Below are 57,671 nucleotides of genomic sequence, written 5' to 3'. Positions count from 1 at the left end.
GCCATCCCGCGGCCGGTATAGCGCTTGGCCAGCGAGACAACAAGCCGGAGGTTCGCTTCGAGGAGGTGATTCTTCGCCCTCTCGCCATCGCGAACAATCCAGTTCAGATCGCGACGTTGCTGTAGCGGCAACTTTTCCGTGCTTGCTTCGAGCTGACGGAGCCGTTCTGCGCCATAGAGGCCGGCTTCGATCCGCTTGGCAAGATCCACCTCCTCTTCTGCGTTGAGGAGTGCGACCTTGCCGATCTGTTTGAGGTAGGCGCGAACCGAGTCGGCTGAGGCCGTCATCTCCGCGTCCTTGCGAGCCTGGCGGAGCGCCTCGGACTCTTCCTCGTCCCACGTGAACTCACTGGATTCGCCCTCAGCGGGCGCAGGCGGGTCATCACCGTCGACTTCGGCGTCAGCCTCAGTGTCGACGATCACCTCTTCGAGTTCGGCGTCGGCGGGAATGTCCGCTGGTTCGACTTCGCCTACAACGTCGTCGACGACATCGGCCCCGACGGCAGGGGCGTCGACCACCTTCGTCGCGTTCGCCTTGACGGTCGATTTCTTCGGCTGAGCCTTCGGAGTGCTGATCGTTGCCGCGGCCGAGGCGTCGACGGCTGTCGCAACCGGCTTCGTGATCGTTTTCCGCGCCGTCGCTGCCGCACTTACTAGCGGCTGCTCGGCTGATTCGCTGGGAACCACGTACGCCCTTTCTTGCAATCGCGCACAATGTGGATCTGCGGGAAAGTCATGAGGACATGACAATTCCGCAGTGCGCGGGAGGATGTGAGTGGGGTCAGCTAGCCGCTGGGGTTCACCGGATCGCCAGGATGGGATCGCGGTGCCTTCGTTGGTGCCAGGCCCTGCATGAGACATTGTAATCACGCCAGCGCGCTCAACGCGGAATCAATCGCGCGATTTGAAGGCCTGGCGGAGGATTTTCAGCGTTCGGCTGCCGCCATTGCGGCACCGACAATCCCCGCGTTGTTGAGCAGCATCGCCGGACGAACCGGTGTTTGCAGCTCGAGAAAGGGTAGCCACCGATCCGAATCCTTGCTGACCCCGCCGCCTACCAGAAACAGGTCAGGAGAGAACAGCGATTCGACGTGGGACATATAACGCTGCACGCGCTTGGCCCAGTGCCTGTAGGACATCTTTTGCTTGTCCTTGACGGAGGCGGCTGCGCGGTCCTCAGCATCGTGCCCGTCCAGCTCGAGATGGCCCAACTCGGTGTTCGGCACTAGCTGACCGTTGAGAAACAGACCGCTACCGATCCCGGTGCCGAAGGTCAAAAGGATGACCACGCCCCGCACATCGCGAGCCGCACCGAAGCGCACCTCGGCCAAGCCCGCAGCATCGGCGTCATTGAGGACGGTGACCTCGCGTCCGGTCGCTTTCGTGAATACAGCATCGACGTCGGTGCCGATCCAAGAGGGATCGACGTTGGCTGCCGACCGAGCGACTCCGTTCTTGATAACCGCCGGGAACGTGGCGCCAACCGGACCGTCCCATTTGGCGCGCGTCACCAGATCCAGGACGATCTGGGCGACGTTGTCCGGCGTTGACTCCGTAGGCGTAGCAATCCGTACTCGTTGGGTTCTGAGCTCGCCAGTTTTCGTATCGACGATCGCGCCTTTGATTCCGCTGCCTCCGATATCTATGCCGTACGCGGCTTCAGGGGTGGCGCGGCTTTGCTGTGAGGCTGGCGCGGTCATCATTCCTCCGCTGACTAGGTTGATTGGTGCAAACCTTATCGGCCCGTGTCGGCCTCAAGAAGCAACAGGGGAACAGATGTCATCACATCGGCCCACAAACAACTCTCTGGCGGCCGATCTTGAACTTATCGCCGTCGATCTTGCGGTGCGGGCGGGTGAACTCATGCTTCGCCGTCGCGCGGAGGGTTTCGAGATTCGAACCAAGTCTTCGCCCACAGACGTTGTGACCGATGTTGATCGTGCGGTGGAGGCGTTCCTCGTCACTGAGCTGGCTCGGCTTCGGCCGGCCGACGGCGTCTTCGGCGAGGAGCAGGGGGTCTCAGCGCAATCGAACTCGGGTGTCCGATGGATCGTCGACCCCATAGACGGGACGGTCAACTTCATGCTCGGACTGCCCCAGTTTGCCGTGTCAGTTGCCGCTGAGCTGGATGATGCGGTTGTAGCAGGGTGTGTCCACAACCCGGTGTCCGGCGACTGTTTCCACGCGGCGGCCGGTGGCGGCGCGTACCTCGGACGAGCACGTTTGTTCGGTCCGCGATCCGTTCCGCTGGCGGAAGCCGTTGTTGCCACCGGCTTCGGGTATGACCGAGGGCAGCGAGCAGCCCAGGGGAGGGTCATCGGCGAACTCCTCGGCCGGGTCGGAAACATTCGCCGCCTTGGATCGGCCGCGCTTGATCTATGTGCTTTGAGCGCCGGTTGGGTCGATCTGTACTACGAGGGCGCGCTGAGCGAGTGGGATTTCGCAGCAGGCGCCTTGATCGCCGCCGAGTCCGGCGTCCGCCTGTCTGGGTCGCAGGGCCGACGTCCGGGAGTGGAAATGGTCGCCGGCGCGCATCCGGAGCACGCAGAAGAATTCTTTGCGCTATTGGACCAGCTAGGTGCCGCTGAAGCGGCTCGCGTTGCGTGACGTCGGGCAGACGGGCTCAGCAGGGCTTTGCGGCCCTCGCCTCGGCGGCCAGGACGGTCTGATTCGTTGCCAGGCTTTTGTAGGCCTGGCCGAGGACCAGGTCGACGGAGGCATCGGCGCGAGAAATGCTGACAAGTTTGGCGCCGGGCACGTAGAAACTGAGCAGCGTCGCGCCGTTCTTGCCCTTCGGCCCGAAATGGATCTCTCCGATACCGATCATGGTGTTCGCGTCGCCAGTCCCGGCTGTTACGAAGCCGCGAGTATGCAGCTGAGCGGACACACTCGCCGCAAGCCCAGTCAGGCCGTTGCCGTTGAGTACCTTGATCGTGACGGCGGCTGGTTTGGGCAGGACTACCTTGGCTCCGGTAGCGGCGCACGTAGGTGCGTGCGTGACGGTTGTCTTTGTTGCGCTCGAGGCGTCGTCACGATGCAATACCCGCCACCAAACGATGGCGGTCAGTACCGAAAGTGCCACCAGGAAGGCCAGTGCAGGCAGCGGCCGGCGGGTCGTCGAAGCGGACATACCCGGGATCTTCACCTCCTGGACGTGATGCGTGTAACCAAAGCGACAGCCTAGCTGGGACCACTTCGGGAATCGCGAGGCATGCCCGGTCGTTGGACGGCACGCGAGACGCGATACGGTTCCGCGGCCAGCGGTCAGGAATATCCTGTCCGCGCCCGCGGTCGAAGGTGACCGGATCGCAGGAACTCGTGCATTTGATCGAGGAGATGAACTTAAGAGTGGCCACCGATTATGACGCGCCCCGTAGGGGCGAAGCTGATGAACTGAACGAAGACTCGCTTGAGGAGCTGAAGGCGCGGCGCGCCGAGGCGCAATCGGGCTCTATCGACGTCGATGAGACCGAACTTGCCGAGTCGCTGGAACTGCCCGGCGCAGACCTGTCGAGCGTTTCTGGTGAAGAACTTACGGTCCGGGTGCTCCCGAAGCAGGATGACGAGTTCACCTGTTCGAGCTGTTTCCTGGTCCATCACCGGAGCAGGCTCGCTCGAGAGAAAAATGGACAGCTGATCTGCCGCGACTGCGCCTGAGGCAGAACAGTCTGGCCGTTGAGCCGATGGCGGCCGTACCGCGATGGCCGTCAAGCGGCCTCGTGGTGCGGCAAGATAGTGGCATGCCCGAAGACGAGTTGGCCGAACTCATCGAGCGCGCTGTCGCGCCGGTAAGCGTAGAGGGGCCTCAACAAGACAAGCATGGTCGCGAAAAGGCCTTGGCGGCGCTCGTCCCCGTGTTGACTCGGCGGGCCCGACAATCTGGTTTCCGGGCAGTCGCGGCTGGCCGGTGGCTGGTTGACGAGATAGTCGAACTCGCGCCACGCGTTCCGGTGCGAAATGCACGAACGCTTCGGCGGCAGTATTTCGGTCAGTCAGATATGCAGATCGCTGAGAGCCTGATCAAGAAAGCCACTATTGCGAGCGCAGCCGTCGGCGCGTCTGCCGGCGGACTGGCCGCCGTCGAGTTTGTCGCGCCGCCGGTGCTACTTGCTGCGCCCATCCAACTCGCGGCCGAAATGCTGGTAATCACGGCCATCGAACTGAAGTTGGTCGCCGAACTCCACGAGATACTCGGCAATCCGGCCCAAGGCGGCGTTAATGAGCGCGCGACCGCCTACCTGATGTCGTGGGTGCGCAAGCGCGCAATCAAGCCTCAGATGGTCGGTGCGGGTCTGACGGCCATCTTTGGGGTATCTGCCAAGCGTGAACTCCGTAGCCAAGTCCTGCGCAAATTGGGCCGTAGCACGAGCACTCTCGCGCCGTTTCTCGCCGGCGCGGTTGCAGGCGCGGAGGTGAATCGACGGGCAACAAGATCCTTAGGTGAATCCTTGGTCGCCGAACTCAGGGGCATGTCGGACGAACGTTGGTTTCATCAGCTGCGATCAGCCGCTAGACCGATCAGCCGCTAGCCCGACTTTTGGGCGAGCGGGTACTGGGGCGGGCTCGGCCGGACTTGAACGACCAACCGTCAGCGGATCGGCACCGACGCCGCGTGCAGCGCCGCCAACAGCCGGTCCGGGTGGCGTGACGACACAAGCCAGTACGGCACCGAGTAGGGATCAGCCGATTCTCCGTCCTCGGACTGCCCTTCTCGAAGCACAAACTGGACACCTGGACCGACCCAGGAGCGAATGAAATTGAACGCCAAAGGGTCGCCGTGGCGGCCGACTAATCTGCGAAGCTCGCCCGACGAGACTCCGATCGCCGCGGTGATAGCGCCGAGCTCGACGCTCTGATCGCCCGCGCTGACGTGCGTACCGGTTACGGTCACCCGTCCAGCAGATAGCCGCCAGACGACAAGTACGCATATTGCGACGAGGGCAACCGTCGGGAGCCACGCCCACCAGGCTGTGAAAGCGAGCGCAAATTCCGCTCCGAGGAGCACAGCTACGGCCACTGCTGCGGGATACCACCACCAGGGGCTGTAGAGCCGCTCGGTGTACGCAATGGTGCCGGGAATGCTGGATGGCTGAGCGGTCACGTCAACGAGGGTAACCTTCTGCGCTGTGACGATCGGATCGCTGACGGTGGCAGTGCGCAGGCTCGATCCACAGGTTCCGCTACCCAGCTACGCCCTGAGCGGCGACGCCGGTGCTGATCTGGTTACCACCGTTGACGCCACGTTGGCACCCGGAGAGCGGGCGCTGCTGCCTACCGGTTTGGCCATAGCGATACCGCAGGGTTACGCGGGCTTCGTCCATCCCCGATCTGGCCTGGCGATCCGAGCGGGCTTGGGCCTAGTGAACGCCCCCGGCACGATCGATTCCGGCTACCGTGGCGAGATCAAGGTGATCGTCATAAATCATGATCGGGACGAGGCCATCACGCTGGCGCGGGGCGACCGTATTGCCCAGTTGGTAATCCAGCGCGTGGAACACGCCAACTTCGTAGAAATCTCAGACCTGCCGCCCTCTGAACGAGGAGACGGCGGCCATGGGTCCACGGGCGGGTCATCAGCACTCACTCGAGTGCACGGCGTGCCAGCGGAACCAACGATCGCACCGACGGCGATAACAACACGGGAACAGGGAGACGATCAGTAATGGCGCCGCGGCGCAAAGAGAGGCGCACAGAGCGCTCAAAGCTGGATGCCACACCGCCGTGGGAGACCAAGCGTCCCCGCGAGGCCGAGGCAACGACCGGTCCTTTTGATATCCATGACGCGCCGGACGACGGTACGGAGCGACTTGATCTTGGTGCACTGCGGATCCCGGTGGACACCGGTCTGGAGCTCAGGGTCGAGGTCGACGATCAAGGCACAGTCGCCACCGTGAACCTGGTCAACGACGCAGGCCAGATGCAGCTTGGCGTATTTGCGGCGCCGCGCAGCGAGGGTATTTGGGATGAAGTGCGGGGCGAGATCAAGGCCTCGATCACCGAGCAGGGCGGCAAGACCAGGGAAGTGGAAGGCGAGTTCGGCATCGAGCTCAACGGGACCTTGCCAGCACCTGGAGGTGTCACGCCGGTCCGATTCATCGGAGTCGATGGCCCGCGATGGTTCCTACGCGCCATGCTCGCAGGCAGTCCGGCGGCCGAGGCCGAGAAGTCGGCCGTATTCATTGCGGCCTTTCGGGCGCTCGTCGTTGTTCGCGGGAACGAGCCGCTGCCGGTGCGCGACCCAGTACCGCTCCAATTGCCGCGAGAGGCCGCAGAGCAGATTGCGGCGGCGGTCGAGCAGGAACAACAGGGCTGAGTGCTGTGAGCCGGTCGGCGGACGACCCAGGCCACGCATGGCGTGGCGAAACTGATCCTGACCTTGCGATACCCCCTGTCGTCGGCACCGGTTCGTTAAGCCCTTCGGGTGCCGGTGCCGGTGCCGGTGCCGGTGCCGGTGCTGGTGCTGGTGCTGATGCTGGTGCTGGTGCTGGTGCTGATGACGGTGCTGATGACGGTGATGGTGATGCCAAGACTGGGTTGAAGGAGCAGGCGCGGCAACAGCTGCTTGATTCTCTCGGCGGTTGGTCTGGCACCGTGGCCACAGCGATTCCGCCAGTTGTCTTCGTGATAGCCAACAGCGTGGGCGGGCTGAGAAACGCCATCGTTGCGGCGGTGGCGTCAGGGATTTTGGTGGCCGCGTACCGTCTGGTCCGCCATCAGTCGATTCAGCAGGCCCTGATGGGTCTTTTCAGCGTTGCCGTCGCCGCCGCGATTGCGGCGAGGACGGGCCAAGCTAGGGGCTTTTTCCTGCTCGGCATCGCCGGTTCGTTCGTTTATACAGCTGTCTTCGCCTTGTCGTTGATTGTGCGGCGTCCACTCGTCGGTGTGTTGTGGGAGTTTCTGGAACCCACACCGATGGCGGAAGGTCGTAGTTGGTATCGACGGCCCTCACTGCTTCGCGCCTACATGCTCGCCACAGCAGCTGCGACGGCGATGTTCGCGGCTCGGGCAGCGGTCCAGTTCAGCCTTTTCCAAAAGAATGAAACCGGCCTGTTGGCTGTCGCCCGGTTGGCGATGGGATATCCCTTGTACGTCGCGGTGCTGGCGTTCGCATTTTGGATCGTTCGCCGCGCAAGGAAACGGCTCGAAGAGTCGCCGGACATTGTCTCCGGCGGCTCAAGCCGCGCAGACGGCCTTTCGGATGGCGGGCTCGGCCTCGGGGAGGGCAACGAAGAGTAGCTCGTCACCCGGTTCGAGCGGCTCGTCCGGCGTTGGCGTGATGACCCTCGACGCTCGAATGATTGCCACTATGGCTGCGTCGGAGGGCAGGTCGAGGTCACGAAGGGGAATGCCTGCGCACGGGGCGCCGACCGGCAGGGTGACTTCGATGAGGTTGGCCTGACCCTCGCGCAAGCTGAAGAGGCGGACGACGTCGCCGACGGAGACTGCCTCCTCGACCAAGGCAGCTAGTACGCGCGGCGTCGAGACCGCGACGTCGACTCCCCACGATTCTGTGAACAGCCACTCGTTGGCCGGATGGTTGATTCGGGCGACGACCCGGCGAACTGAGAACTCGGTCTTAGCCAACAGCGACACGACCAGATTGACCTTGTCGTCGCCGGTCGCCGAAATGACTACCTCGCATTCCTCAAGACGGGCGGTCTCCAGGCTGTCGACCTCGCAGGCGTCGGCTAGGAGCCACTGCGCCTCGGGAATGCGCTCCATCCGTACCTTGCGCTCGTCCTTGTCGATCAGCAACACGTCGTGTCCGTTGGTGATCAACTCCCTGGCTATCGACCGACCGACAGCGCCGGCTCCGGCAATCGCGATCTTCATCAGTGACGCCCTCCTACGGGTCCTTCAGCCGCAGCCTCACGGATTCCGTCGGCCAGGTCATCAGTCGCGGTGACGTGCAGTTCGTCACCGGCCTGAATTACAGTGTGCGCCGTCGGGAGTTCGCCGCGACCGAATCGGCTGATCAGGGCAACCCGGGCTCCTGTTGCTTCTTCGAACGCGTTCAGCTTCTGCCCGACCCAGCCTTCGGCAATCACCACATGAAGCATTACTACCTGGCCGGTCGGGTCGCGCCATTCTTCGTCGATCGTGCCGCCAAGAATGTTCTTGAGAAGTCGACTCGCGGTCCACGGAACTGTGGCGATCGTGGGTATGCCCAGCCGCTCGTAGACCTCCGCCCTGCGAGGGTCATAGATTCTGGCCACCACGTGGCCCACACCGAACGTCTCGCGTGCGACCCGCGCGGCGATGATGTTCGAGTTGTCACCGCTGGACACCGCGGCGAAGGCATCGGCGCCCTCGATGCCGGCGTCCACCAGCGTGTCGCGATCGAAGCCGATACCAGCGATGGTCTTGCCGTTGAAGCTTGGACCGAGCCGTCGGAAGGCGGTTGGGTCCTGATCTATGACCGCAACGCTGTGTTCGAGACGCTGCAGGTGATGGGCGAGAGTCGATCCGACTCGGCCGCACCCCATGACTACGATGTGCACGCCCGGCACGCTACACAGTTTGCCGATGCGCCGCGGCGACTAGGGTGCCCAGGGTGACGATGGATTCCGTCCCGACACCCGGCGAGCGGACCGGGTCGACTCACGCATCGCCTCCCGCGTCGCCTCCCGCGTCGCCGAACTGGGTAGGCCGACGACTGCTCGTAGAGGTGGGGCCGGTGGCTCACGGCGGCCATTTCATCGCGCGACACGAAGGTCGGGTCATCTTCGTTCGCCATACGCTCCCGGGCGAAAAGGTATTGATCGAAGTAACCGAAGACGGCGGTGGCAGTTTCTGCAGGGCCGATGCTGTTGAGGTCGTGACGAGTTCACCGGATCGGGTGGCGCCAGCATGTCAGTATTCGGGTGCCGCAGGCTGCGGCGGGTGCGATTTTCAGCACGTCGATCTGGCTGCACAGCGCAAACTCAAGGCATCGGTCGTCAATGAGCAACTCGCACGGTTGGCGGGACTGAATATGTCTGTCGAGGTGCAGCCACTGTCGGGGACCGGTCTGGGGTGGCGTCGCCGCATCCGGTATGCGGTCTCGGCCGCTGGTCGACTGGGTCTCAGGGCTCACCGATCGCACCGGATCATCGAGCTCGAAGCCTGCCCGCTTGGCGCGGCCGGTGTTGGCGATGCAGCGGCCTTGGCCACCGCATGGCCCGGTGTAACTGAGGTCGAGGTCGCGGTTGATGACGTCAACGAGATCGCGGTGCTTGCGATGGTTACCCCCAGTGCGCAGCAGTCGCCCCAGCCTGACGGACGACGCAGTTCTCGGCCGAAGAACCAGGCATCGTCGCCGAGGCGGGCTGCTAGAGCCGGGCGGCCGAGACTCGTGGTCGATCAGGTTTCGGGCCCGCGCCGGCTGACCTATCGGGCGGCCGGCCGGACATTCCTCACGCAAGCGGGTGGTTTCTGGCAGACCAATCCAGGCGCGGCCCAGACGTTCGCCGAGACGGTCACTACGGCTGCTCGGCCGCAGCCGGCCGAGCGGGTCCTGGATCTATACGCGGGCGCCGGTCTCTTCACGGCGGTGTTCGCCGAGGCAGTCGGTGAACGAGGCGTGGTCATCGGTATCGAGGCCGATCGGGGCGCTGTGGCCGACGCTGCCGACAATCTGAAGGACCTGCCGTGGGCAGGCATGCGGGCAGCGTCGGTGACCGCTCGATCCGTCAACGCCGCCATACAGGACATGGGCGGCATTGATCTGGTGATCCTCGACCCACCGCGTACCGGCGCGGGTCGCGAGGTGATGACGGCTCTGTTGAGCAGCGGCGCCCGCTTGATCACGTATGTCGCGTGCGATCCGGCCGCGCTGGCGCGTGACATCCGGACTGCGCTCGACGCCGGATGGCAGCTAGCGGAGGTGTCAGCCTTCGACGCCTTCCCGATGACTCATCACGTCGAGTGCATCGCGGTTCTCACGCCCCCGCGCTCCGTCGGCAGCTGACTCCACTCGGCACGACTGATGCCACCCAGCACGGCAGCCAGCGTCGCAGGGGCCGGGCGACTACGCTGTGTCTCTGACCTATCGAATCGCTGGTCGCCGAGGGCGTGCAACTTCCGTCGGCGTTCAGCAAAAAGGGGAGCCGGAGGATCGAGACTGATGGCTGGCACCGTAGGCTCCGTCCTTAGTCGTATCTCAGGTCCGTCGGATCTGCGGCGGCTGAGCGCCGAGGATCTGTCCTTGCTCGCGACCGAGATCCGAGATTTTCTGGTCCGTCAGGTTTCGAAAACCGGCGGCCATTTGGGCCCAAACCTCGGTGCGGTCGAGCTGACTATCGCGTTGCACCGCGTATTTGACTCGCCCGCTGAGCCCGTTCTGTTCGACACGGGCCACCAGAGTTATGTGCACAAGATCGTCACCGGTCGCCGCGAGTCCTTCGACACGTTGCGCCAGACGGGCGGCTTGTCTGGCTACCCGAGTCGGGCCGAGAGCGAACACGATTGGATCGAGAACTCGCACGCCTCGACTGCGCTGTCGTACGCAGATGGACTGGCGAAGGCTTTTGACATTCGAGGTGACCGCCGTCCGGTCGTGGCGGTTGTAGGCGACGGCGCGCTCACCGGTGGTATGTGTTGGGAGGCCCTGAACAACATCGCCGCCTCCGATCGTCCGGTGGTGATCGTTGTGAACGACAACGGTCGCTCGTACTCGCCTACCATCGGCGGGTTCGCCAATCACCTCGCTGGCTTGCGCCTACGCCCTGGCTACGAGCGGGTACTCCGCAATGTAAAGGGAACGCTGGGTCGAACTCCAGTCGTCGGGCCTCCGCTGTATGACGCCTTACACGGCCTGAAGCGGGGGATGAAAGACCTCATTGCCCCCCAAGGCATGTTTGAGGATCTAGGTCTGAAATATCTGGGGCCCGTGGACGGCCACGATCGCGTCGCCCTTGAGCACGCCTTCACCCTTGCCCGGCAGTTCGGTGGCCCAGTGCTTGTGCATTGTGTGACGCGTAAGGGTTACGGGTACGCGCCCGCCGAGAATCACATGGTCGATCAGATGCACGCGGTCGGCGTGATTGATCCTGAAACGGGCGAGCAACTCAACCGAACGCCGTCTCGCAGTTGGACGCGGGTGTTCGCTGACGAAATCGTGCAACTCGGCAGCGAGCGGGATGACATCGTTGCGGTTACGGCGGCGATGCTCGACCCGGTCGGGTTCAGTGCCTTCGCTGCGCGTTTCCCGGAGCGGACCTTCGATGTGGGCATTGCCGAACAGCACGCCCTGACTTCGGCTGCGGGAATGGCCGCGGGCGGCCTACATCCGGTCGTCGCGCTCTATGCCACCTTCTTGAACCGAGCCTTTGATCAACTGCTGATGGACGTCGCGCTGCACCGAGCCGGCGTGACGATCGTGCTCGACCGCTCAGGTATCACGGGCGAGGACGGTGCGTCGCACAACGGCATGTGGGACATGGCGATGCTCGGCATCGTTCCCGGCATCCACATGGCGGCGCCGCGCGACGAGCCGACTCTGCGCATGGCGCTCCGTCAGGCCGTTGCGATGAGCGACCATCCGACGGTGCTTCGGTATCCGAAGACGGCGCTCGAAGCCGACGTCCCAGCGAAACGCGCAGTTGGTGACGTCGACGTGCTCGAAGAACCCGACGAAGCTCCGGTGGACATTTTGATGGTGTCGATCGGGGCGCTGGCTCATGATGTTCTGGGCGCGGCGAAGCGGGTGAGCGAGGCCGGTTATCGGGTTCGCGTGGTGAACCCGGTCTGGATTACTCCGATTTCGCCGTCCCTGACCGCATTGGCTGCCGACGCGCAGGTCATGGTGACGATTGAAGACGGCGTAGTCGTCAACGGCGTGGGATCTCGACTGGCGCAGCATGTGGCCCTGGCAGGGCTCTCGGTGCCGACACGGGAATTCGGCATTCCGGTCGAGTTCCTGGATCATGGTCGTGTGGCTGACGTAAAAACACGTATCGGACTAACACCACAGGGTATTGCCCGGCGCACGGTCGAGTTTGCGGCCGGCGTCATCGGGCGCACCGAGGTAGAGAGCGAGGTCGTTACGGGGGATCGTGCGCTGACGGCGGACATCGAGCAGCAACACGATTGAGTTCAATTCCGATATCGCGGTAAAACATGACAGCACATCTTCGTGAGAAGGTGTGCTGGAACCTCCGACCCGACGGGGGCCGAAGTAAATGAGGAAGCGGAGACAGCGTGCGCGTACTTGTGGTCGAGGACGAGACCCAGCTTGCCGATGCGGTTGTTCGCGGGCTGCGTCGTGAAGGCATGGCGGTCGACGTCGCATACGACGGCGACGACGGATTCAGCAAGGCTACCCAGACTCGCTACGACGTCGTCGTGCTCGACCGGGATCTCCCCGGCAAGAGTGGTGACGAGATCTGCCGGTCGCTCACCGATGAAGGTGTCCTGACCCGAGTGATCATGTTGACGGCCAGTGGGTCGATCGAGGACAAGGTCGAAGGCTTGGCGTTGGGGGCGGACGACTACCTGGCGAAGCCGTTCGCGTTCGCCGAACTCGTGGCTCGCGTACGCGCGCTAGGTCGTCGGGCCACGCCGGCCGCGCCTCCGGTTCTGCAAGCGGGCGATCTGATTCTGGATCCGGCGAAGCGCACCGTGGTGCGTTCGAGCCGAAACGTCGATCTGACCCGCAAGGAGTTCGGCGTGCTCGAGACGTTGCTTTCTGCAGCGGGCGTCGTCGTATCGAGTGAGGAGCTGCTCGATCGTGTGTGGGACGAACACGCCGACCCATTTACCACGACGGTTCGAGTGACGATGATGACGTTGAGGCGCAAGCTGGGTGAACCGGCGATCATCGAGACGGTGGTCGGCTCCGGTTACCGAATCGATCCCACCCTGGTGATCGAAGAGCCCGCCGTCGAAAGCGATGGAGGTTCGGCCGAGTCGTGAGGTTGGTGCAGCCCACACTACGAATCAGGATGGCGCTGCTCTATGGCGCGCTTGTCCTCCTGATCGGTGCTGCGCTGCTGCTTACCTCATACATGCTGCTCGATCGGTCGCTGCGCAACAACACGATAAATGGGAATTTTCCGGCTGGCGACGTCACCTTTACGGACCGCAACGGAGTTCCGAGAACCTTCAACCCGACAGAGGTTGAAGAGCTGAACCGGCACAACGCCTTGGCCTACCTGTTGAACAACGGTTTGCTCTACTTCGGCATCATTGTCCTGATCGGCGCTGTCGGCGGCTACCTGCTGGCCCGTCAGGCATTGCTCCCGGTTGCCAGGATCACTGCCACCGCGCGCAGCCTGTCAACCAAGACGCTGAGCGAACGGATCGCGTTGGGCGGCCCCGACGACGAGCTCAGGGAGCTCGCTGACACGTTCGACGAGATGCTCGGCCGCCTTGACGCCGCCTTCAACAGTCAACGAAGGTTTGTGGCCAATGCCAGCCACGAGTTGCGGACTCCGCTCGCGGTGATTCAAACAGAGCTCGACGTGACGTTGTCCGATCCCCAGGCCAGCGTCGAGGATCTGCGCCGGATGGGCGAGGTGCTTCGGGACGCAACCAATCGTGCTCAGAGACTCGCAGACGCGCTCCTGGCGCTTGCCCGACTACAGGGCCGCGAAGGCCAGGGTCTCGAGGTGTCGGAGGAGGTCGACCTGCACGAGCTGATTCCCAACGCAGTTGCGGCGGCCGAGGCCGAAGCGGTTACGCGCGGGATCAGCATCACCGCAGAGGGTCCGCCAGTCCGCACAACAGGTGATCCGAGGCTGCTCGAGCGAGTGATCGGCAATCTCGTCGAAAACGCGGTGCGATACAACGTCAACGGGGGCTGGGTCCGAATCGAGACCTCCGCCGCAACGACCTCGGCTGGCCCCCGCGCGCGCGTCGTAGTGTCCAACAGCGGCGTTGCGGTTGCGCCTGATGAAGTACTGGGCCTATTCGATGCGTTCCGCAGGGGTGGTCGAGCGAGAACCTCGCAACGAGGTGCCGGGCTCGGTCTGTCCATTGTGCGAGCAATCGTCGACGCACACCACGGCTCGATTCGAGCCGAGGCGCTCGCGGAAGGGGGCCTGCGAGTCGACATCTCGCTCCCGCTCGCCACGGTGGACGAGGTCGCGCCAGTACGGGTCTGACGACGACCGCCGGCCAACGAGAGCAAGCCGCGCCGACTCGGGCTACGAAACAATGCAGCCGAGCAGGGCTAGGCCGCGATCCGAGTCGCAGGAAAGGCCCCGGCTAAGCTTTCACAAGAATGAAACAGTCCCGATCGCCTCGCTTTGCTCTGCCGCACTGGACCACGAATCCCGGGTTCGGCGTCGCAGTGCTCCTCGCGGTCGCTGTGTTACTGATCGTGCATGGCGAGCCCCAGCCGTCTTCGAGGCCCAGCGGGAAGTCCGTGGTCGTTTCTGGATCACCCACGGCACCCGTCGATGTCCCAGCCACTCTGGTCATTCATCAGGACGAGGTCGACTACAAACTCGGGACCACCGTCCACCGAGTGCTTCTGCCAGCCGCGGCCCGGCCACGCTCAGTGCTGACCAACCGAGGGTTGAGCGTGGTGCTGGCCGCAGTAGGTGACCGCCAGCACGCCTACGCGGTCACGCAGAAGCTGCAGGTCATCGACCTCGGCCTCGCCGACGCCGTGTTGCCCGCGGTGCAGGGGACTGCGGCGGTGATCGTTGAGGTTGCCTTGGCCGACCCCGGCAGGTTGGACTTCCTGGCGCCGAAGGTCTCACCCTCGTCATCAGAGGCACGTTCTTCATCGGATGGGCCGTCAGGTTCGCAGAGCTCGTCATCCTCCAAAACGGGCAATGTCGTCTTGCGGGACTTTGGCGTGCGTCGCTACGACGCGTCCGGTCGTATGACAAGCGCGCTGTTTGATCTGCCGAGAGGTACCCGAGCAGCCACCGACACAACCGTGGGTCTGGTCGCGTGGCAACCGTTGAACCAGGTCTTCGACGGTTCGGTTCCACTGGAACCACTGTCTGCCACCGCCGTCCTGATTCGACCGAATGGCACGCTCCGCCCGATCGGGACGGTCTATCCGCTCGCAGCGACGCAGACGGATCTGCTTGTGTGGGATGTCCAGCGGCGAGAGTTCGGAATCATGCCGTTGACATACGTCACGTCGACTGCGACGACCACGGTCAGCCCATCGGCAAGCAGCTCTGGCCTGCGGCCACCCGCCAAGGCATCGTCGAACTCATCCGCTAAGGAATCGTCGAGTTCAGAGCACAGCGGATCGGCCACGCCATCAGCGACACCCACGGCTGTTGCAGGGACTCGTTGGTACGAAGCCACTCGTGGATTGACAGTGACCGGCCCCGCGTCGTTTTCGCCGGACGGTTCTGCCTTCGCCGTGTACGCGCAGGTAGGTTCTCGTCGCCGCCTCGCGGTAGCGCAGCTTGACAAGTCCGTAGGCAATCAGATTGAAGTCCTGGCCCTGACCGCTCCGCTCGTCAAGCCGAGCTCGAACGGCACGAATGGCCCTTCAGACGCTGGTGATTCGCGCAGTTCGGCCATACCGTCAGACTCACTGAACCGGGCTGGCACCTCGCCGTTGCCCGGCGGGGCGACCCCCACCGGGTCATCGTCGCCTGGCCGGCCCGGCGATCCCAATTCGCCGTCTACGGCGACCTCGCCGGAGGCCCCGGCTTTCGAGCAAGACGGTTTCCCGATTCCAGCGCCACTGCTGCCAACTTGGTGGGGAGGCTTCGTGGTCGCCGTTGGGTCCGAAGGCGCGGTGGTGAGGTATCAGCCAGGCAACGCTCAGGCTGCGCTGCTCGACCTGGGGGTCAAAGATATTCAGTCGATCGCCGACGCGCCCTGAGGGGCTCGCTCATTGCTGGATACCGGCTACGCCGATATCCAGAAAACGGCGACCGGTCACAAGCTGAGAGATCCCCAGGCGGTCGAGCAGCGGCGTGATTCCTCCGTTGAAGAAAGAGAAGCCGGCTCCAGTGATCATGGCGAGGTCAATATCTTGGGGCTCGGCCACCACACCTTCGTCCAGCATCAGGCGTGACTCTTCGGCCAGCGCTGACAGCACACGCGTGCGAACCTCGTCAGCTGTCAACACGACTGGGTCTGCCGCGACTTCGAACAGCGCCGTGACCTTCGGGTCTATCCGGGGTTGCTCACCGTCCCGGCTATAAATTCCGCGAAGTCCGGCGGAGACCAGCTTGCGTAGGTTGTCAGAGACATAGAATCGCTCACCGAACGCGGCCTGCAACGTCTCTGAGTTGTGTAAGGCGATCGGCGGTCCCACCAAGGCCAGCAAGACAAACGGTGGCATCGGCGCCAAGCCGGCGAACGATCCATCTGCGACCTCGATCGGCGTCCCCTCGTCGACGATGCGGCTCACCTCCGCGATGAATCGGCCGAGCAGACGATTCACGATGAAGGAGGGCGAATCCTTCACAGCGATCGCAGTCTTTTCCAGAGTCTTGGCAATCCCGAACGCGGTCGCCAGCGTTTGGTCGTCGGTCAATGTGCCCCGAACGACCTCCACCAGTGGCATGACTGCTACGGGGTTGAAGAAGTGGAAGCCGACGACGCGCCCTGGGTGGGTAAGACCCTCGGCCATCTTGGAGACCGATAGCGACGAGGTGTTCGTTGCCAGGATCGCAGTGGAGGCAACGTACTCTTCCAATTCCGCGAATACAGCCTTCTTGGTCTCGATATCTTCGAATACGGCCTCGATGACAAAATCTGCGTCGGCGAACGTGTCTTTTGTGAGCGAGCCGGTTACGAGTGCTTTCAAGCGATTCGCTTTGTCGGCGGTGAGACGACCTTTCACCTGCATTGCGTCGAGCTCGCCGTGAACGTAGGCAACGCCAGCATCGAGTCGGCCTTCGTCGAGGTCGGTGAGGACGACCGGCACCTGAAGTCGACGCGCTAACAGCAATGCGAGTTGCCCCGCCATCAACCCGGCGCCAACCACGCCAACCTTGCTCACCGGGCGAACCAACGACCTGTCCGGCGCACCGGGCGGACGTTTGGCCCTTCGGTTGACGAGGTCGAAAGCGTACAGACCGCTGCGCAGTTCGTCGCTCATGATCAGGTCAGCAAGTGCCTCGTCCTCGGCTTGCGTTGCTTCTTCGAACGAAACGTCTCTGGCCAGGGCAATCAAGTCCAGAGCACGATAGGGCGCCGGCGCCGCGCGGTTGACCAACCTGTCGGCCAAGACTCGGCCGCGGGTGACAGCCGCCCCCCAGGTGTCAGACCGATCGACCGGCGCGCGAAGGACGGGTGTCGAGCCGTCAACCACCTTCACTGCCCACCGAAGGGACTCGGCAAGGAAGTCTGCGGCGTCAAGCGACTGGTCGAACATCCCGAGCGCCAACGCCTGCTTTGCGTTGAGCATCTTGTTCTGATTCAGGGCGTTCTCGACGATGACGGTGATCGCGTTGTCGGAGCCGACTAGATTTGGCAACAGCTGCGTGCCGCCCCAGCCTGGAACAAGACCCAGAAAACATTCGGGAAACCCAATCGAAGCGGTCAATGCCGATACCGTTCGGTAGTCGCAGTGCAGCGCCAACTCGAGGCCACCACCCATAGCCGCACCATTGACGAAGGCGAAGGTGGGGACGTCAAGGTCGCGAATCCGACCGAACACGCGATGGCCGTGTTGGGCAATCGCCAATGCCTGCGGACGTGTGCGGATCAAGCCGACTGCCGAGATGTCGGCTCCAACGCTGAACACGAACGGCTTACCGGTGATCCCGACCGCGCTGACCCTGGGCGATCGTGCGGCTATACCGTCAAGCGCAGTGTCGAGCGAATCCAGACCTGCGGGACCGAAGGTCGATGGCTTGGTGTGATCGTGACCGTTGTCAAGCGTTATAAGGGCAAACTCTCCCGAGAGCCCGGGAAGATCGAGATAGCGCACAAGGGACTTTGTGACGATCTCGCCGTCGTAGCGCGGTGCGTTCATGCCGTGACCTGCCCATTTCCAGCCCCAGCAGGTGTCTCGGTGAGCGCGTCATCGAGCTCAGATCCTCCGCCGTGGTGTGGGTTCTCCCAGATAACAGTGCCTCCCTGACCGAAGCCGACGCACATCGCCGTGAGGCCATATCGCACCTCGGGATGTTCTGCGAATTGTCGGGCGAGCTGGGTCATCAGGCGAATCCCCGACGACGCAAGCGGATGGCCCAAAGCGATCGCTCCACCGTATGCATTGACGCGGGGGTCGTCGTCGCCGATTCGGTAGTGCTGCAGAAAGGCAAGCACCTGAACAGCAAAGGCTTCGTTCAACTCGAAGAGCCCGATATCCTCAATGCGCAATCCGCTGCTGCTCAACGCCTTCTCTGTCGATGGAATCGGTCCGATGCCCATAATTTCCGGGTCGACGCCGGCAAAGCCGTAGCCAACGAGTCGCATCTTGATGGGTAGCCCCAACTCGATAGCTACGTCCTCGCTCGCCAGGATGCACGCAGTAGCGCCGTCGTTCAGTCCCGCGGCATTGCCGGCGGTAACCCGGCCGTGCGGCCGAAACGGTGTCTTCAGGCTAGCCAGGTCTTCGAGCGTGGTACCTGGACGCGGCGGTTCGTCCCGGGTTGCCAAACCCCATCCGGTATCGGCCGAACGGGTCGCGACCGGAACGAGGTCCGGTTGAATCTTGCCCTCGGCATATGCCTTCGCGACCTTCTCCTGGCTACGCAGCGCGTACCGATCGGCGCGGTCTCGGGTGATGTCGGGAAATCGGTCGTGAAGATTCTCGGCCGTGGCGCCCATCGAAAGCGCATCGGCTCCGACCAAGCGGTCTGCAAACAGCCGTGGATTGGGATCGGCGGCTTCGCCCATCGGGTGGCGGCCCATGTGCTCGACACCGCCAGCGATGGCCAGGTCGTAGGCACCGAAGGCGATGGAACCGGCTACGCTCGTGACCGCCGTCATCGCGCCCGCGCACATGCGATCGATCGCGTAACCCGGAACGGATTTGGGCAGGCCAGACAGAAGCGCTGCCATCCTTCCGATCGTAAGGCCCTGGTCGCCGATCTGCGTAGCCGCAGCGATTGCCACCTCGTCGACACGGTTCGGCGGAAGGGCGGGATGGCGTCGAAGTAGTTCGCGGATGACCGGGACGATGAGATCGTCTGACCTGGTCTCGGCATAGACCCCCTTACCTGCCCTGCCGAAAGGCGTCCGTGCGCCGTCGACGAAAACGACGTTCTTGAGCTGACGAGAAATCACAATGGTCTCCCTGCGATACCGACCTGGCGGTCAGAACGTGACTCGGACGGGCGTGTTACCGACCGGTAACTTAACTGTAGCGGCATCCAGAATCCTGTGCGATTCCGACCGGTCATTCGTCTCAAGCGGAAAGGGCGCGCCGGATCGGTGATCGACGGAAGGGGAGCAGTCTCAGAGGTCTGGAGGTGGCATCAAGGCCGTGGTGAGTTTGGCTGCCAAGAGGTCGACCTGCCAGGGTCGTGCGCCGAGTTCGGCTAGCCGGGCTCGTACCGTCGCCTCGTCCAACGGCGATACCGATCGCCACGCCAGGCGGCGAAGGACGTCACCAGCAAGCAAGTTTTGGCTCACGACTTGGTGTACAGCGGCAACGCTGGCAACGACCTCTTTGCACGCGGAGAGGCGAACCGCGGCTTGCGGATCCTTGTCGCGCCACCGCGCCGGCGCCGGCATCGCGTCGGGATCCGCGCTGAGCTGCGTGAGCGACGGCAGATCAGATTCGGTCAACCGGCGACCAGCCTCAAGTGCGCCGTACCACTGACGGACCTGACGGCGCTGGCGAGGACCGTTGAACAGCGGTACGGCCAGGAGTTCTCCCGGATTCTTCGGGTTCGCCTTGACCGCGGCGACTATGGCCGAGTCGGGCAACACGCGGCCCGGGGCAATATCGCGCTGTGCTGCCTGGTTGTCGCGTGCCTCCCACAGGGAGCGAGCCATCGCCAGTTGTCGGCGGTTGCGAATGGAATGAATGCCTGAGATGCGCCGCCAGGGTTCGGCTCGGGGCGCGGGCGGTGGAGCATCCAAGATCGCCTGGCATTCCTGCTCGGCCCAGGTCAGCTTGCCGGTCTGCTCGAGCTGGTCGAGCAATACCGCTCTCAATTCAATGAGCAGCTCGACGTCGAGGGCGGCGTAGTCGAGCCAGTCCTGGGGCAATGGCCTCGTCGACCAGTCAGCTGCCGAGTGCCCCTTTTCGAGCGAAATGCCGAGGTACTGCTCGACCATCGTGCCGAGCGCCACCCGCTCAGAGCCCAGCAGCCGGCCAACCAGCTCGCTGTCGAACAACCGTCGTGGTCGCATTCCGACCTCGGCCAGACACGGAAGGTCCTGGCTTGCGGCGTGCAGAATCCACTCGACGTCAGCAAGTACGGCACCGACCGATGAAAGGTCCGGCAGGGCGATGGGATCGATGAGAACGGTTGGATAACCCGCTCGCCGGATCTGGACCAGGTAGGCACGCTGGCTGTAGCGATACCCGGAGGCTCGCTCGGCATCGATGGCCACTGGTCCGTGAGCAGCTGCGAGTCCGGCCACCGCGACCGCAAGCTCGGCCTGCGTGATCAGTGGGGTCGGCGTCCCGTCGCGCGGGCTGCGCAGGAGCACCGGCACAGCCGTGACCGCCGCTGCCTCAGGACCGGATTCTGAATCGTCGTCTGGCGCCAACTCTGGATATTGCTCTGAATCCCCGTGGCGTTGCGTGAGGCCCCTGGGTTCTGTGGGACCTCGAGTCGCTACGGGATCTTCGGGCTCAGCGGTCACCTAGAACTGCCACACCCTCCGGCGGTAGCCCGGCAGCCGCGGACAGCAAATCGACAAAGGCCAGCACGTGCGGGCTCAGATCTGTCTCTGTCGCGGTCCATGACCCGCGCAGTTCGAGTTGGGTCGTACTGCGCGGCCCGTGAACGTCGCCGAATCGAGTCGACGTCGTTTGCGTGACCGTGCCACCGACAGCCGTATGCGGTGCAGATCTTTGATCGAGAGCTTCGGTGAGCCAGCTCCAGCCGACCGCCGGAAGCAACGGATCGCCGGCCATGTCCGCGGCAAGATCAGCCTGGGCATAGGCAACTAGCCGGATTTCGCCATCCCATGCCTCCGCGCCGTCCGGGTCGTAGAGAACCACGAGTCGGCCGGTGGCGCCCTCCTGACCTGTTGTCTCTATGTCGACCGCGACCGCAAAGGACCAGGGTGCGAGTCGCTGCGGGGGGCGAATTCTCTCCAGTAAGGCTTCCCGGCGCAGTGGGGTAGCCAGCAGGGCCTCTACGGCGAGCCTGAAGACCTCTGGAGCGTTGTTCGGTACCGCGTCGTCGTCGGCCGCAGGCGTAGAAAGGTCGCCGCCGAGCGTCACGCCGGAGTCGGCCAACATGGTTCGATCCTTTCGGGAGTACCCCGAGTTAACTCCGGGTAGTCGCTATCCGCCTAGCAACCTCGCATGGAGACCGCGCTCGACGCGTGAGGCGCGCCGCGCCTGGGAGGCCTCCGCTCGCAGGTCAGGCGTGGAGACCTGCCGTGCCGGCGCGATGGGAGGCCGTGCAAACATGGACTTCGAGATGACGACTTCAACGCCGAACCCGATGCAGAACCAGACCGCCGCTAGGGCCATTCCCGGGGCCATTCCCGGGGCCATTCCCGGGGCCATTCCCGGGGCCGAGGCAGAAGGCAGCCTGCTCCTGCGGGCCGCACGCGGTGAGCAGGTCGAACACCCGCCGGTGTGGTTCATGCGCCAGGCCGGGCGCTCACTGCCCGAATACCGCGAGCTACGGGCGGGGACGAAGATGCTTGCCGCTTGCCGCACGCCTGATCTCGTGACGGAGATCACGCTGCAGCCGGTTCGTCGACACGGGGTCGACGCGGCGATCTTCTTCTCCGACATTGTTGTGCCGTTGGTCGCGGCCGATCTGGAAATCGACATCGTCGCCGGAGTCGGACCCGTTGTGGCCCAGCCGATCAGGTCCGCCGCAGACGTCGATCGCATTCGACCGCTCGACCCATCGGATTTACTCGACATCGACGTCTCCGTTCGACAATTGGTGGCCGAGCTTGGTGAGACGCCGTTGATCGGTTTTGCAGGCGCGCCCTACACTCTCGCGAGCTACCTGGTCGAGGGTGGGCCATCGAAGGATTACGCGCGAACCAAAGCCCTCATGCACGCTGAGCCTGCAATTTGGCATGCGTTGCTCGCCAAGCTGTCCCAGATCTCGGCGACTTTTCTAGCGGTACAACTCGACGCGGGCGCCAGCGCCGTTCAGTTGTTCGATTCGTGGGCCGGAGGTCTGTCTGCCGCTGACTACAGAAACTTTGTCTTGCCGCACTCCAAGTCCGTGTTTGCGGCGCTGGCAGAGCATCGTGCGCCGAAGATTCACTTCGGCGTCGGAACAGGAGAATTGCTCGACCTGATGCGCCAGGCTGGTGCCGACGTGGTCGGCGTCGATTGGCGCATTCCGCTGGATCAGGCCGCCACCCGCATCGGCGGCGCGACCCCGGTGCAGGGAAATCTGGATCCAACGCTCCTGCTGGCCGGCTGGCCGGTGATTGAGTCCGAAGTCCGGCGGATAGTGGCCGAAGGTCGCCAAGCTCCTGGGCACATCTTCAATCTCGGCCACGGCGTCCTACCCGACACCGATCCCGCAATGTTGACTCGGGTCGTCGAGCTCGTCCACTCGCTTTAGTCAGATGCAGCCCATTTCGGAGCCTGAGAACGGCGGATCGACGGTTCGCGCTGGTCACGGTATGGACGCTGCAAAACCGGCGCCGAGGATCGTTGTCGTCGGCGCCGGGATCTCAGGACTCGCCGCTGCTCAGCGACTCGCGGCGCTACGCCCAGACGCTGAGGTAATCGTGCTCGAGGCGGCGCCAGCGATCGGCGGCAAGCTGCGCAGAGTCGAGGTCGGTGGGTCGTGGGTAGATGTCGGTGCCGAGGCGATGCTCGCACGGCGACCTGAGGGGATCGCAGCAGCGGAAGTCGCTGGCCTCGGCGGTGCCGTGATCCACCCGCTCACGACTGCGGCGATGCTCCGGAACCGCGGCACCAATCGTCGGTTACCGGCCGGGACGTTGTTGGGTATCCCCGCCGATCTGGAAAGCCTCCGGGCGGCGCGGGTACTGAATGCCGCCACGCTGCGACGGATCGAGGACGAGCCCAACCAGCCGCGGTTACCCATGCTCGAGGAAGATGTTTCTGTCGGCGATCTTGTGGCGTCGCGATTCGGATCAGAGGTTGTCGAGCGCATCGTCGACCCACTACTGGGTGGGGTCTATGCAGGCCACGCCGAAGCAATCTCACTCCGCGCGGCGATTCCGGGCCTGGCTGCACAGCTCATGGCCGAAGGCGGATCGCTGCTCGATGCGGCACGAGCTAAGCTCGCCAACGCACCAGCTACCAACCAACCGGTGTTCGCGTCGCTAGATGGAGGGCTGGCAAGGCTCGCCGACGGCATCGCATCAACCGGCAGTTTTACCGTTCGTACCAGTTCAGCGGTGCGGGAGCTGCGGCGGACCCGACGCGGGTTCGGGCTCGTGGTCGGGCCAGTTCCAGATGCCCGCCTGCTCGAAGCAGATGCTGTCGTGCTGGCCACGCCGGCAAGCAAGTCGGCCCTGCTGTTGGCAGGTCTCGCTCCAGCCGCGTCGGTGGAGCTGAGCGCCGTTGAAAGTGCGAGCATGGCGATCGTGACGCTCGCATTCGATGTTGCCGTCAACGAACCAGACAACGCCGGAACGTCGTTGCCCGCGGGAAGTGGAATTCTCATTCCGAGCGTCGAAGGTCACCGGATCAAAGCGATGACCTTCTCGTCGCAGAAGTGGCCCGGCGTCGGCCGTGATTCACGGGTTACCTTGATGAGAGCCTCCCTCGGACGGGCGGGCGAGGAATGGACCTTGCAACGCGAGGACGCCGAGCTCGTGACGACCGTGAGACAGGAATTGGCGACGATCACCGGATTTCGAGCGCAGCCGGTCGATAGCCACGTTCAAAGGTGGGGGGGAGCCCTACCGCAGTACGCGGTCGGCCACCTGCAGCGCGTGGCCAAGATCAGGGCCGCGGTCGCCGAGATCGACGGGCTGGCAGTCTGTGGAGCGACCTACGACGGGGTTGGCATACCTGCCTGTATCGCCTCGGCTCACCTTGCGGTTGATCGAATCCTCAATGAACTCAGTCGAATTCCAGTTGAAGGGCAAAATAGCTGACATGGTTGATGGCAAGCAGGCTCGCGAGCTGAACGATGTAATCCGCTACACCGCGTGGTCGGTGTTCTCGATTCACAATCCGATCGAGAGCACCGATCGCGCACCGATAGCCAACGAAGTTGAAGCTCTGTTCGATGAGCTAACTGCTGGTGATGTCATCGTCCGGGGCGTGTACGACGTTTCCGCGCTCCGGGCCGACGCCGAGGTCATGATCTGGTGGCATGCCGCAACCGCCGAGGAACTGCAGGCGGCATACGGGCGTTTCCGTCGCACAGCGCTTGGCCGCCGATTGAAACCCGTCTGGTCCGTCATGGCTCTACATAGGCCGGCCGAATTCAACAAGAGCCACATTCCGGCATTTCTGGCTGAGGAGGAGTCACGCAAATACGTCTGCGTGTATCCGTTCGTCAGATCGTACGAGTGGTACTTGCTAGATGACGGCGAACGTCGACAGCTGCTCGCCGAACACGGCAAAATGGCGAGGGAGTACCCCGACGTCCGCGCAAACACGGTGGCGTCCTTCGCACTCAACGACTACGAGTGGATTCTGGCGTTCGAGGCGGATGAACTTCACCGCATAGTCGATCTGATGCGCCATCTCCGTGGCTCCGAGACGCGCAGACACGTCCGAGAAGAGATTCCGTTCTACACCGGGACGCGACGAACGATCGCCGAGCTGGTAGACACCTTGCCGTAGCCCTCAGGCGTCGGACGGACCTTCGGCGAACGTCACGCTGATCGAATTGATGCAGTATCGAAGGTCAGTCGGCGTGCCGTAGCCCTCGCCCGCGAACACGTGCCCAAGATGGCTGTGACAGTTGGCGCACAGGACCTCGACCCGGTGTTGACCAAGGCTATCGTCGGCGCGCTCGATGATCGCGTCACCGGCGAGTGGCGAGAAGAAGCTCGGCCACCCGCAATGCGAATCGAACTTTTCGGTGGAACGAAAGAGTTCCGCTCCGCAGGCACGACACGCGTAGACGCCGACGCGGTGGTTGTCGGTGTATTCCCCGCGAAACGGTGCTTCCGTGGCGGCCTGCCGCAATACGCGGTAGGCCTCAGGGGACAGCTCAGCCCGCCACTGCTCATCGGTCTTGTTGACGGGCGCTGACTGGTGGATCGGAGAACTCGTCATGACTCGACAATACCCAGCCCAGGGTTGGTCCGCGGCTTGTCAGTCGTCTAGCTGGCTGGCCCGTCTGAGCCGAAGTTCGTGCAGTTCCTGGGGAGATTCATCTCAGAGCCAGGTTCCGATCACTGCAAACACGCTCAAGATGATCGGCAACAGGATGATGGCCACCAGCGCGAATGCCATCGGTCGCGAGACCCTATGCCGCCGGGTCAAACCGGCCGCGAAATCGCCCATCATCCGAATCTCGCCCTCGGGCGAGTACTGACTTACGGGACGCTCGTAGTGCGGATCGAGATACACGATTTCGGGCCGACCTGCACGTATGCCGTTGCCCGGACCCGCTCCCATCGGAGGAAGGCGGTTAGGGGGTATCCGGCCGGGTTGAAAATCGCGCGATCCCGGTTCGCCGTTCGACATCGGATCGCTGTTCACCCTCTCAGCATGCCTTGTTCCGACCAGCTTTGTCAGCTCAGAAGACGAGGCGTTTGATTCGACACGCACCAAGCGCAACTACGAGCCGTTCGACATAGCGGATAGCCTCGATGCATGGCGTCTCCGTACACAGAGCTCCAAGTAGGTGACCGCGTCGTCAAGGTGACAAACCCGGATCGTGTCTATTTCGCCGAACGCGGCGAAACGAAACTCGACTTGGTGCAGTACTACCTCTCAGTTGGCGCAGGGATCGTGCGCGCGCTCCGCGAGCGTCCGTGCATGTTGCACCGGTATCCGGACGGAACGAGTGGGGAGAAGATCTACCAGAAGCGGTTACCCAAAGGAGCGCCGCCGTGGGTACAGACGGTTCAGGTGCGATTTCCCTCCGGCCGCACGGCTGACGAGCTGTGCGTCACCGAGCTCGCTGACGTCGCGTGGGCAGTACAGATGTCGACCGTCGAGTTTCACCCCTGGCATTCCCGTCGGGCCGATACCGAGCGCCCTGATGAATTACGCATCGACCTTGACCCGCAGCCTGGTACCGGTCTCGCTGAAGCGAAGGTTGTAGCGGGGCTGGTTCGAGAAGTACTGACCGACGTCGGCGCGGTTGGGTGGCCGAAGGTCTCGGGAAGCCGTGGCGTGCACATCTACGTTCGCATCGAACCTCGCCATGGCTTCACCGACGTACGTCGCGCTGCACTCGCCTTTGCGCGGGAGGTTGAGCGCCGAGCCCCTGATCTGGTGACGACCGCATGGTGGAAGGAAGAACGGGGGCAACAGATCTTTCTGGACTACAACCAGAACGCACGCGACCGCACTATCGCTTCCGCTTATAGTGTCCGCGGCTTCCCGTGGGGTCCTGTCTCAGCTCCGGTGACCTGGGAGGAGCTTCCGGACGTGGAGATGCGCGATTTCACGATAGCCACAATGCCGGCTCGGTTCGCTGAACTGGGCGACTTGCATGCGGCCATGGATGAGGCGGTGTGGTCGATCGAGCCGCTGCTGGAGTGGGCCGATCGCGACGAGCGCGACAGTGGTCTGGGTGATGCGCCCTACCCGCCGAACTTCCCCAAGCAGGAGGGCGAGCCGCCGCGAGTGCAGCCGTCCCGGATGAACAAAGCAAACTGGGCCGAAGCGCCAGCGCGCGCGGATGGTGTCGAGCCGCAGCAGCTCGACTGACACCGCGCAGATCGCCGAGGAGGCGCACTGGCCTGATCGCAGCAAGGCCTGACCGTCGCCCGATCAGCCTGCTGGGCAGCTGCTGGCGGTAGGCACCTTCGCGGTGATCAGGTAGCTGTTCACCTTGTCGGTAACGCACGCAGTCTTGGGATAGGCGGTATGGCCCTCGCCGTTCCAACTGAGTACAACTCCAGAGCCGAGAGCCTTCGCCAGAATGCCAGTAGCAGCGTACGGAGTCGCCGGGTCGTGGATGGTTCCCACGACAAGGATCGGCGGCGCTGCGGGCGCGGACGCAGCCGGAAGTGGATGACCCGAAGCAGGCCAGTCCACACAGGCGTAAAGCGTTGCGGCGGCATTCATACCGAAGATCGGGTACTTAGCGACCCATGAGGCAGCTTTGGCTGCTACCAGTGCATCGGTGATCTTGAGTTTCGAGTCGTTGCAGTTGATCGCCAGGTTGGCATCCATCATATTGCTGTAGTGGCCCGTGTCGGCGTCCCGACCGGTGTACGCATCGGCGAGCGCCAGGATCTCTTTGGCGTCGCCCTTCTGCGCAGCGACGAGGGCTTGCCCAAGCGAGTCCCAGCGACTCTGGTCATACAGTGCAGACGCCACCGCAATGGTTACGATGCCCCCAGTGGCGCGCCTTGTCTCGTTGTTCGCGCTGGACTTGAGCGGAGCCGCATCAGCGGACTTGATCAGTTTCGTTACAGCAGCTCGTGGATTTCCGAGGACGGCGCATGGTGCACGCTTCAAACAGTCCGCCGCGAATTGATCGAACGCGTTCTCAAATCCCTGCGCTTGACGTTCGTCCGTATCGATTTCCGGCGTGACAGGATCCAAAGCGCCGTCAAGAACTGCAACACGAATCTTCGTTGGGAACAAATGGGCATACGCCGCGCCAAGCCTGGTTCCGTAGGAGTACCCGAGATAGTTCAGCTTCGCGTCGCCCACGGCCGCGCGTATCACGTCCATATCTCGAGCGGTCTCTTCGGTGTTGTAGTCGGTCAGTCCCTTTCCGTACCTCAACACGCAACCACGGTTGATCGAGGTCGACATCGCTCTTGCCGCGGCACGGCCTGCGGCCGTACGGACATCTGGATCTTGAGCGTTGTAATTGTCCTTCTGCGCATCGCTGATGCACTGCAAGGGCGCGGAAAGGCCCACCCCTCGCGGATCGAAACCCACCAGGTCAAAGTGATCGAACACGTTAGTGCTCAGCTCGGTGACCAGGCCCGCTGCCAGATTCACGCCTGAAGCGCCAGGACCACCTGGGTTGACAAGCAGCGATCCAATTTTGTCTGAGGCGCGTTGACTCTCCAGATGCGCCTTTACAACGAAGAGATCAATCGTGGTGCCGTTCGGTTTGGAATAGTCCAATGGCACCGGGACTTTGGCGCAGCTGAATTCCATTCGCTTTGCTCTGTCGTTGCTTATCGCTGTTTGGAATTGCTCCGAGCAGTCAGAGAACGTGGCGGGGGCGACGCCAGCGGACGAAGGTGCCGCAACCGTCGTCGAGGTGCTCGAACTCGAATGGATCCCTGTCGGTAGGGAGTCGGGCGTCGTGGCGGGGGACGCCTTACTCGATTTCGTGCATGCCGCCAGTGGCAATGTAACTAGCAGGGCCAGGGCAATGACGCGGACGGCCCGAAATCGTCGGTTCAGCACGCGTTGAGGCTACCGACCCAGGTTAGGCGTTCGATCCAGCGCGACGCGAGTGGTTGTTCTGCCCTTCAACCAAGACCGGGCATGATCTCGCCGAGGTCGAACGTGACCGGTCGCTCGAGTTGCTCGTACGTACACGATTCCGGATCACGGTCCGGACGCCAGCGGGAAAATTGCGCGGTGTGCCGGAACCGCGTGCCTTCCATGTGATCGTAACGAACCTCGACGACGAGCTCTGGGCGAAGCGGAATGAAGGAGAGGTCCTTGCCCGCGTTCCAGCGTGACGTCTCGCCTGACCTAGGGGTGCGCGCTCCTTCGGGCGGTACTGCCCAGTTCCACGGATGCGCTTCGAAGGTGGTTACGAGCGGTTGGAGTTCGGTGAACAATTCACGGCGTCGCGCCATCGAAAATGCGCCGATGACACCAACCGATGCGAGGGAACCGTCATCGGCATACAACCCGAGCAACAGCGACCCGATCGCATCTGGTCCCGACTTGTGTACTCGGTATCCCGCCACGACGCAATCGGCCGTGCGTTCGTGCTTGATCTTGAACATCACCCGTTTGTCTGGCTGGTACGTGATCGCCAGGGGCTTTGCAACCATGCCGTCGAGGCCGGCGCCTTCGAATTCGGAGAACCAGCGCTGCGCCAGATCGCGATCGGTGGTCGCGGGCGTTACGTACACCGGAGCGCCAGAAGCTGAGAGCGCTTGCTCGAGGAGCGCTCGTCGCTCGACGAACGGTCTACCGGTCAGGTCTTCGTCGTCGAGGGCTAGCAGGTCGAAGGCGACAAAAGACGCGGGCGTCTGCTCTGCAAGCAGATTGACCCTCGAGACAGCGGGATGAATTCGCTGCTGTAGCGCCTCGAAATCCAGACCCGAAGAACCGGCGATGATGATCTCGCCGTCGACTACGCAGCGCTGCGGTAGTTCAGACTTGAAGGCCGCGACGAGCTCGGGAAAATACCGTGTCATCGGTTTCTCATTCCGGCTGCCGATCTCAACCTCATCCCGATCCCGGAAGACGATCGATCGGAATCCGTCCCATTTCGGTTCGTACGACGCGCCAGGCGGAATGCTGGCAACGGACTTTGCGAGCATGGGGGCAACGGGCGGCATCACCGGGAGCTTCATGTGATCAGCGTTGCACGAGGTAGCGACAAAACAGGGCATCGTCCTCGAGCAGCAGCCCCGTCAGGCGAAGTTGCGGCAGCAAGTCTTCAGGCCATTGCCGCCCGTCGATGATGCGCGGCCCGGACGGGCCGGCGAGCATTGGTGAAACCGTCAGGCAGAGTTCGTCCACGCTTCGGGCCAGTATGGCCGCGGCGAATAATCGTGGGCCCCCCTCGCACAAAATGCGCCGATAGCCCAACGCCTTGAGGTCGCGCACGGCTGCTGCGAAGTCGACGCCGCCGCCGGCCGGTGACGGTGTCTCCAACAGGACCAACTTGGTATCTGTCGCGGCAAGGTCAATGATGTCGTTCCGTCGCGTGAGCGGGGCTGACGAGCCGGTGATGATCAGGGTCGGCGCCTCTCGATCAACAGCCGCGAACAGTTCAGCATCGAGGTCGAGTTCGAGACTTGCGGACATGACCGCGATGGCTGGGACCTCGGCAAGGCCAAGCGCTGCACGAGCTGATCGGCGTTCGGCCGCTGGCCTGACCGGACGATAGTGCTCGATCCGAGCCGTTGATGCTCCGACGAGAATGACGTCGGCTAGATCGCGCAATGCCGCGAATACCGCGTTATCCCCAGGCGTCTGCAGCCCTCGGGACTTCCCGGCTGAACTCGCGCCGCCGTCAATACTCGCGATGAAATTCATTCGCACACCACCCTCGGCCAGCCAGTCAGTGGCGTAATGCTGGTGGATATCGGTCGGTTCGCCACCAGCCGGGGCGCCGGCATCGGTACTCGGCAGAAGTGTTCGCATAACCACCATCTCAACACAACTAGGCTGTGTACTCGTGCCGGATCATCTTGCCGATCGCCGACCGGACGTCGCTGTGGACTCCCTCATTCGTGGGCTGGTGCCGCCGCCGCTGTTCAACGACGTACGGTTCGACACCTACCGGCCGAACCCGGACGTGCCCAGCCAGGCACAGGCTTCGGCTCGCTTGCAGAATTTCGTGGCGAACCTCGACCGGCCTGTGCGCAGTGGGCTGCTCCGCCGACGAGCGGTAACGCCCGGCCCTGCGGGCCTATACCTAGATGGTGGATTCGGCGTCGGCAAGACTCATCTGCTTGCCTCTGCTTGGCACGCGGCGCCGGCACCGAAGGCGTATGCGACCTTCGTCGAGCTCACCCATCTCGCCGGGGCACTTGGCTTCGCCAGGTTGACTACCGAGCTGTCGGGTATGAAATTTCTCGCCATCGATGAGTTCGAACTCGACGATCCGGGCGATACCGTCTTGATCTCGACGCTCCTTGCGCGCCTGGATGAGGCTGGCGTGCGAATTGCGGCTACCTCCAATACCCTCCCTGATCGGCTGGGAGAAGATCGGTTCGCGGCCGTCGATTTCATGCGGGAGATCCAGGCCATGGCCGCCCGCTTTACGTCGATCCGAGTGGATGGTCCCGACTACCGTCATCGCGGCCTACCAGAACCTCCCGATCCGGCTACGCGAGATCAGGCTCGCGAGGCAGCCGAGCGTGCAGGGGCGACGCTCGACGACTTTGAGGATTTGACAGCCCATCTCGCGAGTCTGCATCCGTCCCGATATGGCGCACTACTGGATCATGTAAGCCTCGTCGCGCTGACAGACGTCGGCGTCGCCGCCAACGAAAATGTAGCCCTTCGGTTAGTGGTCTTCGCCGACCGACTCTATGACCGCCAAATTCCTGTCGTGGCGGCCGGTGTTCCGTTGAATCAGCTCTTTGCTGCGGAAATGCTCAGCGGCGGCTATCGCAAGAAGTACCGGCGAGCGATTTCACGGCTGGTCGCGCTCGCTCGATTGGGCAATAGCGCGCTGGATGAGCAGGCGGATGCTGACGGCAGTGGTGTCCGACCGGTTCGCCCGACAACGCCATCCACAGCGACTGACGGAGGTTGAGCCGCTAGGGTTCCCTCATGGCGTCCGATTCATCCAAGTCAAAGTCGAAAAGCTCTGCGCGCCGTGGCGTTCAGGATCCCGATGAGAACGCATCGGTGCGCGAGGCTCTGCGCGTTGCCGATGGGCCGGTGAGCCTGCTTGGCTACGACCCTGACGCCAAGCCGCTTGCTCCTGGTGGTAAATCCAAGACTGCCGAGGACCTTCTGAAGGCGGGTCCTGGTCTGGCCGAGCTGCAGGAACGCCTCTATGCCAACGGCTCAATCGGTGACAACCGCAGAGTGTTGCTGGTACTGCAGGGCATGGATACGTCCGGCAAGGATGGCGTCGTCAAACACGTCGTCGGACTGGTCGGCCCGGCTGGAGTCAGCATCAAGTCATTCAAGAAGCCGACGCCAGAAGAAGCTGCGCATCATTTTCTTTGGCGAGTCAGGAAAGCGTTGCCGTCGGCCGGGCTGATCGGAGTCTTCAACCGTTCGCATTATGAGGATGTCGTAATTACGCGCGTTCACGAGTGGATCGACGAAGATACTCGAGATGAGCGCATCGAGGAGATCAAAGCGTTCGAACGTCAGCTGAGCGAATCCGGCACGACGATTTTGAAGTGCTTCCTGCACATCAGCTACGCGGAGCAGCGTCAGCGTCTACTGGCGCGGCTGGACGATCCGACGAAGTACTGGAAGTTCAACCCGGCCGATATCGACGAACGGGCATATTGGTCCGACTACCAGACCGCATACGCGACCGCGATCGCGCGTACGTCGACTGACGCCGCTCCGTGGTACATCGTGCCCAGCGATTCAAAGTGGTATCGCAACTGGGCTGTCGGTCGGCTGCTTTGTGAGACGTTGAACGATCTTCATTTGCAGTACCCCGCGCCTGATTTTGACCTCGACGCCGCCCGAAACCGACTACAACCGCCTTACTGACTCGCTCGCCATCGAGGGGGCACTCCCACAGCTCCACATAGCGTGGGTGGGTCGACACCGTAAATCGGCAAGAGTGAATCGGCAACGGTGGGTCGACACGGTGGGGCAACACGGTAGACTGGCGGCACTGGAGGGGAGTAACCCCAGTAGCACCGCGACCACCTCGTCATCACGGATCAGCGCCGGTATCGGTTTCTGGTCCCGGGGAGTCGGCCTGATCAGGGTGGGTGAGACCTCCGGCAGCAGCTGCATGCGACTCGGCTATGCAGCTCATCGCTGACCGGAGGCAGTTAAGTGCATGTAACCCCATTGGTCTGGACGATCACGCTGGCCGTCACAGCGGCATTTCTGATTGTTGACGTGTTCGTCATCGGGCGCCGTCCTCACGAACCGTCCATGAAGGAATCCGCCACCCATCTGGCGTTCTTCGTCAGCGCTGCAGTCCTCTTTGGCATTGGGGTATTCGTTGTCAGTGGCTCGCGTTATGGCACCGAGTTTTTCGCCGGTTGGTTAACTGAGTACTCGTTGTCCATTGACAACCTTTTTGTCTTTCTGATCATCATGACAAAGCTGTCGGTTCCAAGGAAACTGCAACAATCTGCTTTGCTCATCGGCATCGTGTTGGCGCTGATCCTGCGCGGTTTGTTCATCGCGGTTGGCGCGGCCGCAATCAATACGTTCTCCTGGGTCTTCTATTTGTTCGGGGCATTTCTCGTCTACACCGCCGTTAAGTTGGCAAAAGAGGGTCGCGATGAGGACGCCGAAGGAGAGTACGAGGACGGCAGGCTGATCCGATGGTTGCGTCGGCGGGTTCCGTCGACCGACGAGTATCACGGAAGCCGACTGACCGTAAAAAGCGCAGGCAAGCGCCTGATAACCCCCATGGCCATCGTCATCGTGGCACTTGGCACGACCGATCTGCTGTTCGCCCTTGACTCGATCCCGGCCATATATGGCCTGACGAAGGAGCCCTACCTCGTTCTGACGGCCAACCTGTTCGCGTTGATGGGTCTGCGGCAGCTTTACTTCCTCATCGGAGGGCTTTTGACGAAGCTCGTCTACCTGAGCCTGGGTCTTTCGGTGCTGCTCGGTTTCATTGGCGTCAAGCTGGTGCTGCACGCCTTGCACGAGAACAGCCTGCCGTTTATCAACGGCGGTGAGCACGTAGCGTGGGCGCCGGACATCCCGATTTGGTTGTCGTTGGTGGTCATCATCGGTGTGCTCGGAGTTACTACCGTGGCCAGCCTCGCGAAGACCGCACGCACGAAGGCCTCAGCTTCGGAAATGTCGCCCTCCGAAGCCGACGTGTCGCAGCGGACTGAATCGTCACCGTAGACGCAGAGATCACTCGCCGCGCAGTGGCCGCGGCGGGACGACCGGGTATCGCTGCCAGCGAAACCATGTTGTCGTACGCATTCCGTACCTTGGAAGCATGCGAGTGAAGAGCGACATCGTCCCCTCCAGCGGCAGGTTCGAGGTCATCAGTGACTTCGAACCGTCGGGCGACCAGCCCACCGCGATCGCGGAGCTCGAAAAGCGCATCGAGGCCGGCGAACGCGATGTGGTGTTGCTAGGTGCTACTGGCACGGGCAAGTCGGCCACCACGGCCTGGTTGATCGAAAAGCTCCAGCGGCCTGCCTTGATCATGGCGCCGAACAAGACCCTCGCGGCGCAACTGGCCAACGAACTCCGCGAGATGCTTCCGAACAATGCCGTCGAATACTTCGTCAGCTACTACGACTATTACCAGCCCGAGGCATATGTGCCTCAAACAGACACCTACATCGAGAAAGACTCTGCGATCAACTCCGAGGTCGAGCGTTTGCGGCACTCGGCCACGATGTCATTGCTAACGCGGCGTGATGTGGTCGTAGTCGCGACGGTGTCCTGCATCTATGGCCTGGGAACGCCACAGGAATATGTCGACCGCGCTGTGCGGCTGCGCACCGGTCAAGAGATCGAGCGCGAGAAGATCCTCCGCGGTCTGGTCGGTGTGCAGTACGCCCGAAACGACATCGCGTTCAGCCGCGGCACTTTTCGGGTGCGCGGGGACACCGTCGAGATATTTCCGGTCTACGAAGAGCTCGCGATTCGGGTCGAGATGTTCGGCGACGAGATCGAACGACTGTATTACCTTCACCCGCTCACCGGCGAGGTAATCCGAGAGGTCGACGAGGTCTTCATTTTCCCAGCTACGCACTACGCCGCAGGGCCGGAGAAGATGGAAAAGGCGATCGCGGGCATCGAATCGGAACTCGAGATTCGGCTCGCCGAGCTGGAAGGCCAGAACAAGCTGCTCGAGGCTCAGCGGCTGCGGATGCGGACGAGCTATGACATCGAGATGATGCGCCAGGTGGGCTTCTGCTCTGGCATCGAGAACTACTCGCTGCACATCGACGGTCGGGCGCCGGGCAGCGCGCCGAACTGCCTGCTCGACTATTTCCCGGAGGACTTCCTCCTCGTCATCGACGAGTCACACGTGACGGTTCCTCAAACCGGCGGTATGTACGAGGGCGACATGTCCCGCAAGCGGACCCTAGTGGATCACGGGTTCCGGCTGCCGAGCGCGATGGACAATCGGCCGCTGAAATTCGAGGAATTCGTTGACCGCATAGGTCAGACGGTCTATTTGTCTGCCACCCCGGGCCATTACGAGCTGGGCAAAAGCGGCGGTGAGTTCGTCGAACAGGTCATTCGACCGACCGGCCTGATCGACCCCGAGGTCATCGTCAAGCCCACGAAGGGACAGATCGACGATCTGGTCGGCGAGATCCGCGAGCGTGCGGCGAAAAATGAGCGCGTCCTCGTCACCACACTGACCAAGAAGATGTCTGAAGATCTGACCGACTACCTGCTCGAATTGGGAATCAGGGTGCGGTATCTGCACTCCGAAGTCGACACGTTGCGACGCGTAGAGCTGCTTCGCGAGTTGCGGATGGGCGAGTACGACGTGTTGGTAGGCATCAACCTCTTGCGCGAAGGTCTGGACCTGCCCGAGGTTTCTTTGGTCTCGATCCTCGACGCTGACAAAGAAGGCTTCCTGCGCTCGGGCACCTCCTTGATCCAGACCATCGGCCGAGCCGCCCGTAACGTGTCAGGCCAGGTGCACATGTACGCCGACCGAGTGACCCGATCAATGGAGCAAGCGATCGACGAGACAAACCGACGTCGCGCGATTCAGGTTGCGTACAACACCGAACGAGGCATCGACCCCCAGCCGCTCCGCAAACGAATTGCTGACATAACTGACATGCTCGCGCGCGAGGCGGAGGACACAGACGAATTACTGGCCATGCCGGTCGGCGGGTCGGGACGGTCACAGTCCAGAGGGAAATCTCCGGTGCCGGGGAGAGGCGGTCGCGGGTCTACTGGGGGAGTGGTCGGTGTCGGCGCGCACGCAGACGGCAAGCTCGACGTGGCAGAGTTGCCCCGCGCCGAGCTGGCCGACCTGATCCAGCAGCTGAACGACCAGATGCTCGGCGCGGCACGGGAGCTGCAGTTCGAGGTTGCAGCCCGGTTGCGTGACGAGATTCAAGAACTGAAGAAGGAGCTTCGAGGTATGGACGCCGCCGGAGTCCGCTGATTCTCGGCACGAGCAGGCCGAGGCTCTCAGGTAGAGCGAGGCCGTGCTCCGAGGGCGGCGACGGCCCGTGCGCCGAGCTGATTACCCAGCCGCACGGCGGCCACGAGATCTGCGCCTCCGTGAAGGGCAGCGAGCACGCCCGCAGCGAAGGCGTCACCTGCTCCGGTTGAATCGATCACCTCGACCTCTTCCGTTGGAATCTCGGTCAGCACCCCGTTTTGCGCCACCGTGGCACCACGTGCGCCGCGCTTGACCACGACGCCTGCAAACCGTTCCGACAGTTTCATCGCAGCCAGGCCCGAGTCTGTAATCCCAGTAAGCACAGAGGTTTCGTCGTGGTTCGCCAGCAAGGTGGCGGACGGTTCCACCATCGCCAGGAAAGTCTCAGCTCCCAAATGCCGGATCGGATCCGCCGACGCCGCATCCACGGTTATCGGCACCCCGGCGTCGCTGGCTCGGCGGATCGCAAATCTGGCCGCGTCGCGTGAGCCTTCGCTTATCAGCGAGTAGCCCGACACGTGTAGTCGATCGCCTGCCTCGAGCACCAGCTCCGGCAGGTTCGCGACGCTCAGATTCTCATTCGCACCCGCCGACGGGATCATGGTGCGCTCACCATCGGAGCCGACCAGCACGATACAGACCCCTGTCGCGGCGCTCCCATCGATGCCCGCGAGCACGCGTACGCCGTGGGAAGCGAGAACCTCCACCGCGGAGCGCCCGAACGCATCGTCGCCTACCCTGCCGACAAAGCTCGCCGGCACGCCGAGCTCGGCCAGCCACGCTGCTGTGTTTGCTGCAGCGCCACCATGCCGAAACTCGATCGGCGCAGGTGTGTCTGAGCCAATTGACAAGGGGTTGTCAAGGACGGCCATGACGTCGATCATCAAGTCGCCCAGACAGACAACGCGGCCAATCGCGGTGCTCATTTCGATTCCGTCGCCACGAGGGCGCCAGCGATTTCGGCAGCGACTCGGGCATTGTTGAGCACTAGCTTCACGTTCGCGGTAAGGGACGCACCCTCGGTTTCACGGTGAAAGAAGTCGAGAAGAAAAGGGGTCACATCCTTGCCTCGAATTCCGAGGTCGCCGAGTGCTGCCAGGCCAGCTTGCAAGGTCGCGTCGTGCAGAGCCCTGTCGAGCTGATCGCCGATCGGAATCGGATTGGCGATCACAAGTCCATAGGTCTGCGTGCCCAACTCATCGCGCATTTTCAAAACTCGTGCCACGTCGGACGCCGTATCGATCCGCCAATCCACCGAATAGCCTGAGTCGGCCAAATAGAAGCCTGGAAAACGGTCAGTTCCATAGCCGATCACTCCGACGTTGAGCGTTTCGAGGCGCTCGAGGGTCGCTGGCACATCGAGGATCGATTTGACGCCAGCGCACACCACGGTGATCGGCGTCCGCGAAAGCGTCGTCAGATCGGCGGACTCATCCCAGGACTCCCGCGCATACCGATGAACGCCGCCCAGACCTCCCGTGGCAAAGATTGCGATGCCGGCTCGCGCCGCCAAATGTGCCGTCGAGGCGACCGTTGTCGCACCGACGCCGCCCAGTGCTGCGATCGTGGCGAGGTCCCGCACGCTTACCTTGACTACGTCGTCGGAGGTGGCGATCGCTCGCAGGGCTTCGTCGTCCAAGCCGATACGCGCTCGTCCGTCGACGATCGCAATGGTCGCCGGTACGGCTCCCGCATCACGGACCGCCTGCTCGATCTCCCGGGCAATGCGAAGATTCTCCGGGCGAGGGAGTCCGTGGCTGATGATGGTGCTTTCCAAAGCGACGACCGGTCGCTTTGCCGCCAGGGCCTCTGCAACCTCGGGGTGTAGCTGCACATCGATCCCTTCGATCGGGTAGATATAGCGTCATGCCCATCAGGACAACCCTGGATCACGTCACCATCGTGGCCGATGACTTCCAGGCCAGTCGGCCAGTCTATGACGCTGTCCTCGGCTCCCTGGGTTTGGTGCCCCGCCTTGACTTCGGTGATCCCGACGGCGATATCCCAGACGGCGATAACCCAGACGGCGATAACCCAGACGGCGATGGTCACGAGGGCGACGACCGCGAACGGGCCACCGTGGCAGCCATCGGATATTCGACGGTCCAGGGCGAGCTCCGAGTTCTGTTGGTTTCGGGTTTACCGCCGACGAGGGGTGCGCACTTCGCGATTGCCGTCGACGAAAAAGCGATAGTTGCTCGGGCTGCCGCAGCCGCCTCGGCTGCGGGTGGCCGGGTGGTGCAGGGGCCTCGCGAGTGGGAGGCGCAGCAATTGGGGTACTACGGGGCTCAGCTGGCCGACATCGCGGGCAACGTCATCGAAGTGTTCTACCGAGCCGGCCTCACAACGGACTAATCGACGTCGGTGAAATGCTCGACCAGAGGCGGCTGGGCGAAATAGGGCCCGATGCCGCCGCGCCAGCGGGTGAAATTCTCGGAGTCCCGGAACCCCTGGTGCGCCTCGAGCGATTCCCACTCGACCAGCAGGACGAACCGCGTCGGACTCTCGATGCCGTGTGTCATACGGATGCTGATGAGCCCCGGCGATTGCGCCAGGGCAGTTTTGACCGAGCGATAGCCGTCCTGAAATGCCTGCTCTGAGCCTGCTGGAACGTCGATGAGGGCCACTTCCAGAACCATGGGACAGATCCTGGCAGACTGAAGGCAATGACTGGTGGTCGGGTAGTGCGTCGGGTGGTGGCTGGCGTTGCGGTCGTGGCTGCTTTCGTCGTGGTCGCGGCCATAGCGTTGGGCGTTTCGCGCGGACGTAGCGACAACGTCGCCGACGGTCGTGTAACACCTCTGTCGTCAATAACCGAGCCCTCGAGCTCCATTTATGCTGGCGCCCTCACCCCCAGCGGGGTGACTAGCGCTACCAACCGTCGTCCAGCCCGCACCGCCCCGGCGACGACAGCTCCACGCGCCTCGATCGGCGCTAGGCCCCGCCTGACGCCGACTCCTACGCACTCGCCAGTTGTTCCACACGCGGCACCGCTGGTGACGACGAGATTGCCCGTGGCCGGGACGACCGCGGGGGCCTCACAGGTCATCACTGTTTCCGCAACATCGACCAGCTCCACCCGGGGCACGCTGCAGGCATGGTCGAAGGAGGGGAACGGGTGGGTCCGGGTCGGCGGCGCCGTACCTGCCTGGCTCGGAGACGAAGGGATGACGACCAGCGCCAGGGAGGGATTCGACGGGACGCCTATCGGCAGCTTCACGCTTACGCAGGCTTTCGGGAACGATCCCGATCCAGGCGCGGCGATGCCCTACTTTCGATCAGGGCCGGATGATTGGTGGTCCGGCGACAGTACGAGTGCGACCTACAACAGTCATCAGCGCTGCGCCCCGAGCAGTTGCACTTTCGACACCAGCGAGAGCGAGAATCTATACGAGGCCGGCTCGGTTTATGGCTACGCCGTGGTGATCAACTACAACATGGCACCAGTCGTCCCCGGTAACGGAAGTGCGTTCTTCTTGCACGTTACCCAGAACGAGCCCACCCAAGGCTGCGTGTCGATACCGGAGGCTGACATGGTGAGGATGCTGCGCTGGCTACAACCAGCTGCCCACCCACGGATCTTGATGGGTATCGGAGCCTGAGCGGGCAAATCCAATTGACTACAACCGAATCGACGGCGCCGGTCTAGACATCAGGAGGCGAGGACAACCGCGTCCCGACGTCCGGGTCGCGGGGCCGGTCGGGCAGACGGTCTACGTCTGTGCGTCCTACGTAGAGCCATCCGAGCAACTTCTCGTGCCCCGATACACCCATCATCGCGTGTACCTCCTTGAGTTCAGCGCCAGGCCCCGTTCGCCACATCGCAGTCCAGCCCGCCTCGAAGAGCAGCAGCTCCAACGTCGTCACCATGGCCGCGCAGGCACTTATCTGCTCCCACCGCGGAACTTTCGGATGGTCTTGCAACGTTGCGACGATGCCAATCAGCAATGGAGCCTGGTGCACCTTGCGGGCCGTTTTTAAGGCCTTCGCACTACCCGGTTCGTCACCGAAGCCAGTGACGAGAGCGGCGCCCAGACGGTCGCGTTGCTTCCCTCGTACGCTCACCAGCCGCCACGGGCGCAGCCCGGCATGATCGGGTGCATGGGCTGCGATCGCGATCAGCGCCGTCAATTCGTCGTCATCCGGCGCCTCGTCGGTGATCGCGGCCGTGCTCATGCGGTACCGCACCGCGTCCTTGAGTTCCATCTAGATCATCGCCAACCATCAGGTGTCATCGTCTGCCGTCATCGGTGCGGCGACTGTCTCATCCCCTCGCTTTTCCGACGGACCCATCTCGAACAAGTGTGGGACGCGTCTCGAAGGGTATGCAGCGATCTGTCCACGATGATCGGCAACAGCGGCCCGTCGCTAGTCTGGGATCGTGAGTGAGGAAGACACGCCAGCGCTGACAGGCGCGGACAGCGCAACCGTGCGTCATGTCCTCGGGCACTATCCGACGGGTGTCGCCGTGATCACCGCCATGACGGCTGACGGTCCGGTCGGGATGGCCATGAATTCGTTTACCTCGGTGTCACTCGAACCGCCCTTGGTCCTGTTCTGTCCAGCGCTGACGTCGACCACGTGGCCCCTGCTTCGCGATGTGGGGCGGATCTCGATCAACGTTCTGTCGGCGGGTCAGGAGTCGGTGAGCAGGATCATGGCCGCGCGCATGACCAACCGTTTCGAAGACCTAGCCTGGACGCCTGGTTCCAACGGCGCACCGCTGCTGTCGTCTGCGCTCGGCTGGTTGGAATGTGTAGTGCAGGCTGAGTACCCGGCGGGCGATCACACAGTAGTCATCGCCGAGATTGATCGGATGGGCGTGCACGCAGACATCGCCGAACCGCTCGTTTTCTTCCGCAGCGCCTACTACCGCGGGATGACGGCGGCGGTTGAAGCAGATGAAGCTGAAGGCTGACTCCGACATCAGGCCCCGCTGACGCCTTGTCAGTCCGTGATCGGGTCAGTCCGTGATCGGGTCAGTCCGTGATCGGGGTCAGTCCGCGAACGGGTCAGTCCGAGATCAGCGTGGGTCGAGGTTGTCCATCGCCGTATGGATCCGCTTCACCGACACGGGGTACGCAGTACCAAGGCGCTGTGCAAAGACGCTGACGCGAAACTCCTCGATCATCCATCGAAGACCGTCCAGTGCGTCGTCCGCTATGGTTTCTCGCCCTCGCGCCCGAAGGTCATCGAGATCACGCTCAACCAGATCAACCGCGGCTCGGCGTTCGCTGTCGCGCGCGATGTTTGTGACCGCATCGCCCAACCGAATCTGAATCGCCCGCAGGCAACGGGGAAGTTGCGCCAGCTGCCTCGCGTCGGTACCGCTGACGAAGCCAGGAAAGATCAGCAAATCGAGGTGGGCGCGCTCGTCGCGACGGAGATCGGCGAACGCCCTCTGGTCCTTCGATCCGGGCAGGCTTTCAAGAGTCAACTCCGTTTGCTGAAACGCGTCGATGATCGTGCATACGACATCAACTGTTTGCTGCGCAGTGCTCGCCAGCCGGCCGCGGACGACTTCGTGCAGCCGCTCAAAGTCGGCGCGTGTCCATACGGTGCCGCCCGCCTGCCTCATCAAAAGGTCCACAGCGGCTGTCACACAATCTTGTAGCAAAGCCTCGAGCGAGCCGTGTGGGCTGCGGCTCAGGGTCAGCCGCGCGCTTGGTGTCAACGCCGAGCGCAGGGTCTTGACCGGCGAGGGGAGGGTATTGACCAGCAGGCGGCGGGTGCCCAACCACATTGCCGCGCGCTGGCGGGCCTCCGAATCGAGCACGCGGATGGCCACGGTCGGAGGCAGCGTTGCACCCGCGACAACCTCGACCAACGCCGGATAGCCGGTCATCTCGTGCCCGCTTGCGGTTCGTCGGACGGTCCTCGGCAGGTCCCCGAAATCCCATTGCGTCAGATTGTCTCGGGCGAGATCGCTGGTCACCCGCTCCAGCGTCTCAGTCACATCGCCGGCGAATCGCCTTTGGAGAGCGGCCAAATCCTTGCCCTCAGCCAGCATCGCACCTTGCTCGTCAACGATCCGATAGGTGGGACGTAAATGAGCCGGCAGGCTATCGAGCTGCCATGCATCCGCCGGAACGATGACACCTCTGCTCCGTTCGAGTTCATTCGATAAAACCTGCGTCAGGCCGCGCGCGTTGCCGTGCAGCTCTGCGGGCAGGGCCGCGACGAGTGCCGCGGCTGTATCCGGGATGGGCACGAGACCGCGGCGAAGTGGTTTCGGAAGGCTGCGTAACAGGGCGGTTACCAACTCAGACCGTAGCCCAGGCACCTGCCAGTCCAGACCAGCCGCGCTGGCTTCATTCAACAGCGGCAGCGGAATCGTGACGGTGACGCCGTCGCTGCTGACGCCAGGCTCGAATCGGTAGTTCAGATCGAGCTCGAACGTACCCGACGTCCACTTGTCTGGGTATTGCTCGGCCGCGACGGACCAACTGCCGCCCCGCATGAGTTCGTCTGCGCTGAGATCGAGCAGATGGGGCGTGCGATGCCGGGTCTTCTTCCACCAGGCGTCAAAATGACGAGCGGAGACAATGTCGGCCGGGATTCGCTCGTCGTAAAAAGCGTAAAGCGTCTCTTCATCGATCAGAATATCGCGCCGACGCGCCCGGTTCTCGAGATCCAGGACGTCAGACATCAGGTCGCGATTTGCTTTGAAAAAGGCGTGGCGTGTCTCCCAGTCGCCTTCGACCAGAGCATTTCGGATGAACAGTTCACGCGATACAACAGGGTCGATCCGGTGATAGCCGACCTTGCGGCCGACGACCAGTGCAACGCCGTACAGCGTGACGCGCTCGGTGGCGATGACCGCGCCCTGTCTGCGTTCCCAATGCGGTTCGCTGTAACTGCGCTTGACAAGATGAGCAGCCAGCTCCTCAGCCCACTCGGGTTGGATCGCGGCGACTGAACGCCCCCATAGTCGCGAGGTTTCGACCAGTTCGGCGGCCATCAAGAATCGGGGTTGCTTTCTGAAAAGGGCCGAACCAGGGAATATCGCGAATTTGGCGTTGCGGGCGCCGAGATAGTCACCGCGAGGCCCCTCCTTGAGACCAATGTGTGACAGCAACCCTGCGAGCAGGCTTCGATGTATCTGCTCGGCGTCGCCGGCCTGATCGCCAACGGTGATGCCCATGCTCTTGGCGATCTGTCGAAGCTGGGTGAACAGGTCCTGCCACTCGCGGATTCGCAGATAGTTCAGGAACTCCGAACGGCACATCTTCCGAAACTGACTGGATGACAGTTCGCGTTGCTGCTCGCGCACGTAACGCCAGAGGTTGAGGTATCCGGCGAAGTCCGACGTCGAATCCGCGAAGCGCACGTGCTTGGCATCCGCCGCCTGCTGCGCATCGGCCGGACGTTCGCGGGGATCCTGAATCGAGAGCGCTGCCGCGAGAACGAGCACGTCCCTCACGCAGCCGCGGTTGTCGGCTTCGGTGATCATTCGAGCTAGACGCGGATCGACCGGCAACTGCGCAATTTTGCGTCCGACATCAGTCAAGGTCGGCGTGCCCTTGCTGGCGCTGGCTGTAACAGCTGCGAGCGCTCCGAGTTCGGTTAACAGCGCAAGCCCGTCGGCGATCTGTCGACGATCTGGCGGATCGATGAATCCGAACTCCTCGATGGCGCCAAGGTCTAGGGAGGCCATCTGCAATATCACCGATGCCAGATTCGTACGCAGGATCTCAGGATCGGTGAACTCTGGTCGGCTTTCGTAGTCGTCTTCGGAATACAGCCGGATGCAGACCCCGTCCGACGTTCGTCCGCATCGCCCTGCGCGCTGGCGAGCTGAGGCCTGAGAGATGGGCTCGATCGGGAGCAGCTGTACCTTTGTCCGATTGCTGTATCGCGAGATCCGGGCCGTCCCGGCATCGATGACGTACTTGATGCCAGGCACCGTGAGCGAGGTCTCGGCCACGTTGGTTGCAAGCACGATTCGGCGGCCGCGGTGGGCTGCGAAAACGCGGTGCTGCTCCGCGCTGGACAAGCGAGCGTATAGCGGCAGAACCTCGGTTTCCCGAAGGTTCATCGCATTCAAGGCGTCGGCTGTATCGCGAATCTCTCTTTCGCCGGAAAGGAAAACCAGGATATCTCCGGGTGGCTCCGCGTGCAGCTCGGTGACGGCGTCACAAATCGCGCCGACCTGATCCCGCTCGTCGGCAGCTGGGTCGTTCGGGTCCACGACGGGGCGATAGCGAATCTGGACCGGATAGCTGCGTCCGGAGACTTCGATGACGGGCGCGTCGCGGAAGTAGCGTGAAAATCGCTGGGGATCGATGGTTGCCGAGGTGATGATCAGCTTGAGATCGGGACGGCGGGGCAGTAGTTGCTGCAGATAGCCGAGCAGAAAATCGATGTTCAGGCTGCGCTCGTGTGCCTCGTCGATGATGATCGTGTCGTAGTTGCGCAGCATCCTGTCACGTTGGATTTCGGCGAGCAGAATTCCATCCGTCATGAGTTTGACGAGCGTGGAATCGCTGACTTGATCGGTGAAGCGCACCGCGTATCCGATGGTCTCGCCCACCGATGTCTGCAGTTCCTCCGCGATCCGCTCGGCCACTGCACGGGCGGCGATTCGCCTCGGCTGTGTGTGGCCAATGGTGCCCCGCACGCCCCGGCCGAGCTCCAAGCAGATCTTGGGCAGCTGCGTCGTCTTACCGGACCCTGTCTCGCCTGCGACGACGACCACCTGGTTACTAGCGATTGCTTGGAGCAGGTCCTCGCGCCGCTGGCTGACCGGCAACTGCTCGGGATAGGTCAGTTCGGGAGCCGCGGCCTTGCGGATCGCGATTCGTTGCTCGGCCCGGTCGAACTCGGCGCCGAGCGCCGTCAACGAACTCGAGCGTCCCGCGCCCTTACGTCGCTTGTCGTCCAGCTTGCGGCGCAGTCGGTGTTCGTCGCGCAGTGTCAGGTTGGGCAGTCGACGGCGAAGCTCAGCGGTGCTATTCGGCGCGCGCTCTGGGCGCTGTGGTTCGCCGACGCCGGGTGAGGAGCCGCGTTCGCGGCGACGGTCGTGGAGGACTCGGACATATCTCTTCAAGAATAGGCGTCTTGCAAAATGGGTGCCCGCCATTGAAGCCAGCTACCAGCCGCGTTGACGCCATTCAGGCAACTGCGGGCGTTCGGCACCCAGCGTCGAATCGTCGCCATGACCGGGATAGAACCAGGTGTCGTTCTTGTAGACAGCGAAGATCCGTTCAGTAACGTCGTTCAGCAGCGTTGTGAAGTCGGATGGATTCGTTGTCCGTCCAACTCCACCTGGGAACAACGCGTCACCGGTGAAGAGATGTCCGACACCTTTCGGGTCTTCGTAATGCAGCGCTATCGAGTCCGGCGTGTGTCCACGCAGCCCGATAACAGTCAGGTCGAGATCGCCGACGTGAAGCTTCTCGCCGTGATGTAGCCCGCGGTCGGTCGGTACAGGTATTGCGGTGGCATCCTCGGCACCGGCCAGGGTCCTGGCGCCGGTGCGCGCAACGAGGGCGGCCAGACCTTGCCAGTGGTCGGCGTGGCGATGGGTGGTGAGGATGGACGACACGGTGTCGCCGCCTAGGCGCGCTAGCGTCTCGAGACGATCAGGCTCGGCCGCGGCATCGATCAACAATCCCTCGCCGGTTGCCCGGCACCGCAGCAAGTAGGCGTTGTTCGAGAGGTTGCCGACCGCCAACTTGGCGATCGTCAGGGCAGGAAGCTCTCGAACATCGATCGGGCCCCCAACCCGAACCTCGCCCGTGTAGGTATCAGCGGTCTCAGAGTCTGTCATTCGGTGATCACCGGAAGCTCCTCGGTCGTGGGTTCCGTCAGGATTTGAACGGATGCATCAGGCAGATTGGACAGCACGGTTTTCACGTAGTCCTCAACGGCGGCAGGTCGCCCGACATCGCGTCCGAGCTGCTCGGACATGAGCCAGCGATGCTCGCCGATCTCATAGAACAGTTCGGCATCGGGGAGTCTCTTCCTAAGATCTGGTGGCACCATGCTCAGGACACCGTAAAACTTCTCGTCGAGCCACTTTCTAGCGGCCAGATCTTCGGGAATGTCGTGGCCGACTCCCTCAATCCAGTGCGCTCGGAAACGCGCCAAGTCGGACAGTATCTGACGCGCCTGATTTTCCTGCACCTGTAGGCCGGTTAGCGCATACACCCGGCGTACGTGGTGGCCCGGTTCGACCACGTGAGTTTCGAATCGAAGTTTGCTGCCCGCGTCCTCGCTGCGAATGCCGATCTCAGAGACATCGAAGCCGAGCGAATTCAGTTTCCGAACCCGCTCCTCAATGCGGTAGCTCTCGCCCGAGGGATAAACCTCGTCGTCGGTGAGCTCGTTCCACAGGCGCTCGTAACGGGGTTCCAGCGACATCGCCATCTCGACGGGGTCGGCATCAGTAGACAGGTAGCCGCCTGCCTGCAGGTCCATCAGCTCGCCGGCGATGTTCTCGGTGGCGATCGTAATGTCGTGACCGCGTTGACCGATCGTGAGCGTGGGATGGACCTCGCCGGTCTCGGCGTCAACTAGGTAAGCCGCGAGCGAGCCGGCATCTCTTCGGAACAAGGTATTGGACAGTGAGCAATCCCCCCAGAAGAAACCCGCCAGATGTAGCCGCACGAAGAGTTCTGCCAGAGCGTCGAGCAGTCTGGAGCGCAGGTCGGGCAACGAGCGTTCGGTAAACAGCGACCTGTAGGGGAGCGAGTAGGGCAGGTGCCGAGTGATCAGCAGACTCTGCAGGGGTTCACCGCCCGAATCGGTCCGGTCGGTCACGGTGCCGAACGCGTCCACGACTGGCACTGAGGCTTCGGCGAGCTCGCGGAGTAAATGGTGTTCGCGAAGGACGTAGCGTGTCGTGGCTTCCTTGAATGCGAAGATTTCGTTCTGGTCTCGCACGAACCGGACCACGTGTCGAGAGATCCCGCGCGGAACCTGCACGATGCGGGGGTCTGCCCACTCGGCCAGCGGTTTGTCAAAAGGCAGGCTGAGCAACTCGGTGGCTGCGCCGAGGGTTGTAATCGTGTAGTTCGCCATGACGTCTATGAGGGTACGACGCCGTCTGATTCCAGGCGGCCTGCCGGCCGATACGGTATCCATGTGGCCGCCCAACCCCTCAGCGAAATCGTCGACGCCGGATGGGCCCGCGCGCTGGCGCCGGTCGAGTCGCAGGTGAGTGCGATGGGGCAGTTTCTTCGAGCCGAGATCGCTGCCGGCCGCACGTACCTGCCTTCGGGCGAGCATGTTCTGCGCGCCTTCACCCAGCCCTTCGATGACGTGCGGGTGTTGATCGTCGGTCAGGATCCGTATCCGACTCCAGGACATCCGATCGGACTTTCGTTTGCAGTTGCGTCGCAGGTGCGACCGCTTCCCAGGTCGTTGGTCAACATCTTCCGAGAGCTGCAAGACGACCTCGGTGTGCCCGCGCCGAGCAGCGGAGACTTGACGCCGTGGACCACCCAGGGCGTGCTGCTGTTGAACCGAGTGTTGACAGTCGCGCCGGGCAAGTCAGGTTCGCATCAAGGAAAAGGTTGGGAGCAGGTCACCGAGCAAGCCGTTCGGGCGCTCGCGGCCAGAGGCGTTCCGCTGGTTGCGATCCTGTGGGGGCGGCAGGCCCAATCGCTGCGGACGGCGCTGCCAGGGGTTATGCGCATCGAGTCAGTGCACCCAAGCCCGCTTTCTGCGTCCGGCGGGTTTTTCGGCTCGAAGCCATTCAGCCGAGCAAATGCCGCCCTGGTCGAGGCCGGGGCCACCGCGGTCGATTGGAAACTCCCCTGAGGCCACTGCCGAACGCTGATCCACGAAGTTCGGCATAAAGAGCTAAGGGAGGTCGACCAGCCGGGTGGGGAATCCGCCGGTCGCGATGGGCCCCCACGTCCGAGGGGTTATGCGGATCAATGACTTGCCCTGGGTGACCATCGCCTCGCGGTATTCCGTCCAGTCCGGGTGCTCGCCTGATATGGACCGAAAGTAGTCGACGAGTGGTTCCACGGAATCGGGTAGATCGATGACTTCTGCGGTTCCCTCGATCTGCGTCCAGGGATCGCCGAACCTGTCCGACAGGACGAGCACGCTGCACCGGGGTTCCCGCCGGAGATTTTGCGCCTTGGCACGCTCGGGGTAGGTCGAGATCACTATCCGCCCGTCGCTGTCGACGCCTGCGGTGACGGGGGAAGCTTGCGGCTGTCCGCTGCGTTTAGTCGCGATGAGGATCATGTTGTGGCGTGGACGGATGAAATCCAGCAAACCGGGCAGATCGACGGTGGTGTTTGTCGCGATTGTTCGAGCCATCTGGCCATCATGCCCGCCAAGTGGTGGCGGAGTCACGCGGGCTTGATGACGGGCTTGATGACGGCTTTGATGACGCTATCTGCTCCAACCGGGACCGGACCGCGCCCGCTACTGCCGATGCCGACGCTGCGTACTCTTGTAAGTGTGTTGTCGTAGGTCATGGCTACCCTCGGCGAAGGACAATCGAACATCGTTACTGACCACCGACACCCGTTTCACACCCGTTCGACACACCAGCAACACCGGATGCGTCAAGGCCGTGCCTTTCGCGAAGCAACGTTAGAAGCGACGTTAAGTGAAGCCGGGCTTGAGCTCCTGCAGGTTGCTTGCAGACCGAGAGATATCCGCGTAATTCTGATCGACCAGAGAGAAGCCTGTGTCTGACCGCCTGATCGTCCGTGGTGCCCGTGAGCACAACCTCAAGGACGTGCACCTCGACCTGCCCCGAGACGCGATGATCGTCTTCACCGGTCTCTCAGGTTCCGGCAAATCCTCCTTGGCGTTTGACACGATCTTCGCTGAAGGCCAGCGCCGCTACGTCGAGTCGCTGTCGGCCTACGCACGCCAGTTCCTCGGTCAGATGGACAAACCTGACGTCGACTTCATCGAGGGCTTATCGCCTGCGGTTTCGATCGATCAGAAGTCAACGTCGCGCAATCCTCGTTCAACGGTGGGCACGATCACCGAGGTTTACGACTACCTCCGACTGTTGTATGCCCGAATCGGGCACCCGCACTGTCCGATTTGCGGCGAACCGATCAGCAAGCAGACGCCCCAGCAGATCGTTGATCGAGTGCTTGAGATGCCCGAGGGCACCCGGTTCCAGGTTCTGGCCCCCGTAATTCGGGAGCGTAAGGGCGAGTACGCGGACCTCTTCGATGATCTGCAGGTGAAGGGTTATTCCAGGGTTCGAGTTGATGGCACCGTGCAGTCGCTCACTGACTTCACCGGCCCGCTGGAGGAGCGCGCCAAGCTCAAGAAGCAGGAGAAGCACACGATCGAGGTGGTCGTTGACCGGCTGACCGCAAAGAAAACTGCGAAACAGCGGATCACGGACTCGGTCGAGACAGCGTTGGGTCTGGCCGCCGGTCTCGTGATCCTCGACTTCGTAGATCTGGACGAGGACGATCCTCATCGCGAGCGAAGGTTTTCAGAGCGGCTTGCCTGCCCGAACGACCATCCGCTCGCCATCGATGAGCTGGAGCCACGGTCATTTTCGTTCAACGCGCCATTCGGGGCATGCCCGGTGTGTGCAGGCATCGGTACCAGAAAAGAAGTCGACCCCGAGCTACTGATTCCGGACCCGGAAAGATCGCTGGCCGATGGCGCGATCGCGCCTTGGGCGACTGGCCAGAACAACGAGTACTTCCTGCGCCTGCTGGAGGGCGTCGCCGATCAGATCGGTTTCAGCACCGAATCTCGATGGGACCAGTTACCGGCGAAGGCGCAGAAGGTCGTCTTGTACGGCGCGACCGAACAAGTCCACGTCCGATACAAGAACCGCTACGGCCGCGAGCGGTCTTACTACGCAAGCTACGAAGGCGTGGTGCCGTGGCTTGAACGCCGGCATGCCGAGACCGATAGCGACTGGAGCCGCGACAAGTACGAGGGCTACATGCGCGAGGTCCCGTGCCCGACTTGCCAGGGGACCAGGCTGAAACCGGAGATCCTCGCGGTCACACTCGGTGGTCGATCCATCGCCGAGGTGTGTGCGCTTTCCATCGGCGAGGCCTCGCAGTTCCTTGGCAAGCTCGTCCTCAGCGAGCGTGAGGAGCTGATTGCGCTTCGCGTGCTGAAAGAAATCAACGCCCGGCTGGGGTTCCTGGTCGATGTCGGCCTGGACTACCTCTCGCTCGATCGCGCGGCGGCCACTCTCGCCGGCGGCGAGGCGCAACGCATCCGACTTGCCACTCAGATCGGGGCCGGCCTGGTCGGGGTGCTCTACGTCCTGGACGAACCCTCCATCGGACTGCATCAGCGTGACAACCGACGGTTGATCGATACGCTCGTACGACTCCGCGACCTCGGAAACACTCTGATCGTCGTCGAGCACGATGAGGACACGATCCGAACCGCCGATTGGATCGTCGACATCGGTCCGCTTGCAGGTGAGCACGGCGGTCAAGTGGTTGTTTCGGGAACGCTGGATGACCTCCTGAAGTCGGAAGCGTCGATCACCGGCGGGTATCTCTCCGGCAGGCGGGCGATCGAAGTCCCGATGGTTCGCAGGCCAATCACTCCGGGTTGGGAACTCGTCGTCGAAGGTGCGCGTGAGCACAACCTGCGCAACATTGACGTCGCCTTCCCGCTTGGCGTGTTCGTCGCGGTAACCGGAGTGTCGGGGTCGGGCAAGTCGACTCTCGTCAACGACATCCTGTACACGACCTTGGCCAACCGCATCAACGGCGCGAAGCTGCCGCCTGGCCGTCACAAGCGTGTTACCGGTCTCGAGCATCTGGACAAGGTGGTCGGCGTCGATCAGTCACCGATCGGCCGGACGCCACGATCGAACCCGGCGACCTATACCGGCGTCTTTGATCACATCAGAAAGCTGTTTTCGGAGACGACGGAGGCAAAGGTCCGCGGTTACCTGCAGGGCCGATTCTCCTTCAACGTCAAAGGTGGCCGCTGCGAGAACTGCGCCGGCGACGGGACGATCAAAATCGAGATGAACTTCCTCCCGGACGTCTATGTGCCATGTGAGGTGTGCAAGGGAGCCAGGTACAACCGCGAGACGCTCGAGGTTCATTACAAGGGCAAGACCATTTCTGAAGTGCTCGACATGCCGATCGAAGAAGCCGCCGAGTTCTTCAAGCCGATCTCCAAGATTGCCCGGCACCTCGACACCCTCGTCGACGTGGGACTTGGCTACGTCCGGCTAGGCCAACCGGCACCGACCCTGTCCGGCGGCGAGGCGCAGCGCGTGAAGCTCGCGAGCGAGCTCCAGAAGCGGTCGACCGGGCGCACGATCTATGTTCTGGACGAGCCGACGACGGGCTTGCACTTCGAAGACGTATCGAAGTTGTTGGGCGTGCTCCAGTCGCTAGTGGACAAAGGCAACAGTGTGCTGGTCATCGAACACAATCTCGACGTCATCAAGACAGCAGACTGGGTCATCGACATGGGACCTGAAGGAGGTTCCGGGGGCGGCATCGTGGTGGCCCAGGGAACTCCGGAGGAAGTCGCGATGGTGGCAGGCTCGCATACTGGTGGCTTCCTCGCGAGACTTCTGACGGATCGCCTGGCCAAGACCGATCGGATGAACAGGACGACGGCATCGCGGGTCTCGAGCGAATCGGGCTCGGCCGCGAAACCAGTTCCCAAGGCACGCTCAGTTTCCGCGCGGAGCGCATCACCAAAGCCCGAACGAAAGAACAGCGGCGAGTCAGCTGCGGTCAAGGCGATCACGCCCAAGCGATCCACCAACGCTGGGGCTTCGAAAGGTACCTCGACGAAGACAGTTACATCGGAGGTGACGTCCAACGGAGCGCGTCCGCGCGTGCGTGCCAGAAAGGCATCGGCGTCTCGTTGACCGGTACCGTTCAGATGATGACCCGGCCGCTGGGTGTCGGCCAGCCTCACTAGGGTTGAGTCGTGGCTGACCCGTCTTCGTATCGCCCGGCGACAGGGACCATCCCGGTCGAACCGGGGGTCTACAAGTTTCGGGACGCGCGTGGTCAGGTCATCTATGTCGGCAAGGCGAAGAGTCTGCGGTCTCGGCTGAACTCCTATTTCGCCGATGTTTCCGCGCTTCACCCGCGAACTCGGCAGATGGTGACGACCGCCGCCAGCGTCGAGTGGACAATCGTCAAAACCGAAGTGGAAGCTCTTCAGCTCGAGTACAACTGGATCAAGGAATTCGACCCGCGGTTCAACGTGCGATACCGGGACGACAAGTCCTATCCCTCCCTTGCCGTAACGCTGAACGAAGAATTTCCTCGGCTGCAGGTGATGCGCGGGCCCAAGAAGCCAGGAGTTCGCTATTTCGGCCCGTACGCCCACGCCTGGGCGATCCGTGAAACGCTCGATCTACTGCTGCGCGTGTTCCCGGCCCGGACCTGCTCAGCCGGTGTGTTCAAGCGCGCCGGACAGATCGGCAGGCCATGTTTGCTCGGCTATATCGGAAAGTGCAGTGCGCCTTGTGTCGGCCGTGTGACGGCAGAAGAGCACCGAGCGATCGTCGACGACTTCTGCGATTTCATGGCCGGCAAGACGGAGACCATGATCCGCAGGCTTGAGCGTCAGATGAACGAGGCGAGCAGCAATCTCGAGTTCGAGCGGGCCGCACGCTTGCGAGACGACCTCGGCGCCTTGCGGCGATCGATGGAGAAGCAGGCTGTGGTGCTCACCGACGGCACCGATGCCGATGTGGCGGCGTTCGCCGGCGATGAGTACGCCGCGTCCGTCCAGGTCTTTCACATTCGAAGCGGTCGGGTTCGGGGCCAGCGCGGCTGGGTCGTCGACTCAGCCGCCAGCGCGGAGGGCGAGGTGAGCATTCCTGAGCTGGTCGAGCAGTTCATCACCCAGTTCTATGGCCCTGACGATGCGGTGGTCCCGCGCGAGGTGTTGGTGCCGGAACTCCCCGAGGACGCCCATGCCCTGACGGAATGGCTTTCGGACAAGCGCGGGGCCCGCGTTTCGCTGCGGGTGCCGCAGCGGGGTGACAAGAAATCCTTGATGCAAACCGTTGCGCGCAATGCCGAGCAAGCGTTTGTCCAATACCGGCTGAAACGTGCGAGCGACCTCACTGCCCGTTCGCTCGCCTTATCTGAACTGCAGGAAGCGCTGGACATGCCTGATGCGCCGCTGCGTATCGAGTGCTTCGACATCAGCCATGTTCAAGGCACGAACGTCGTAGCGAGCATGGTTGTCTTCGAAGACGGGCTCGCACGCAAGAGCGAATATCGCCGTTTCACGATGCAGTCCTCAGGCGGTGATACCGACTGGATTGCCGAGGTAATCCGGCGTCGGTTCGCTCGCTATCTGCAAGAGCGCACGATCGATGCCGAGGTTGAACGGGGCGAGATCGAGGCCGCGGGCGGCCGGGCTCGAAAGTTTGCGTATCCGCCGAATCTTGTTGTCGTCGATGGCGGGGCGCCCCAGGTTGCGGCAGCGCAGAATGTCCTGTTGGAGTTGGGGATCACCGATGTCACCCTCGTCGGACTGGCCAAGCGCCTGGAAGAGGTGTGGGTCCCCGGCGAGGACTTCCCGCTCATCCTCCCGCGCACGTCCGAGGCGTTGTATTTGATGCAGCGGGTGCGTGACGAGGCACACCGTTTCGCGATCACCTTTCACCGGCAGAAGCGCTCGAAAGCGATGGTTGAGTCCGAGCTTGCGAACATTCCCGGCCTCGGGCCAGCGCGTCGCAAGGCCTTGCTGGCGGAGTTCAGCTCGCTCAAAAGGCTGCGCAGTGCCAGCATTGACGAGATAGCGGCGGTGCCGGGGTTCGGCACCGATCTCGCGAAACGGGTCGCTGATGCTTTGGAGCTGCGTAATGATGACCGAGCGCCCGCAGTGAATATGGCGACGGGCGAGGTCCTGGGTTAGCCAGCGCGTAACCAAAGGCGGGTTGACTATCCGTACATCATGTCTTCTGGGACTGACGTGATTCGGCCCAGTGCGATCGACATACCGAACAAGAGGAGACCCCAATGGCCACCGCAGAGAGCGGCGCGCTGGAGACCGTGATCGTGACCGGCCTGTCGGGAGCCGGCCGGAGCACCGCGGCTAAATGCTTGGAGGACCTCGGGTTTTTCGTCGTCGACAACTTGCCTCCCGAACTCGTTGCGACGATGGCCGAGCTCGGAAGCCGCAGCCAAGGTGCGGTCACCAAGTTGGCGGTCGTCATGGATGTACGTAGCCGGGCTTTCTCGACTGACCTGACTGGGGTAGTAACCGAGCTCGGCCAACGTGGTCTGAACCCCCGCATACTGTTTCTCGAGGCCAGCGATGCCGTCCTGATCCGACGCTTCGAGAGTGTGCGCCGTGCACATCCGCTGCAGGGCGATGGTCGGCTCGCCGACGGGATCACGGCAGAGCGGGCCATTCTCGAACCGTTACGCGATATCGCCGACCTCGTGCTCGATACATCTGAACGCAGCGTGCACGAACTTCGACGGGCGATCGAGGAGGCCTTTGCCTCCAATGGGCTCGGCGCGCCTGAACTACGCGCGACGGTCGTTTCCTTCGGCTTCAAGTACGGCTTGCCGGTCGACGCTGATCTCGTGGTGGACGTTAGATTTCTGCCGAATCCCTTTTGGATACCGGAGTTACGCGAGCTGACGGGCGAAGATCAAGAAGTTGCTGACTACGTTCTCAGCCAGGAGTCCGTGCCCGCCTTCCTCGACAAATACATCGAGATCCTGCAGATCATCGGTGCGGGGTACAGACGAGAGGGCAAGCACTACCTGACTCTCGCTGTCGGCTGCACCGGCGGCAAACATCGCTCGGTCGCGATGAGCCGCGAACTTGTCCGCAGGCTGACGGAACTCGGCGTTCGCGCTACTGTCGTCCATCGTGATCTGGGACGCGAGTAGTGGCTGAGCCGACGAATCCATCCAGCTCGGCAGCGACAGGCGCCCCGCTCGACGGGACGCCAGCAAGCCCGACCGCCACTCCTCGACGACAACGTGTGGTCGCCTTTGGCGGGGGACACGGCCTTTACGCATCGTTGTCGGCGCTGAGGTTGCTCGACGTCGATGTGACCGCCGTCGTCACTGTCGCTGACGACGGCGGTTCTTCGGGTCGGATCCGGCGCGAGCTCGACGTGCTACCGCCGGGAGATCTGCGGATGGCGCTGGCTGCGTTGGCCGCAGACCGGCTTCATGCTCCGGACCGCGAATCCCCGGGCCGCCAATCCCCGGAGGGCCAATCCCCGGTCAGCTTGGCGTGGTCGGAGATTTTGCAGCATCGCATGGGCGGCTCGGGAGTGCTTGCTGGCCACCCGGTGGGGAATCTGATGCTGACGGGGCTGATGGAGCTCCGGGGTGATGCGGTTACGGCGCTCGATGATCTCGGGGCGATTGTCGGTGCCCGCGGCCGGGTGCTGCCGATGTCTGCTCAACCGTTGGACCTCGTAGCAGAGGTGGTGAGCGTCGACCCCGACGACCCGGTTCAGATCCGAACGATCCGCGGGCAATCCTCGATTGCGGCGACTGCCGGTCGGGTCCGCTCGATTCAACTGATCCCGCCCGATCCGCCGGCGTGCGTCGAGGCATTGCAAGCCATCGCCGCCGCCGATGTGATCATCCTGGGACCCGGATCCTGGTTTACCAGCGTGATTCCACACCTGCTCGTGCCCGAGTTGGCGAGGGCGCTCCTCGGTACTGCAGCGCGAATGCTCGTCCTGCTAAACCTCGAACCGCAGGTCGGTGAAACCGATGACTTTTCGCCGGAGGAACACCTACGAGTGTTGACGAGACACTGTCCGGGCCTGCGGATCGATGCAGTTATCGCCGACTCAGACGCTGTCGCCGAGCCGAGGAGTTTGCAAAACTACGTCGCATCGTTGGAGGCCGACCTGTTTTTGGCCCGGGTAGCTGCGCAGGGAGCAGGAGCAAGGCATGATCCAGTCAAGCTCAGCCTCGCGCTGGACAGGGCGTTCAGTTTGAACCGAACGGTCGAGACTGGTGCCGGCAAACACGAAGTGGTATCCGAAAAGGGAGTGCATTGATGGCGATGACGGCTGCGGTCAAGGACGAACTCAGCCGGGTGACGGTATCCAAGGCGACTGCGCGGCGCGCCGAGATAGCAACGATCCTTCGGTTTGCAGGCGCGTTGCACCTCATCGGCGGCAGGATCGTGATCGAGGCGGAGGTCGATACCGGTTCAGTCGCGCGACGACTACGCAAAGAGATCGCTGAGGTATTCGGCTATCACGCGGAAATTCAGGTCGTGACCGGGGGGAGCCTGCGTAAAGGCACCCGCTACCTCGTGCGGGTGGCGAAGGACGGCGAGGGGTTGGCGCGGCAGGCCGGCCTGGTCGATCTGCGCGGTAGGCCGGTTCGAGGCTTACCGACCCAAGTTGTTGCTGGAACCATTGCCGAGGCCGAAGCCGCCTGGCGGGGGGCCTTCCTGGCGCACGGCTCGCTCACCGAACCAGGTCGGGCCGGAGCTCTGGAGATTACGTGTCCGTCAAACGAAGCTGCGCTCGCTCTCGTCGGTGCGGGCCGCCGGATCGGTGTCCTCGCCAAGGCGCGCGAGGTGCGCGGCGCAGACCGGGTCGTCGTACGTGATGGCGACGCCATCGGAGCCTTGCTGACGCGCATCGGCGCCCACGAAGCCGTCATGGCGTGGGAGGAACGACGAATGCGCCGTGAAGTCCGATCGCATGCGAATCGGTTGGCCAACTTCGACGACGCCAACCTCCGCCGGTCCGCCAGGGCCGCTGTCGCCGCGGGAGCTCGCGTTGAACGGGCGATGGACATTCTCGGCGCAGATGCTCCCGACCATCTTCTACAAGCCGGACGGCTTCGGCTCGAGCACAAACAGGCCTCGTTGGAGGAGCTCGGTGCCCTGTCTGATCCGCCGATGACAAAAGACGCGGTCGCGGGACGCATCAGGCGCCTGTTGGCGATGGCCGACAAGCGAGCCTCAGACGAGGGAATACCCAATACCGAGGCGGCGGTCACTCCAGAAATGCTGGCGCCCTGAGCAAAGTCGCACCGATCAGGTGTCTGATCGCTCGCCCGATGACCCGTCCTATGACCCGGCGCAGGACTCGCGATACGACCCCTTATTGGACCGCCATGTGACTGGCATGTGACTCGCGATATGACGGGGGGTCCACGGGACCGATAGAGTCAGGGCGCGCTAACCCACCGAGACCCATCGTCGGTTGGTCCGCGTTTCGAGGGCACGAAGGTGTGCGCTCACCTCGGTACGTCCGAGTTCATAGCCAAGTTGTTCATAGCCGAGTTGTTGACCTTGATTCCCAAGGAGATGTTGTTAGTGACTGTTCGGGTTGGTATTAATGGTTTTGGTCGAATCGGGCGCAACTTCTTTCGGGCGGTGCATGCCTCGGGCGCCGACGTTCAGGTGGTGGCGGTCAATGATCTGACCGACAATCAGACACTGGCGCATCTGCTGAAGTACGATTCGATCCTGGGTCGTTTCCCGGCAGAGGTACGGTACGACGCCGAGAACATCATCGTCGGGGGTCAGCCGATCCGGGCGCTGGAAGAGCGCGATCCGGCCAATCTGACGTGGAAAGAACTCGGCGTTGACGTGGTCATCGAGTCGACCGGGTTCTTCACGAAGGCCGCTGATGCGCGCAAGCACCTAGATGGCGGTGCTCGCAAGGTCATCATCTCCGCGCCCGCCAGTGGCG

Annotated in this window: 52 protein-coding genes (2 of these 52 cut by a window edge); 29 read left to right on the top strand and 23 right to left on the bottom strand. The window is 62.8% G+C overall.

The features are described 5' to 3' along the window. Both ACSMXN_RS13315 and ppgK read right to left on the bottom strand, forming a co-directional pair. A protein-coding gene (locus ACSMXN_RS13315) for an RNA polymerase sigma factor (protein ID WP_081648930.1) crosses the window boundary here: on the bottom strand, positions 1–704 show its 5' portion. 640 nt of this gene lie to the left of the window's left edge; only the first 704 of its 1,344 coding nucleotides appear in the window; its start codon is at positions 702–704; its stop codon lies off the left edge, out of view. Positions 705–925: 221 nt separating this feature from the next. Further along, a complete protein-coding gene (ppgK, locus tag ACSMXN_RS13310) occupies positions 926–1,699 on the bottom strand; it encodes a polyphosphate--glucose phosphotransferase (RefSeq protein ID WP_051148776.1) in 774 nt (257 codons plus the stop codon). Between the two features lie 76 nt (positions 1,700–1,775). On the opposite strand from ppgK, the gene ACSMXN_RS13305 reads away from it, so the two are divergent. Continuing rightward, the gene (locus ACSMXN_RS13305; RefSeq protein WP_022911948.1) at positions 1,776–2,606 is read left to right on the top strand and encodes an inositol monophosphatase family protein; all 831 of its coding nucleotides are present in this window, start codon (positions 1,776–1,778) and stop codon (positions 2,604–2,606) included. 16 nt (positions 2,607–2,622) lie between these two features. Here the strand turns inward: ACSMXN_RS13305 and ACSMXN_RS13300 are convergent, their stop codons facing one another. Next, a complete protein-coding gene (locus tag ACSMXN_RS13300; RefSeq protein WP_155958267.1) occupies positions 2,623–3,129 on the bottom strand; it encodes a LytR C-terminal domain-containing protein in 507 nt (168 codons plus the stop codon). Positions 3,130–3,347: 218 nt separating this feature from the next. Between ACSMXN_RS13300 and ACSMXN_RS13295 the strand changes: the two genes are divergently transcribed. Further along, positions 3,348–3,656 carry a DUF4193 domain-containing protein gene (locus ACSMXN_RS13295; RefSeq protein ID WP_027139088.1) on the top strand — a complete coding sequence of 103 codons (309 nt, stop codon included), beginning with the start codon at positions 3,348–3,350 and terminating at the stop codon, positions 3,654–3,656. Between the two features lie 83 nt (positions 3,657–3,739). Next, a complete protein-coding gene (locus ACSMXN_RS13290) occupies positions 3,740–4,528 on the top strand; it encodes a hypothetical protein (RefSeq protein ID WP_155958266.1) in 789 nt (262 codons plus the stop codon). 59 nt (positions 4,529–4,587) lie between these two features. On the opposite strand, the gene ACSMXN_RS13285 is transcribed toward ACSMXN_RS13290, so the two are convergent. Next, entirely contained in the window at positions 4,588–5,100 is a 513-nt protein-coding gene (locus ACSMXN_RS13285; RefSeq protein ID WP_022911944.1) for a DUF3093 domain-containing protein, read from the bottom strand. Positions 5,101–5,131: 31 nt separating this feature from the next. On the opposite strand from ACSMXN_RS13285, the gene dut reads away from it, so the two are divergent. The 3 genes from dut to ACSMXN_RS13270 all read left to right on the top strand — a co-directional run bounded on the left by dut (position 5,132) and on the right by ACSMXN_RS13270 (position 7,235). After that, positions 5,132–5,662 carry a dUTP diphosphatase gene (dut, locus tag ACSMXN_RS13280; protein ID WP_051148775.1) on the top strand — a complete coding sequence of 177 codons (531 nt, stop codon included), beginning with the start codon at positions 5,132–5,134 and terminating at the stop codon, positions 5,660–5,662. After that, positions 5,662–6,312 (top strand): DUF3710 domain-containing protein, encoded by a 651-nt coding sequence (locus ACSMXN_RS13275; protein WP_022911942.1) that lies wholly within the window; start codon positions 5,662–5,664, stop codon positions 6,310–6,312. The genes dut and ACSMXN_RS13275 overlap by 1 nt, the downstream gene beginning before the upstream one ends. Positions 6,313–6,533: 221 nt before the next feature. Then, complete coding sequence (locus ACSMXN_RS13270) at positions 6,534–7,235, top strand: DUF3159 domain-containing protein (RefSeq protein ID WP_081648928.1); 702 nt, start codon at positions 6,534–6,536, stop codon at positions 7,233–7,235. Here the strand turns inward: ACSMXN_RS13270 and ACSMXN_RS13265 are convergent. Then, on the bottom strand, positions 7,173–7,832 hold the full coding sequence (locus ACSMXN_RS13265; RefSeq protein WP_022911940.1) for a potassium channel family protein: 660 nt from the start codon (positions 7,830–7,832) through the stop codon (positions 7,173–7,175). The genes ACSMXN_RS13270 and ACSMXN_RS13265 overlap by 63 nt on opposite strands. Next, on the bottom strand, positions 7,832–8,500 hold the full coding sequence (locus ACSMXN_RS13260) for a potassium channel family protein (RefSeq protein WP_022911939.1): 669 nt from the start codon (positions 8,498–8,500) through the stop codon (positions 7,832–7,834). Before ACSMXN_RS13260 ends, ACSMXN_RS13265 begins: the two co-directional genes overlap by 1 nt. Positions 8,501–8,559: 59 nt before the next feature. Here ACSMXN_RS13260 and ACSMXN_RS13255 point away from each other — a divergent pair, with 59 nt between their 5' ends. From ACSMXN_RS13255 to ACSMXN_RS13235, 5 genes are all read left to right on the top strand, one after another. Further along, complete coding sequence (locus ACSMXN_RS13255; RefSeq protein WP_022911938.1) at positions 8,560–9,948, top strand: TRAM domain-containing protein; 1,389 nt, start codon at positions 8,560–8,562, stop codon at positions 9,946–9,948. 156 nt (positions 9,949–10,104) lie between these two features. Then, entirely contained in the window at positions 10,105–12,072 is a 1,968-nt protein-coding gene (gene dxs, locus ACSMXN_RS13250) for a 1-deoxy-D-xylulose-5-phosphate synthase (RefSeq protein WP_022911937.1), read from the top strand. Positions 12,073–12,179: 107 nt separating this feature from the next. After that, positions 12,180–12,893, top strand: coding sequence for a response regulator transcription factor (locus ACSMXN_RS13245; protein ID WP_022911936.1), 714 nt, complete (start codon positions 12,180–12,182; stop codon positions 12,891–12,893). Between the two features lie 29 nt (positions 12,894–12,922). Next, positions 12,923–14,083 (top strand): ATP-binding protein, encoded by a 1,161-nt coding sequence (locus tag ACSMXN_RS13240; RefSeq protein WP_051148735.1) that lies wholly within the window; start codon positions 12,923–12,925, stop codon positions 14,081–14,083. Between the two features lie 119 nt (positions 14,084–14,202). After that, a complete protein-coding gene (locus ACSMXN_RS13235; protein WP_022911934.1) occupies positions 14,203–15,780 on the top strand; it encodes a hypothetical protein in 1,578 nt (525 codons plus the stop codon). A gap of 9 nt (positions 15,781–15,789) precedes the next feature. Here the strand turns inward: ACSMXN_RS13235 and ACSMXN_RS13230 are convergent, their stop codons facing one another. The 4 genes from ACSMXN_RS13230 to ACSMXN_RS13215 form a co-directional block, all read right to left on the bottom strand. Then, entirely contained in the window at positions 15,790–17,886 is a 2,097-nt protein-coding gene (locus ACSMXN_RS13230) for a 3-hydroxyacyl-CoA dehydrogenase NAD-binding domain-containing protein (RefSeq protein WP_022911933.1), read from the bottom strand. Beyond that, positions 17,883–19,142, bottom strand: coding sequence for a thiolase family protein (locus tag ACSMXN_RS13225; RefSeq protein WP_051148774.1), 1,260 nt, complete (start codon positions 19,140–19,142; stop codon positions 17,883–17,885). Before ACSMXN_RS13225 ends, ACSMXN_RS13230 begins: the two co-directional genes overlap by 4 nt. A 174-nt stretch (positions 19,143–19,316) precedes the next feature. Beyond that, positions 19,317–20,582, bottom strand: coding sequence for a ribonuclease D (locus ACSMXN_RS13220; RefSeq protein ID WP_035943024.1), 1,266 nt, complete (start codon positions 20,580–20,582; stop codon positions 19,317–19,319). An 85-nt stretch (positions 20,583–20,667) separates the two neighbouring features. Further along, a complete protein-coding gene (locus ACSMXN_RS13215; protein ID WP_022911930.1) occupies positions 20,668–21,282 on the bottom strand; it encodes a DUF3000 domain-containing protein in 615 nt (204 codons plus the stop codon). A 208-nt stretch (positions 21,283–21,490) separates the two neighbouring features. On the opposite strand from ACSMXN_RS13215, the gene hemE reads away from it, so the two are divergent. Genes hemE through hemQ form a run of 3 tightly spaced genes read left to right on the top strand, consistent with a single transcriptional unit; the run spans position 21,491 to position 24,795 of the window. Then, positions 21,491–22,585, top strand: coding sequence for a uroporphyrinogen decarboxylase (gene hemE, locus ACSMXN_RS13210; RefSeq protein WP_196811176.1), 1,095 nt, complete (start codon positions 21,491–21,493; stop codon positions 22,583–22,585). Positions 22,586–22,589: 4 nt separating this feature from the next. Continuing rightward, the gene (hemG, locus tag ACSMXN_RS13205) at positions 22,590–24,098 is read left to right on the top strand and encodes a protoporphyrinogen oxidase (RefSeq protein ID WP_022911929.1); all 1,509 of its coding nucleotides are present in this window, start codon (positions 22,590–22,592) and stop codon (positions 24,096–24,098) included. 1 nt (position 24,099) lies between these two features. Continuing rightward, complete coding sequence (gene hemQ / locus ACSMXN_RS13200) at positions 24,100–24,795, top strand: hydrogen peroxide-dependent heme synthase (protein ID WP_022911928.1); 696 nt, start codon at positions 24,100–24,102, stop codon at positions 24,793–24,795. Positions 24,796–24,798: 3 nt separating this feature from the next. Here the strand turns inward: hemQ and msrB are convergent, their stop codons facing one another. Together msrB and ACSMXN_RS13190 are read right to left on the bottom strand one after the other, a co-directional pair. Then, the gene (gene msrB / locus ACSMXN_RS13195) at positions 24,799–25,233 is read right to left on the bottom strand and encodes a peptide-methionine (R)-S-oxide reductase MsrB (protein ID WP_022911927.1); all 435 of its coding nucleotides are present in this window, start codon (positions 25,231–25,233) and stop codon (positions 24,799–24,801) included. Positions 25,234–25,335: 102 nt separating this feature from the next. Continuing rightward, positions 25,336–25,662: a hypothetical protein gene (locus ACSMXN_RS13190; RefSeq protein WP_155958265.1), complete on the bottom strand. Its 327-nt coding sequence runs from the start codon at positions 25,660–25,662 to the stop codon at positions 25,336–25,338. A gap of 114 nt (positions 25,663–25,776) precedes the next feature. On the opposite strand from ACSMXN_RS13190, the gene ligD reads away from it, so the two are divergent. Next, complete coding sequence (ligD, locus tag ACSMXN_RS13185) at positions 25,777–26,841, top strand: non-homologous end-joining DNA ligase (protein ID WP_022911925.1); 1,065 nt, start codon at positions 25,777–25,779, stop codon at positions 26,839–26,841. Positions 26,842–26,904: 63 nt separating this feature from the next. Here ligD and ACSMXN_RS13180 read toward each other — a convergent pair whose 3' ends face one another. From ACSMXN_RS13180 to ACSMXN_RS13170, 3 genes are all read right to left on the bottom strand, one after another. Then, positions 26,905–28,254, bottom strand: coding sequence for an alpha/beta hydrolase (locus ACSMXN_RS13180; RefSeq protein ID WP_022911924.1), 1,350 nt, complete (start codon positions 28,252–28,254; stop codon positions 26,905–26,907). Between the two features lie 320 nt (positions 28,255–28,574). Next, the gene (locus tag ACSMXN_RS13175; RefSeq protein WP_022911922.1) at positions 28,575–29,639 is read right to left on the bottom strand and encodes an ATP-dependent DNA ligase; all 1,065 of its coding nucleotides are present in this window, start codon (positions 29,637–29,639) and stop codon (positions 28,575–28,577) included. A 4-nt stretch (positions 29,640–29,643) separates the two neighbouring features. Beyond that, positions 29,644–30,435, bottom strand: coding sequence for a dihydrofolate reductase family protein (locus ACSMXN_RS13170; protein ID WP_027139079.1), 792 nt, complete (start codon positions 30,433–30,435; stop codon positions 29,644–29,646). A 34-nt stretch (positions 30,436–30,469) separates the two neighbouring features. On the opposite strand from ACSMXN_RS13170, the gene zapE reads away from it, so the two are divergent. The 4 genes from zapE (at position 30,470) to uvrB (ending at position 36,064) form a co-directional block, all read left to right on the top strand. Then, entirely contained in the window at positions 30,470–31,555 is a 1,086-nt protein-coding gene (zapE, locus tag ACSMXN_RS13165) for a cell division protein ZapE (protein ID WP_022911920.1), read from the top strand. A 17-nt stretch (positions 31,556–31,572) separates the two neighbouring features. Then, positions 31,573–32,481 carry a polyphosphate kinase 2 family protein gene (locus ACSMXN_RS13160; RefSeq protein WP_022911919.1) on the top strand — a complete coding sequence of 303 codons (909 nt, stop codon included), beginning with the start codon at positions 31,573–31,575 and terminating at the stop codon, positions 32,479–32,481. A 294-nt stretch (positions 32,482–32,775) separates the two neighbouring features. Beyond that, on the top strand, positions 32,776–33,816 hold the full coding sequence (locus ACSMXN_RS13155; RefSeq protein WP_051148734.1) for a TerC family protein: 1,041 nt from the start codon (positions 32,776–32,778) through the stop codon (positions 33,814–33,816). Between the two features lie 97 nt (positions 33,817–33,913). Beyond that, positions 33,914–36,064 carry an excinuclease ABC subunit UvrB gene (uvrB, locus tag ACSMXN_RS13150; RefSeq protein ID WP_022911917.1) on the top strand — a complete coding sequence of 717 codons (2,151 nt, stop codon included), beginning with the start codon at positions 33,914–33,916 and terminating at the stop codon, positions 36,062–36,064. Between the two features lie 26 nt (positions 36,065–36,090). On the opposite strand, the gene ACSMXN_RS13145 is transcribed toward uvrB, so the two are convergent. Together ACSMXN_RS13145 and ACSMXN_RS13140 are read right to left on the bottom strand one after the other, a co-directional pair. Beyond that, entirely contained in the window at positions 36,091–36,990 is a 900-nt protein-coding gene (locus ACSMXN_RS13145) for a PfkB family carbohydrate kinase (RefSeq protein WP_022911916.1), read from the bottom strand. After that, a complete protein-coding gene (locus tag ACSMXN_RS13140; protein ID WP_022911915.1) occupies positions 36,987–37,898 on the bottom strand; it encodes a pseudouridine-5'-phosphate glycosidase in 912 nt (303 codons plus the stop codon). Before ACSMXN_RS13140 ends, ACSMXN_RS13145 begins: the two co-directional genes overlap by 4 nt. A gap of 32 nt (positions 37,899–37,930) precedes the next feature. Here ACSMXN_RS13140 and ACSMXN_RS13135 point away from each other — a divergent pair, with 32 nt between their 5' ends. After that, positions 37,931–38,419, top strand: coding sequence for a VOC family protein (locus ACSMXN_RS13135; RefSeq protein ID WP_022911914.1), 489 nt, complete (start codon positions 37,931–37,933; stop codon positions 38,417–38,419). Here the strand turns inward: ACSMXN_RS13135 and ACSMXN_RS13130 are convergent. Continuing rightward, positions 38,416–38,703: an antibiotic biosynthesis monooxygenase family protein gene (locus ACSMXN_RS13130; protein ID WP_022911913.1), complete on the bottom strand. Its 288-nt coding sequence runs from the start codon at positions 38,701–38,703 to the stop codon at positions 38,416–38,418. The two genes, ACSMXN_RS13135 and ACSMXN_RS13130, sit on opposite strands and share 4 nt — an antisense overlap. 27 nt (positions 38,704–38,730) lie before the next feature. Between ACSMXN_RS13130 and ACSMXN_RS13125 the strand changes: the two genes are divergently transcribed. Beyond that, a complete protein-coding gene (locus ACSMXN_RS13125) occupies positions 38,731–39,666 on the top strand; it encodes a L,D-transpeptidase family protein (protein WP_081648926.1) in 936 nt (311 codons plus the stop codon). A gap of 43 nt (positions 39,667–39,709) precedes the next feature. On the opposite strand, the gene ACSMXN_RS13120 is transcribed toward ACSMXN_RS13125, so the two are convergent. Next, positions 39,710–40,270 (bottom strand): nitroreductase family protein, encoded by a 561-nt coding sequence (locus ACSMXN_RS13120; RefSeq protein WP_022911911.1) that lies wholly within the window; start codon positions 40,268–40,270, stop codon positions 39,710–39,712. 175 nt (positions 40,271–40,445) lie between these two features. Between ACSMXN_RS13120 and ACSMXN_RS13115 the strand changes: the two genes are divergently transcribed. After that, complete coding sequence (locus ACSMXN_RS13115) at positions 40,446–40,982, top strand: flavin reductase family protein (protein WP_022911910.1); 537 nt, start codon at positions 40,446–40,448, stop codon at positions 40,980–40,982. 105 nt (positions 40,983–41,087) lie between these two features. On the opposite strand, the gene hrpA is transcribed toward ACSMXN_RS13115, so the two are convergent. The 3 genes from hrpA to ACSMXN_RS13100 all read right to left on the bottom strand — a co-directional run bounded on the left by hrpA (position 41,088) and on the right by ACSMXN_RS13100 (position 47,152). Further along, positions 41,088–44,993, bottom strand: coding sequence for an ATP-dependent RNA helicase HrpA (gene hrpA, locus ACSMXN_RS13110; protein WP_027139076.1), 3,906 nt, complete (start codon positions 44,991–44,993; stop codon positions 41,088–41,090). Between the two features lie 162 nt (positions 44,994–45,155). Further along, complete coding sequence (locus ACSMXN_RS13105; RefSeq protein WP_022911908.1) at positions 45,156–45,836, bottom strand: MBL fold metallo-hydrolase; 681 nt, start codon at positions 45,834–45,836, stop codon at positions 45,156–45,158. Then, positions 45,833–47,152: a DUF4032 domain-containing protein gene (locus ACSMXN_RS13100; protein ID WP_022911907.1), complete on the bottom strand. Its 1,320-nt coding sequence runs from the start codon at positions 47,150–47,152 to the stop codon at positions 45,833–45,835. The genes ACSMXN_RS13105 and ACSMXN_RS13100 overlap by 4 nt, the downstream gene beginning before the upstream one ends. On the opposite strand from ACSMXN_RS13100, the gene ACSMXN_RS13095 reads away from it, so the two are divergent. Next, positions 47,153–47,830, top strand: a complete 678-nt coding sequence (locus tag ACSMXN_RS13095; protein ID WP_022911906.1) for a uracil-DNA glycosylase — start codon at positions 47,153–47,155, stop codon at positions 47,828–47,830. Positions 47,831–47,872: 42 nt separating this feature from the next. Here ACSMXN_RS13095 and ACSMXN_RS13090 read toward each other — a convergent pair whose 3' ends face one another. After that, positions 47,873–48,343 carry a PPOX class F420-dependent oxidoreductase gene (locus ACSMXN_RS13090; RefSeq protein ID WP_022911905.1) on the bottom strand — a complete coding sequence of 157 codons (471 nt, stop codon included), beginning with the start codon at positions 48,341–48,343 and terminating at the stop codon, positions 47,873–47,875. Between the two features lie 376 nt (positions 48,344–48,719). Here ACSMXN_RS13090 and uvrA point away from each other — a divergent pair, with 376 nt between their 5' ends. The 6 genes from uvrA to gap form a co-directional block, all read left to right on the top strand. Beyond that, positions 48,720–51,875: an excinuclease ABC subunit UvrA gene (gene uvrA, locus ACSMXN_RS13085; RefSeq protein ID WP_022911903.1), complete on the top strand. Its 3,156-nt coding sequence runs from the start codon at positions 48,720–48,722 to the stop codon at positions 51,873–51,875. A gap of 62 nt (positions 51,876–51,937) precedes the next feature. Further along, positions 51,938–53,890 carry an excinuclease ABC subunit UvrC gene (uvrC, locus tag ACSMXN_RS13080; RefSeq protein WP_022911902.1) on the top strand — a complete coding sequence of 651 codons (1,953 nt, stop codon included), beginning with the start codon at positions 51,938–51,940 and terminating at the stop codon, positions 53,888–53,890. 104 nt (positions 53,891–53,994) lie between these two features. Then, complete coding sequence (gene rapZ, locus ACSMXN_RS13075) at positions 53,995–54,879, top strand: RNase adapter RapZ (RefSeq protein ID WP_022911901.1); 885 nt, start codon at positions 53,995–53,997, stop codon at positions 54,877–54,879. After that, positions 54,879–56,015, top strand: coding sequence for a uridine diphosphate-N-acetylglucosamine-binding protein YvcK (locus ACSMXN_RS13070; protein ID WP_022911900.1), 1,137 nt, complete (start codon positions 54,879–54,881; stop codon positions 56,013–56,015). Before rapZ ends, ACSMXN_RS13070 begins: the two co-directional genes overlap by 1 nt. Beyond that, a complete protein-coding gene (gene whiA / locus ACSMXN_RS13065) occupies positions 56,015–56,995 on the top strand; it encodes a DNA-binding protein WhiA (protein WP_022911899.1) in 981 nt (326 codons plus the stop codon). The genes ACSMXN_RS13070 and whiA overlap by 1 nt, the downstream gene beginning before the upstream one ends. A 297-nt stretch (positions 56,996–57,292) precedes the next feature. After that, positions 57,293–57,671: the beginning of a type I glyceraldehyde-3-phosphate dehydrogenase gene (gene gap, locus ACSMXN_RS13060; protein ID WP_027139074.1), read on the top strand. The gene runs 626 nt beyond the window's last position; the window shows 379 of its 1,005 coding nt (coding positions 1–379); its start codon is at positions 57,293–57,295; its stop codon lies beyond the right edge, outside the window.

This window comes from Parajatrophihabitans canadensis, from assembly GCF_053764775.1.
Note: the sequence above shows the minus strand (reverse complement) of the source record. Positions and strands in the feature narration are given on the sequence as shown.

What these genes read in the sequence shown, in the direction of transcription:
- ACSMXN_RS13120 (WP_022911911.1), bottom strand. Translation starts at nt 40,270, where the DNA reads ATGGAACTCAAGGACGCGGTGCGGTACCGCATGAGCACGGCCGCGATC.
- whiA (WP_022911899.1), top strand. Translation starts at nt 56,015, where the DNA reads ATGGCGATGACGGCTGCGGTCAAGGACGAACTCAGCCGGGTGACGGTA.
- ACSMXN_RS13290 (WP_155958266.1), top strand. Translation starts at nt 3,740, where the DNA reads ATGCCCGAAGACGAGTTGGCCGAACTCATCGAGCGCGCTGTCGCGCCG.
- hemG (WP_022911929.1), top strand. Translation starts at nt 22,590, where the DNA reads ATGCAGCCCATTTCGGAGCCTGAGAACGGCGGATCGACGGTTCGCGCT.
- ACSMXN_RS13300 (WP_155958267.1), bottom strand. Translation starts at nt 3,129, where the DNA reads ATGTCCGCTTCGACGACCCGCCGGCCGCTGCCTGCACTGGCCTTCCTG.
- hemE (WP_196811176.1), top strand. Translation starts at nt 21,491, where the DNA reads ATGCAGAACCAGACCGCCGCTAGGGCCATTCCCGGGGCCATTCCCGGG.
- ACSMXN_RS13180 (WP_022911924.1), bottom strand. Translation starts at nt 28,254, where the DNA reads ATGGAATTCAGCTGCGCCAAAGTCCCGGTGCCATTGGACTATTCCAAA.
- ACSMXN_RS13125 (WP_081648926.1), top strand. Translation starts at nt 38,731, where the DNA reads ATGACTGGTGGTCGGGTAGTGCGTCGGGTGGTGGCTGGCGTTGCGGTC.
- ACSMXN_RS13135 (WP_022911914.1), top strand. Translation starts at nt 37,931, where the DNA reads ATGCCCATCAGGACAACCCTGGATCACGTCACCATCGTGGCCGATGAC.
- ligD (WP_022911925.1), top strand. Translation starts at nt 25,777, where the DNA reads ATGGCGTCTCCGTACACAGAGCTCCAAGTAGGTGACCGCGTCGTCAAG.
- ACSMXN_RS13255 (WP_022911938.1), top strand. Translation starts at nt 8,560, where the DNA reads ATGGATTCCGTCCCGACACCCGGCGAGCGGACCGGGTCGACTCACGCA.
- ACSMXN_RS13090 (WP_022911905.1), bottom strand. Translation starts at nt 48,343, where the DNA reads ATGGCTCGAACAATCGCGACAAACACCACCGTCGATCTGCCCGGTTTG.
- ACSMXN_RS13305 (WP_022911948.1), top strand. Translation starts at nt 1,776, where the DNA reads ATGTCATCACATCGGCCCACAAACAACTCTCTGGCGGCCGATCTTGAA.
- msrB (WP_022911927.1), bottom strand. Translation starts at nt 25,233, where the DNA reads ATGACGAGTTCTCCGATCCACCAGTCAGCGCCCGTCAACAAGACCGAT.
- ACSMXN_RS13215 (WP_022911930.1), bottom strand. Translation starts at nt 21,282, where the DNA reads ATGTTGGCCGACTCCGGCGTGACGCTCGGCGGCGACCTTTCTACGCCT.
- ACSMXN_RS13175 (WP_022911922.1), bottom strand. Translation starts at nt 29,639, where the DNA reads ATGAAGCTCCCGGTGATGCCGCCCGTTGCCCCCATGCTCGCAAAGTCC.
- ACSMXN_RS13240 (WP_051148735.1), top strand. Translation starts at nt 12,923, where the DNA reads ATGGCGCTGCTCTATGGCGCGCTTGTCCTCCTGATCGGTGCTGCGCTG.
- ACSMXN_RS13130 (WP_022911913.1), bottom strand. Translation starts at nt 38,703, where the DNA reads ATGGTTCTGGAAGTGGCCCTCATCGACGTTCCAGCAGGCTCAGAGCAG.
- ACSMXN_RS13170 (WP_027139079.1), bottom strand. Translation starts at nt 30,435, where the DNA reads ATGCGAACACTTCTGCCGAGTACCGATGCCGGCGCCCCGGCTGGTGGC.
- ACSMXN_RS13100 (WP_022911907.1), bottom strand. Translation starts at nt 47,152, where the DNA reads ATGGATACCGTATCGGCCGGCAGGCCGCCTGGAATCAGACGGCGTCGT.
- ACSMXN_RS13160 (WP_022911919.1), top strand. Translation starts at nt 31,573, where the DNA reads ATGGCGTCCGATTCATCCAAGTCAAAGTCGAAAAGCTCTGCGCGCCGT.
- ppgK (WP_051148776.1), bottom strand. Translation starts at nt 1,699, where the DNA reads ATGACCGCGCCAGCCTCACAGCAAAGCCGCGCCACCCCTGAAGCCGCG.
- uvrB (WP_022911917.1), top strand. Translation starts at nt 33,914, where the DNA reads ATGCGAGTGAAGAGCGACATCGTCCCCTCCAGCGGCAGGTTCGAGGTC.
- ACSMXN_RS13105 (WP_022911908.1), bottom strand. Translation starts at nt 45,836, where the DNA reads ATGACAGACTCTGAGACCGCTGATACCTACACGGGCGAGGTTCGGGTT.
- dxs (WP_022911937.1), top strand. Translation starts at nt 10,105, where the DNA reads ATGGCTGGCACCGTAGGCTCCGTCCTTAGTCGTATCTCAGGTCCGTCG.
- ACSMXN_RS13265 (WP_022911940.1), bottom strand. Translation starts at nt 7,832, where the DNA reads ATGAAGATCGCGATTGCCGGAGCCGGCGCTGTCGGTCGGTCGATAGCC.
- ACSMXN_RS13145 (WP_022911916.1), bottom strand. Translation starts at nt 36,990, where the DNA reads ATGAGCACCGCGATTGGCCGCGTTGTCTGTCTGGGCGACTTGATGATC.
- ACSMXN_RS13235 (WP_022911934.1), top strand. Translation starts at nt 14,203, where the DNA reads ATGAAACAGTCCCGATCGCCTCGCTTTGCTCTGCCGCACTGGACCACG.
- rapZ (WP_022911901.1), top strand. Translation starts at nt 53,995, where the DNA reads ATGGCCACCGCAGAGAGCGGCGCGCTGGAGACCGTGATCGTGACCGGC.
- ACSMXN_RS13230 (WP_022911933.1), bottom strand. Translation starts at nt 17,886, where the DNA reads ATGAACGCACCGCGCTACGACGGCGAGATCGTCACAAAGTCCCTTGTG.
- hemQ (WP_022911928.1), top strand. Translation starts at nt 24,100, where the DNA reads ATGGTTGATGGCAAGCAGGCTCGCGAGCTGAACGATGTAATCCGCTAC.
- ACSMXN_RS13275 (WP_022911942.1), top strand. Translation starts at nt 5,662, where the DNA reads ATGGCGCCGCGGCGCAAAGAGAGGCGCACAGAGCGCTCAAAGCTGGAT.